The organism is Streptomyces sp. NPDC054783, assembly GCF_053611725.1.
This window is the reverse complement of record NZ_JBSHAY010000017.1, coordinates 1-56,893: the sequence shown is the minus strand read 5'-3', so window position 1 is coordinate 56,893 and position 56,893 is coordinate 1. Positions and strand designations below refer to the sequence as shown.

General features: G+C 70.3%; 49 protein-coding genes and 1 pseudogene (1 of these 50 cut by a window edge). 33 read left to right on the top strand and 17 right to left on the bottom strand.

The window, feature by feature from the left end; translation table 11 throughout:
- The 3 genes in view from ACWGJ5_RS27200 to ACWGJ5_RS27190 are tightly spaced (at most 11 nt apart) and all read right to left on the bottom strand, a layout consistent with a single transcriptional unit that may run on beyond the window.
- Positions 1-372, bottom strand: partial view of a hydroxymethylglutaryl-CoA lyase gene (locus tag ACWGJ5_RS27200; protein ID WP_453312295.1) — the start only. Its footprint begins 573 nt before the window's first position; only the first 372 of its 945 coding nucleotides appear in the window; its start codon is at positions 370-372; its stop codon lies off the left edge, out of view.
- Positions 369-2,285: an ATP-binding protein gene (locus ACWGJ5_RS27195; protein WP_453312294.1), complete on the bottom strand. Its 1,917-nt coding sequence runs from the start codon at positions 2,283-2,285 to the stop codon at positions 369-371. Before ACWGJ5_RS27195 ends, ACWGJ5_RS27200 begins: the two co-directional genes overlap by 4 nt.
- Positions 2,286-2,296: 11 nt before the next feature.
- Positions 2,297-3,913: a carboxyl transferase domain-containing protein gene (locus tag ACWGJ5_RS27190; protein WP_453312293.1), complete on the bottom strand. Its 1,617-nt coding sequence runs from the start codon at positions 3,911-3,913 to the stop codon at positions 2,297-2,299.
- Positions 3,914-4,020: 107 nt separating this feature from the next.
- Here ACWGJ5_RS27190 and ACWGJ5_RS27185 point away from each other — a divergent pair, with 107 nt between their 5' ends.
- From ACWGJ5_RS27185 to ACWGJ5_RS27165, 5 genes are all read left to right on the top strand, one after another.
- Positions 4,021-4,620: an SACE_7040 family transcriptional regulator gene (locus ACWGJ5_RS27185; protein WP_453312292.1), complete on the top strand. Its 600-nt coding sequence runs from the start codon at positions 4,021-4,023 to the stop codon at positions 4,618-4,620.
- 35 nt (positions 4,621-4,655) lie between these two features.
- Positions 4,656-5,231, top strand: coding sequence for a Uma2 family endonuclease (locus ACWGJ5_RS27180; protein WP_453312411.1), 576 nt, complete (start codon positions 4,656-4,658; stop codon positions 5,229-5,231).
- 117 nt (positions 5,232-5,348) lie between these two features.
- The gene (locus ACWGJ5_RS27175) at positions 5,349-6,506 is read left to right on the top strand and encodes an acyl-CoA dehydrogenase family protein (protein ID WP_453312291.1); all 1,158 of its coding nucleotides are present in this window, start codon (positions 5,349-5,351) and stop codon (positions 6,504-6,506) included.
- A 47-nt stretch (positions 6,507-6,553) separates the two neighbouring features.
- On the top strand, positions 6,554-7,423 hold the full coding sequence (gene tesB / locus ACWGJ5_RS27170; protein WP_453312290.1) for an acyl-CoA thioesterase II: 870 nt from the start codon (positions 6,554-6,556) through the stop codon (positions 7,421-7,423).
- Between the two features lie 289 nt (positions 7,424-7,712).
- Entirely contained in the window at positions 7,713-8,144 is a 432-nt protein-coding gene (locus ACWGJ5_RS27165; RefSeq protein WP_453312289.1) for a hypothetical protein, read from the top strand.
- 80 nt (positions 8,145-8,224) lie between these two features.
- Here the strand turns inward: ACWGJ5_RS27165 and ACWGJ5_RS27160 are convergent, their stop codons facing one another.
- Together ACWGJ5_RS27160 and ACWGJ5_RS27155 are read right to left on the bottom strand one after the other, a co-directional pair.
- Complete coding sequence (locus ACWGJ5_RS27160) at positions 8,225-9,013, bottom strand: phosphatase (protein ID WP_453312288.1); 789 nt, start codon at positions 9,011-9,013, stop codon at positions 8,225-8,227.
- Between the two features lie 74 nt (positions 9,014-9,087).
- Positions 9,088-10,656, bottom strand: coding sequence for a PucR family transcriptional regulator (locus ACWGJ5_RS27155; RefSeq protein ID WP_453312287.1), 1,569 nt, complete (start codon positions 10,654-10,656; stop codon positions 9,088-9,090).
- A gap of 174 nt (positions 10,657-10,830) precedes the next feature.
- Here ACWGJ5_RS27155 and ACWGJ5_RS27150 point away from each other — a divergent pair, with 174 nt between their 5' ends.
- The 7 genes from ACWGJ5_RS27150 to ACWGJ5_RS27120 all read left to right on the top strand — a co-directional run bounded on the left by ACWGJ5_RS27150 (position 10,831) and on the right by ACWGJ5_RS27120 (position 21,031).
- Complete coding sequence (locus ACWGJ5_RS27150; RefSeq protein WP_453312286.1) at positions 10,831-12,291, top strand: sodium:solute symporter; 1,461 nt, start codon at positions 10,831-10,833, stop codon at positions 12,289-12,291.
- 56 nt (positions 12,292-12,347) lie between these two features.
- Positions 12,348-13,316 carry an agmatinase gene (gene speB, locus ACWGJ5_RS27145; RefSeq protein ID WP_055706451.1) on the top strand — a complete coding sequence of 323 codons (969 nt, stop codon included), beginning with the start codon at positions 12,348-12,350 and terminating at the stop codon, positions 13,314-13,316.
- Positions 13,317-13,339: 23 nt separating this feature from the next.
- On the top strand, positions 13,340-15,031 hold the full coding sequence (locus tag ACWGJ5_RS27140; RefSeq protein ID WP_453312285.1) for a thiamine pyrophosphate-binding protein: 1,692 nt from the start codon (positions 13,340-13,342) through the stop codon (positions 15,029-15,031).
- A 118-nt stretch (positions 15,032-15,149) separates the two neighbouring features.
- Positions 15,150-16,412 carry an AAA family ATPase gene (locus tag ACWGJ5_RS27135; protein ID WP_453312284.1) on the top strand — a complete coding sequence of 421 codons (1,263 nt, stop codon included), beginning with the start codon at positions 15,150-15,152 and terminating at the stop codon, positions 16,410-16,412.
- A complete protein-coding gene (locus ACWGJ5_RS27130) occupies positions 16,412-17,089 on the top strand; it encodes an RloB family protein (protein ID WP_453312283.1) in 678 nt (225 codons plus the stop codon). The genes ACWGJ5_RS27135 and ACWGJ5_RS27130 overlap by 1 nt, the downstream gene beginning before the upstream one ends.
- Positions 17,090-17,211: 122 nt before the next feature.
- Positions 17,212-19,830, top strand: coding sequence for an N-6 DNA methylase (locus ACWGJ5_RS27125; RefSeq protein ID WP_453312282.1), 2,619 nt, complete (start codon positions 17,212-17,214; stop codon positions 19,828-19,830).
- Positions 19,823-21,031 (top strand): restriction endonuclease subunit S, encoded by a 1,209-nt coding sequence (locus ACWGJ5_RS27120; RefSeq protein ID WP_453312281.1) that lies wholly within the window; start codon positions 19,823-19,825, stop codon positions 21,029-21,031. The genes ACWGJ5_RS27125 and ACWGJ5_RS27120 overlap by 8 nt, the downstream gene beginning before the upstream one ends.
- A 55-nt stretch (positions 21,032-21,086) precedes the next feature.
- Here the strand turns inward: ACWGJ5_RS27120 and ACWGJ5_RS27115 are convergent, their stop codons facing one another.
- Both ACWGJ5_RS27115 and ACWGJ5_RS27110 read right to left on the bottom strand, forming a co-directional pair.
- Positions 21,087-21,308 (bottom strand): DUF397 domain-containing protein, encoded by a 222-nt coding sequence (locus ACWGJ5_RS27115; RefSeq protein ID WP_453312280.1) that lies wholly within the window; start codon positions 21,306-21,308, stop codon positions 21,087-21,089.
- A complete protein-coding gene (locus ACWGJ5_RS27110; RefSeq protein WP_453312279.1) occupies positions 21,301-22,095 on the bottom strand; it encodes a helix-turn-helix domain-containing protein in 795 nt (264 codons plus the stop codon). Before ACWGJ5_RS27110 ends, ACWGJ5_RS27115 begins: the two co-directional genes overlap by 8 nt.
- Positions 22,096-22,257: 162 nt before the next feature.
- Here ACWGJ5_RS27110 and ACWGJ5_RS27105 point away from each other — a divergent pair, with 162 nt between their 5' ends.
- The 5 genes and pseudogenes from ACWGJ5_RS27105 to ACWGJ5_RS27085 form a co-directional block, all read left to right on the top strand.
- Entirely contained in the window at positions 22,258-22,518 is a 261-nt protein-coding gene (locus tag ACWGJ5_RS27105; RefSeq protein WP_453312278.1) for a hypothetical protein, read from the top strand.
- Between the two features lie 26 nt (positions 22,519-22,544).
- Positions 22,545-22,883, top strand: a complete 339-nt coding sequence (locus ACWGJ5_RS27100) for a hypothetical protein (RefSeq protein ID WP_453312277.1) — start codon at positions 22,545-22,547, stop codon at positions 22,881-22,883.
- 214 nt (positions 22,884-23,097) lie between these two features.
- Positions 23,098-26,658, top strand: a complete 3,561-nt coding sequence (locus ACWGJ5_RS27095) for a type I restriction endonuclease subunit R (RefSeq protein ID WP_453312276.1) — start codon at positions 23,098-23,100, stop codon at positions 26,656-26,658.
- 5 nt (positions 26,659-26,663) lie between these two features.
- A complete protein-coding gene (locus ACWGJ5_RS27090) occupies positions 26,664-27,452 on the top strand; it encodes a M48 family metallopeptidase (protein WP_453312275.1) in 789 nt (262 codons plus the stop codon).
- Positions 27,453-27,710: 258 nt separating this feature from the next.
- Positions 27,711-27,923: pseudogene (locus tag ACWGJ5_RS27085) on the top strand (thiamine pyrophosphate-dependent enzyme); the annotation flags it as partial.
- A gap of 79 nt (positions 27,924-28,002) precedes the next feature.
- On the opposite strand, the gene ACWGJ5_RS27080 reads toward ACWGJ5_RS27085, so the two are convergent.
- Positions 28,003-28,377 carry a hypothetical protein gene (locus ACWGJ5_RS27080; RefSeq protein ID WP_453312274.1) on the bottom strand — a complete coding sequence of 125 codons (375 nt, stop codon included), beginning with the start codon at positions 28,375-28,377 and terminating at the stop codon, positions 28,003-28,005.
- 344 nt (positions 28,378-28,721) lie between these two features.
- On the opposite strand from ACWGJ5_RS27080, the gene ACWGJ5_RS27075 reads away from it, so the two are divergent.
- Positions 28,722-29,525, top strand: coding sequence for a helix-turn-helix domain-containing protein (locus ACWGJ5_RS27075; RefSeq protein WP_453312273.1), 804 nt, complete (start codon positions 28,722-28,724; stop codon positions 29,523-29,525).
- The gene (locus tag ACWGJ5_RS27070; RefSeq protein WP_453312272.1) at positions 29,522-30,361 is read left to right on the top strand and encodes a helix-turn-helix domain-containing protein; all 840 of its coding nucleotides are present in this window, start codon (positions 29,522-29,524) and stop codon (positions 30,359-30,361) included. Before ACWGJ5_RS27075 ends, ACWGJ5_RS27070 begins: the two co-directional genes overlap by 4 nt.
- Positions 30,362-30,376: 15 nt before the next feature.
- Here the strand turns inward: ACWGJ5_RS27070 and ACWGJ5_RS27065 are convergent, their stop codons facing one another.
- Entirely contained in the window at positions 30,377-30,598 is a 222-nt protein-coding gene (locus tag ACWGJ5_RS27065; RefSeq protein WP_453312271.1) for a DUF397 domain-containing protein, read from the bottom strand.
- Positions 30,599-30,606: 8 nt separating this feature from the next.
- On the bottom strand, positions 30,607-31,458 hold the full coding sequence (locus ACWGJ5_RS27060) for a helix-turn-helix domain-containing protein (RefSeq protein ID WP_453312270.1): 852 nt from the start codon (positions 31,456-31,458) through the stop codon (positions 30,607-30,609).
- A 203-nt stretch (positions 31,459-31,661) separates the two neighbouring features.
- On the opposite strand from ACWGJ5_RS27060, the gene ACWGJ5_RS27055 reads away from it, so the two are divergent.
- The 3 genes from ACWGJ5_RS27055 to ACWGJ5_RS27045 all read left to right on the top strand — a co-directional run bounded on the left by ACWGJ5_RS27055 (position 31,662) and on the right by ACWGJ5_RS27045 (position 33,472).
- Positions 31,662-32,078 carry an ATP-binding protein gene (locus ACWGJ5_RS27055; protein ID WP_453312269.1) on the top strand — a complete coding sequence of 139 codons (417 nt, stop codon included), beginning with the start codon at positions 31,662-31,664 and terminating at the stop codon, positions 32,076-32,078.
- A 32-nt stretch (positions 32,079-32,110) separates the two neighbouring features.
- Complete coding sequence (locus tag ACWGJ5_RS27050) at positions 32,111-33,031, top strand: hypothetical protein (protein WP_453312268.1); 921 nt, start codon at positions 32,111-32,113, stop codon at positions 33,029-33,031.
- 120 nt (positions 33,032-33,151) lie between these two features.
- Positions 33,152-33,472: a hypothetical protein gene (locus tag ACWGJ5_RS27045; RefSeq protein WP_453312267.1), complete on the top strand. Its 321-nt coding sequence runs from the start codon at positions 33,152-33,154 to the stop codon at positions 33,470-33,472.
- Between the two features lie 110 nt (positions 33,473-33,582).
- Here the strand turns inward: ACWGJ5_RS27045 and ACWGJ5_RS27040 are convergent, their stop codons facing one another.
- Positions 33,583-35,862 carry an ArnT family glycosyltransferase gene (locus ACWGJ5_RS27040; RefSeq protein WP_453312266.1) on the bottom strand — a complete coding sequence of 760 codons (2,280 nt, stop codon included), beginning with the start codon at positions 35,860-35,862 and terminating at the stop codon, positions 33,583-33,585.
- Between the two features lie 72 nt (positions 35,863-35,934).
- Positions 35,935-36,303, bottom strand: a complete 369-nt coding sequence (locus tag ACWGJ5_RS27035) for a hypothetical protein (protein WP_453312265.1) — start codon at positions 36,301-36,303, stop codon at positions 35,935-35,937.
- 91 nt (positions 36,304-36,394) lie between these two features.
- On the opposite strand from ACWGJ5_RS27035, the gene ACWGJ5_RS27030 reads away from it, so the two are divergent.
- The 4 genes from ACWGJ5_RS27030 to ACWGJ5_RS27015 all read left to right on the top strand — a co-directional run bounded on the left by ACWGJ5_RS27030 (position 36,395) and on the right by ACWGJ5_RS27015 (position 42,880).
- A complete protein-coding gene (locus ACWGJ5_RS27030) occupies positions 36,395-37,318 on the top strand; it encodes a serine hydrolase (protein WP_453312264.1) in 924 nt (307 codons plus the stop codon).
- A 124-nt stretch (positions 37,319-37,442) separates the two neighbouring features.
- On the top strand, positions 37,443-38,474 hold the full coding sequence (locus ACWGJ5_RS27025) for an esterase-like activity of phytase family protein (RefSeq protein WP_453312263.1): 1,032 nt from the start codon (positions 37,443-37,445) through the stop codon (positions 38,472-38,474).
- A gap of 111 nt (positions 38,475-38,585) precedes the next feature.
- Positions 38,586-42,356 (top strand): ABC transporter ATP-binding protein, encoded by a 3,771-nt coding sequence (locus ACWGJ5_RS27020; RefSeq protein WP_453312262.1) that lies wholly within the window; start codon positions 38,586-38,588, stop codon positions 42,354-42,356.
- Positions 42,357-42,484: 128 nt separating this feature from the next.
- Positions 42,485-42,880, top strand: a complete 396-nt coding sequence (locus ACWGJ5_RS27015) for a hypothetical protein (protein WP_453312261.1) — start codon at positions 42,485-42,487, stop codon at positions 42,878-42,880.
- A 12-nt stretch (positions 42,881-42,892) separates the two neighbouring features.
- Here ACWGJ5_RS27015 and aroA read toward each other — a convergent pair whose 3' ends face one another.
- The gene (aroA, locus tag ACWGJ5_RS27010) at positions 42,893-44,128 is read right to left on the bottom strand and encodes a 3-phosphoshikimate 1-carboxyvinyltransferase (RefSeq protein WP_453312260.1); all 1,236 of its coding nucleotides are present in this window, start codon (positions 44,126-44,128) and stop codon (positions 42,893-42,895) included.
- 347 nt (positions 44,129-44,475) lie between these two features.
- Between aroA and ACWGJ5_RS27005 the strand changes: the two genes are divergently transcribed.
- Both ACWGJ5_RS27005 and ACWGJ5_RS27000 read left to right on the top strand, forming a co-directional pair.
- Positions 44,476-46,344, top strand: coding sequence for a glycoside hydrolase family 3 protein (locus ACWGJ5_RS27005; protein WP_453312259.1), 1,869 nt, complete (start codon positions 44,476-44,478; stop codon positions 46,342-46,344).
- Between the two features lie 111 nt (positions 46,345-46,455).
- Positions 46,456-47,073 (top strand): hypothetical protein, encoded by a 618-nt coding sequence (locus ACWGJ5_RS27000; protein WP_453312258.1) that lies wholly within the window; start codon positions 46,456-46,458, stop codon positions 47,071-47,073.
- 84 nt (positions 47,074-47,157) lie between these two features.
- Here ACWGJ5_RS27000 and ACWGJ5_RS26995 read toward each other — a convergent pair whose 3' ends face one another.
- The 3 genes from ACWGJ5_RS26995 to ACWGJ5_RS26985 form a co-directional block, all read right to left on the bottom strand.
- The gene (locus ACWGJ5_RS26995; RefSeq protein ID WP_453312257.1) at positions 47,158-48,417 is read right to left on the bottom strand and encodes an MFS transporter; all 1,260 of its coding nucleotides are present in this window, start codon (positions 48,415-48,417) and stop codon (positions 47,158-47,160) included.
- A 63-nt stretch (positions 48,418-48,480) separates the two neighbouring features.
- Positions 48,481-49,281, bottom strand: coding sequence for a sugar phosphate isomerase/epimerase family protein (locus ACWGJ5_RS26990; RefSeq protein ID WP_453312256.1), 801 nt, complete (start codon positions 49,279-49,281; stop codon positions 48,481-48,483).
- Positions 49,282-49,321: 40 nt separating this feature from the next.
- Entirely contained in the window at positions 49,322-50,251 is a 930-nt protein-coding gene (locus ACWGJ5_RS26985) for a bifunctional helix-turn-helix transcriptional regulator/GNAT family N-acetyltransferase (RefSeq protein WP_453312255.1), read from the bottom strand.
- A gap of 391 nt (positions 50,252-50,642) precedes the next feature.
- On the opposite strand from ACWGJ5_RS26985, the gene ACWGJ5_RS26980 reads away from it, so the two are divergent.
- Together ACWGJ5_RS26980 and ACWGJ5_RS26975 are read left to right on the top strand one after the other, a co-directional pair.
- Positions 50,643-50,942: a hypothetical protein gene (locus ACWGJ5_RS26980; RefSeq protein ID WP_453312254.1), complete on the top strand. Its 300-nt coding sequence runs from the start codon at positions 50,643-50,645 to the stop codon at positions 50,940-50,942.
- Positions 50,943-51,079: 137 nt separating this feature from the next.
- On the top strand, positions 51,080-52,315 hold the full coding sequence (locus tag ACWGJ5_RS26975; protein WP_453312253.1) for an FAD-dependent monooxygenase: 1,236 nt from the start codon (positions 51,080-51,082) through the stop codon (positions 52,313-52,315).
- 33 nt (positions 52,316-52,348) lie between these two features.
- On the opposite strand, the gene ACWGJ5_RS26970 is transcribed toward ACWGJ5_RS26975, so the two are convergent.
- A complete protein-coding gene (locus ACWGJ5_RS26970) occupies positions 52,349-53,398 on the bottom strand; it encodes a LacI family DNA-binding transcriptional regulator (protein ID WP_453312252.1) in 1,050 nt (349 codons plus the stop codon).
- Between the two features lie 222 nt (positions 53,399-53,620).
- On the opposite strand from ACWGJ5_RS26970, the gene ACWGJ5_RS26965 reads away from it, so the two are divergent.
- The 3 genes from ACWGJ5_RS26965 to ACWGJ5_RS26955 are packed head-to-tail and all read left to right on the top strand — an operon-like array spanning position 53,621 to position 56,756.
- Complete coding sequence (locus ACWGJ5_RS26965; protein ID WP_453312251.1) at positions 53,621-54,772, top strand: Gfo/Idh/MocA family protein; 1,152 nt, start codon at positions 53,621-53,623, stop codon at positions 54,770-54,772.
- A complete protein-coding gene (locus ACWGJ5_RS26960; RefSeq protein ID WP_453312250.1) occupies positions 54,769-55,920 on the top strand; it encodes a dihydrodipicolinate synthase family protein in 1,152 nt (383 codons plus the stop codon). Before ACWGJ5_RS26965 ends, ACWGJ5_RS26960 begins: the two co-directional genes overlap by 4 nt.
- A complete protein-coding gene (locus ACWGJ5_RS26955) occupies positions 55,917-56,756 on the top strand; it encodes a sugar phosphate isomerase/epimerase family protein (RefSeq protein WP_453312249.1) in 840 nt (279 codons plus the stop codon). The genes ACWGJ5_RS26960 and ACWGJ5_RS26955 overlap by 4 nt, the downstream gene beginning before the upstream one ends.
- Positions 56,757-56,893 lie beyond the last annotated feature (137 nt).

Below are 56,893 nucleotides of genomic sequence, written 5' to 3'. Positions count from 1 at the left end.
GTTGGCCTTCGCGAAGGACTCGGTGGCGCTGGCGAAGACGGCGACCCGGTCGGCGCCGAGGGCCAACGCGCGGTCCAGACCGCGCTGGTTGGGCACCAGCACGGGCAGCTCGACCCCTTCGAGCCCGCCGAGCAGCGGGAACAGCTGCTCGGCGTCGGCCAGTTGGGGCACCCACTTGGGGTGCACGAAGCTCGTCGCCTCGATCGTGGTCAGGCCCGCGTCGGCGAGGCGGCGGATGAACTCCGCCTTGATCTCGGTCGGTACGGTCCGCTTCTCGTTCTGCAGCCCGTCACGCGCGCCGACCTCGTGGATCCGCACCCGCGCGGGCAGGTCCGGGGCCGGTACGACCATGGGGAGACCCTCGGCGGTCACTGCGCCACCTCCTCGTGGGGTGCGATCACGGCGAGCACCTGGTCCATGGCGACCGTCGTGCCCGGCGTCACGTCCAGCTCGGCGACCGTGCCGGCGTGCGGGGCGGAGATGACGTGCTCCATCTTCATCGCCTCCACCACCAGCAGGCTCTGCCCGGCGGTCACTTCGTCCCCGACGGCGACCTTCACCACGGTCACCGTGCCCGGCATGGGCGCGGTCAGGGAGTCGGCGCCCGCGTGCGCGGACCGGCTGAGGGACGCGGCCACCGGGTCGTGGTCCCGCACCTGCCAGGCGTCGCCGTCGCGGCCGATCCAGTCACCGGACCGATGGAAGGTGTGCCGGACACCGTCGAGGGTGACGGAGACCGTGGCGTCGGTGGCGGTGGAGCTGCCGCGCGGGGTGTACGTCACCGGTTCCTGCACCCGGAGGTGGAAGGCGGGCGGCCTCGGGGTGCCGCCGAGCCGCCAGCCGTTCGGCACCGAGAAGGGGTCGACCCAGCCGTCCGTACGGGGCTCCAGCGCCTTCGCGCGTACGGCCGCGGCCGCCTCGTACACCTCCTCCGGTACGTCCGTGGTGACCAGCTCGTCCACCACGCGCTCCACCAGCCCGGTGTCCAGGTCCCCGGCCGCAACAGCCGGATGGGCCAGCAGCCGCCGCAGGAACCCCGCGTTGGTCTGCACGCCCAGCGTGACCGTCTCCCCGAGCGCCGCCCGGAGCTTCCTGAGCGCGGTCTCCCGGTCGGGGCCGTGGGCGATCACCTTGGACAGCATCGGGTCGTACAGGCTGCCCACCTCGGTGCCCTCGCTCAGCCCGGAGTCGGAGCGGACGCCGTCGCCCTGCGGCTCGTTCAGCAGCAGGACGGTGCCGCCTGAGGGCAGGAAGCCGCGCGCGGGGTCTTCCGCGCAGATCCGGGCCTCGATCGCGTGCCCGGTGAGCGTCACGTCCTCCTGGGCGAAGCCCAGCTTCTCCCCGGCCGCCACCCTGAGCTGCCACTCCACCAGGTCCAGGCCGGTGACGAGCTCGGTGACGGGGTGCTCCACCTGGAGGCGGGTGTTCATCTCCATGAAGTAGTACTGCGACGGGTCCCCGCCCGGCACGATGAACTCCACCGTGCCCGCGCCCCGGTACCCGCAACTGCGGGCCGCCTGCACGGCCGCCTCGCCCATCGCCGCGCGCGTGGCCTCGTCGAGGAGCACGCTCGGCGCCTCCTCGATGATCTTCTGGTGCCGTCGCTGGAGCGAGCACTCGCGCTCGCCGAGGTGGACGACGTTGCCGTGGCCGTCGGCGAGCACCTGGATCTCGATGTGCCGGGGCCGGTCGATCCACCGCTCCACCAGCAGGGTGTCGTCGCCGAAGGAGGCGCGGGCCTCGCGGCGGGCGGCGGCGATCTCCTCCTCCAGCACGGTCATGTCCCGCACCAGCCGCATACCCTTGCCGCCACCGCCGGCGGAGGGCTTGAGCAGCACGGGCGCGCCCAGCGCGCGGGCCGCCTCGGCGAGCTCGGGGTCACGGCCACCCGGCACCACCGGCACCCCGGCCGCCTGCACGGTCTCCTTGGCGCGGATCTTGTCGCCCATGAGCGCGATCGCGTCCGCCGACGGGCCGATGAAGACGAGCCCCGCCTCCTCGCAGGCGCGCGCGAACCCGGCGTTCTCTGCGAGGAAGCCGTACCCGGGATGGACGGCCTGGGCGCCGGTGCGGGCGGCGGCGTCCAGGAGGCGGTCGATGGACAGATAGCTCTCGGCGGCCGGCGCAGGCCCGATCCGTACCGCCGTGTCGGCCTCCCGTACGTGCCGCGCGTCGGCGTCGGCGTCGGAGAAGACCGCCACCGAGCGCACGCCCAGCGAGCGGAGCGTACGGATGACGCGTACGGCGATCTCGCCCCGGTTGGCGACCAGCACTGTGTCGAACACGGTTCCCCTCCTCACATCCGGAAGACGCCGAACTGGGGGTCTCCCAGAGGCGCGTTGGCGCAGGCGGTCAGGGCGAGGCCCAGCACCTGACGGGTCTCCAGCGGGTCGATCACGCCGTCGTCCCAGAGGCGGGCCGTGGCGTAGTAGGCGTTGCCCTGACGCTCGTACTGCGCGCGGACCGGCGCCTTGAAGGCCTCCTCGTCCTCGGCGGGCCAGGCCTCTCCCCGGGCCTCCAACTGGTCGCGCTTGACCGTGGCGAGGACGCTGGCGGCCTGCTCGCCGCCCATCACGGAGATCTTGGCGTTGGGCCACATCCACAGGAAGCGGGGGGAGTAGGCCCGGCCGCACATCGAGTAGTTGCCCGCGCCGTACGAACCGCCGACGACCACGGTCAGCTTCGGCACGCGCGTGCACGCCACGGCCGTCACCATCTTGGCGCCGTGCTTGGCGATGCCGCCCGCCTCGTAGTCCCTGCCGACCATGAACCCGGAGATGTTCTGCAGGAACACCAGCGGGATCCCGCGCTGGTCGCACAGCTCGATGAAGTGGGCGCCCTTCTGGGCGGACTCGGAGAACAGGATGCCGTTGTTGGCGACGATCCCGACCGGGTGGCCGTGGATCCGCGCGAAGCCGGTGACGAGGGTCTGCCCGAACTCGCTCTTGAACTCGGCGAAACGGGAGCCGTCGGCGACACGGGCGATGATCTCGCGTACGTCGTAGGGGGTACGGGAGTCGACCGGGACGGCGCCGTACAGCCCGTACGGGTCGACCTTCGGCTCCACGTCCGGCTGGACCTCCCACGGCAGGGACTGCCGGGCCGGGAGGGTGGCGACGATGTTCCGCACGATCCTGAGGGCGTGCGCGTCGTCCTCGGCGAGGTGGTCGGTGACCCCGGAAGTCCGGGAGTGCACCTCGCCGCCGCCGAGCTCCTCCGCCGTGACGACCTCGCCGGTGGCGGCCTTCACCAGGGGAGGCCCGCCGAGGAAGATCGTCCCCTGGTTGCGGACGATCACGGCTTCGTCGCTCATCGCGGGCACATACGCCCCACCGGCCGTGCAGGACCCGAGCACGGCGGCGATCTGCGGGATCCCGGCGCCGGACATCCGGGCCTGGTTGTAGAAGATCCGCCCGAAGTGGTCGCGGTCGGGGAAGACCTCGTCCTGCATGGGCAGGAAGGCACCGCCGGAGTCCACGAGGTAGACGCACGGCAGACGGTTGTCGAGGGCGATCTCCTGGGCGCGCAGGTGCTTCTTCACGGTCATCGGGTAGTACGTGCCGCCCTTGACGGTCGCGTCATTGGCGACGATCACGCACTCGCGCCCGCTGACCCGCCCGATCCCGGCGATCACCCCGGCGGCCGGGGCCTGCCCGTCGTACATCCCGTCGGCCGCGAGGGGCGCCAGCTCCAGGAACGGCGACCCCGGGTCGAGCAGCGTGTCCACCCTGTCCCTCGGCAGCAGCTTGCCCCGCGCGGTGTGCCGGGCCCGCGCCTTCTCGCCGCCGCCGAGGGCGGCCGCGGCCAGCTTGCCGCGCAGCTCCTCCACGAGCGCGAGATGAGCCTGTTCATTGGCCCGCCAGGCCTCCGACGCGGGATCTGCCGCGCTCCGGAGCTCCGGTGCCTCCTGCATCCTGCGGTCCCCTCACCCGGTGATCGAACCTGTGATCGGCTGTTAATGAGCGTTAACCATTTCCATCAGGTTAACGACCGCTAACCTCGCTGTCTAGAATTGCCTGCATGGTCACCAGAACCGACGCCCCGACCCGCCGCGAGCAGATCCTCAAGGAGGCCGCCCGGCTCTTCGCCGAGCGCGGCTTCCACGGCGTCGGTGTCGACGAGATAGGTGCCGCGGTCGGGATCAGCGGCCCCGGCCTGTACCGGCACTTCCCGGGCAAGGACGCGATGCTCGCCGAGCTGCTGGTCGGCATCAGCGGCCAGCTGCTGACGGGCGCCAAGCGCCGCCTGTCGGAGGCCGACGGCGACACCCGGCCCTCGGCGGTCCTGGACTCCCTCATCGAGGGCCACATCGACTTCGCCCTGGACGACCGTCCCCTCATCACCCTGCACGACCGCGAGCTGGACCGCCTGCGCGACAGCGACCGCAAGCTGGTGCGCCAGCTCCAGCGGCAGTACGTCGAGCTGTGGGTGGAGGTGGTCCGCGAGGTGTATCCGGGGCTGTCGGAGCCGTCTGCCCGCTCGGCGGTCCACTCGGTCTTCGGCCTGCTGAACTCGACACCGCACCTGGGGCGCGCGGGCACCTTGCCGGGGCGGGGGGCCACGGCGGCCCTGCTGCACCGGATGGCGCGGGGGGCGTTCGAGGCGGCGGGGGAGGGGTAGGTCAGGTGGATTTTCACTAACCTGAGGGCATGGGCATGGACTACGCGAAGATGCGCGCGATCGCCGAGGATCTCGGGGCCTACGCGGAGCGGCTCGAAGGGGCTTGGAGTGTCGAGATCGGGCCGTCTGGTCCGATACTGGCCATGATGCGCCCGTCGAAGCGGCATGAGGGCACTATCCGCCGTATCTGCAAGCAGCTGGACGAGCAGCTCCTCACTACGCATCCCGGATACATCTGTGCGAGCGGCCCTGAGATCGAGCACCCGGCACTGGGTCGTATGCGGCTCCCTGACGCGGTCGTCATCCCCGAGGTCGTCCTCGACGAGGAAGGCCTCGCCGTTGACGCGACTCAGGTGCTCGCGGCTGTCGAGATCGTCTCGCCGTCCAACCCGAACAACGACTATGTCGATAAGCTCGACGACTACCCGGCCATGGGTATCCCGCGCTACATGATCGTCGACCCGCGCACAGGCACGATCGAGGTGCACTCCGATCCCTGCAAGGGCCGTTACACCCGCAAGGACCCCTGCATCTTCGGGGACTCGGTGCCCTTCGGCCCCTGGACGGTCGACACCTCCGCCTTCCGCCGCTACGGCAAGGCCGGGAACTGACATCAGCCACCCGCCCGCCCCGGGCGGGTGGCACAACTCACCCTGGACTCATCACCGTACTCGCCGGTATCTTCGAGTCTGAGCAAGCGCTTAGACAGGTACCTGGAGGTGGGCGGCGTGCGCCGTACGGTGTTCAACGAGGATCACGAGGCGTTCCGGGAGACCCTGCGCGCCTTCATCGAGGCCGAGGTCGTACCGGTCTACGACGAGTGGTTCGCCGCGGGCCAGGCGCCGCGCGACTTCTACTACAAGCTCGGTGAGCTGGGCATCTTCGGCATCAACGTGCCCGAGGAGTTCGGTGGTGCGGGCCTGGACAGCCACAAGTTCGAGGCCGTCCTCTACGAGGAGACCGCCCGCGCGGGCGTCCAGTTCGGCGGCTCCGGCGTGCACGTGCTGCTCGCCCTGCCGTACATCAAGATGCTCGCCACCGACGAGCAGAAGAAGCGCTACCTGCCGAAGTTCGTCACCGGCGAGGAGATGTGGGCCATCGCGATGACGGAGCCGGGCACCGGTTCCGACCTCGCGGGCATGAAGTCCACCGCCAAGCTGAGCGAGGACGGCACGCACTACGTCCTCAACGGCGCCAAGACCTTCATCACGGGCGGCGTCCACGCCGACCGCGTGATCGTGTGCGCCCGCACCTCCGCGCCCACCGCCGAGGACCGCCGCCACGGCATCTCGCTGTTCGCCGTGGACACCAAGTCCGAGGGCTACTCCGTCGGCCGCAAGCTCGACAAGCTGGGCCTGAAGACCTCCGACACTGCCGAGCTGGCCTTCGTCGACGTCAAGGTCCCGGTCGAGGACCTGCTCGGCGAGGAGAACAAGGGCTTCTACTACCTCGGCCACAACCTGGCCTCCGAGCGCTGGGGCATCGCTTTCGGCGCCTACGCGCAGGCCAAGGCCGCCGTCCGGTTCGCCAAGCAGTACGTGCAGGAGCGCACCGTCTTCGGCAAGCCGGTCGCCCACTTCCAGAACACCAAGTTCGAGCTGGCCGGCTGCCAGGCCGAGGTGGACGCCGCCGAGGCCGTCGCCGACCGCGCGACGGAGGCCCTTGACGCCGGCGAGCTGACTCCCGCCGAGGCCGCCTCCGCCAAGCTGTTCTGCACCGAGGTCGCCCACCGTGTGATCGACCGCTGCCTGCAACTGCACGGCGGCTACGGCTACATGAACGAGTACCCGATCGCCCGCCTGTACGCGGACAACCGCGTCAACCGCATCTACGGCGGCACCAGCGAGATCATGAAGTCGATCATCGCGAAGGACATGGGCCTGTAAGACGGACCTGTCACCGTCGCAATCACTGGCCTGTACAACTAGATGCCATGAGCCAGGCACTCCAGGATCTCCTCGATCTGCTCGACCTCGAGCAGATCGAGGAGAACATCTTCCGCGGCCAGTCCCGCTCCGCCGTCGTACCCCGCGTCTTCGGCGGGCAGGTCGCGGCGCAGGCGCTGGTCGCCGCCGGCCGCACGGTCCCCGCCGACCGTCCCGCCCACTCGCTCCACGCCTACTTCCTGCGCCCGGGCGATCCCGGCGCGCCGATCGTCTACACCGTCGACCGCATCCGCGACGGCCGGTCCTTCACGACCCGCCGAGTGGTCGCCGTCCAGCACGGCAAGCCGATCTTCCATCTCTCGGCGTCCTTCCAGACGTACGAGGAGGGCCTGGAGCACCAGGCGCCCATGCCCCCCTCGCCCGATCCGGCGACCCTGCCCACCTCGCACGAGCGGCTGCGCGGCTACGGCCACCTCGCTCCCGAGGTCGTCGAGAAGTTCCTGGAGGCCCGCGAGGCCATCGACCTCAGGTACGTGGAGGAGCCGCCGTACGGGCAGTTCGGCGCGCCGCGCGAGCCGCACTCGCAGGTGTGGTTCCGCACCAACGGCAAGCTGGACGACGACCCGTTGCTGCACGTCGTCCTCGCCACCTACGTCTCCGACATGACCCTCCTCGACTCCGTGCTGCTCGCGCACGGCCGCGGCGGCTGGGCGGTCGGGGACGTCGTCGGGGCCTCCCTGGACCACGCGATGTGGTTCCACCGCCCCTTCCGCGCCGACGAATGGCTGCTGTACGACCAGGAGTCGCCGTCCGCGCACGGCGGCCGTGGCCTCGGCCAGGCGCGCATCTACACACAGGACGGGCGACTCGCCATCACCGTCATCCAGGAGGGTGTCGTCCGCGTTCCGCGTGACTGATGTTGCCTCGAGATGCCGAGTGGCCGGTGTGGCACTAGTCTCTATGAGTGAGCGCCGCAGTACACGGTGTGACCGGCCGACGGTTTCCGGATCCCGGGAACGGCAGACGTCGGCGGCGACGTCCGTGCAGTCAATCCTCTGCGGTGACACCTGAAGAGCGCGCCGTGACGTCCCCCTCAGTGAGCACGGCGCCGACCATCCGCCCCGTGTCTTCCTCATGGAGCCGCGGGAAATGATGGAAACAGAAGGGTAGCTTCCCATGCGAGCACAGCGCGTTAGGCGTTACGTCGTGACGTCCGCAGCAGGCCTCCTGCTGGCGGGCGGAGCCACAATCGGCACGGCGGGCACCGCCTCGGCGGCCCCCGCAGAGCACAGCCTCAGTGTCCACAGCCGGCTCGTTGACTGTGGTTGTGGTTGGGGTTGGGGTTGGCACCACCGCCACCGCGGCGGCTGGGGCTGGGGCTGGGGCGGCCGCTGGGGTGGCTGGGGCTGGGGCTGGGGCAACGGCAACTGGGGCAACGGCAACTGGGGCAACGGTGGCTGGAGCAACGGCAACTGGGGCAACGGTGGCTGGAGCAACAGCGGCAACAGCAACAGCGGCAGGAGCAGCAGCAGTAGCAGTAGCGGCAACACCAGCAACAACACCAGCAGCAACACCAGCAGCAGTAGCAGCCATGCCAGCAACAGCAGTACCAGCAGCATGAGCAGCGGCAGCAGCTGATCCGGTGCTGATCGCGCCCACACTGTGCGGCCCCGCGTGCGGGGCCGCACAGTGCCGCGCCGGAGCGGCGCCGGGGCGGGTCAGGAAAGGCCCGCCTCCGCCAGCAGGTACGCGGTCATCGGGTCGTAGTGACGGGGGCTCACCACGTGGTCGTCGAGCGGTACGACGACCTGGAGGGTGCCCTCGGACTCGGCGAGGAACAGCGCCGGGTCGTTGCAGTCGGCGTATCCCACCGAGTCCAGGCCGTGCTGCCCCGCGTAGCCGGCCCACCCGTGGTCGGCGACGACCAGGTCCGGTAGGGGCCGCCCCTCGCGCTCAAGTCCCGTCAGAATGGCCCGCATCGGCTCCCCGGAGTGGGTGTGCCACAGCGTCGCCCCGTGCTCCAGCACCGCGACGTCCGCGAACTGCATGACGTACCCCTCGTCCGTCTGCAGCCCGTCCGGGATGACCACGATCTCGCAGCCGGCCGTGCGCAGCGCGGCGGCCGTGGCCCGGTGCACGTCCAGCAGACCGCCCGGGTGGCCGGTCGCGAACAGCACCCGCTGCCGGTCCTCGGCCGCCTTGCGCAGTCGCGCCGCCATCCGCTCCAGCGCGCCCACGGTCAGCTCGGGGTCGATGGTGTCCTGTCCGTACCGGAACTCGGGATCGTCGTTGACGCCGACTCTTTCGGCCATCACCGCGAGCACGTCCTGCTCGTCCGTCCAGCGGTCGCCCAGCTCCAGGCCGAGCCAGAAGTTGCGGACACCGTTGGCGAGCTGACGGTAGTGGGAGAGGTTGTTCTCGCGGGGCGTGGCGACGTCCCCCGCGATACGGGTCCTCACCAGGTGGTCGACGAGCTGGGCGCGGCTGGGTGTCCCGGGTATCGGCATGCCCCCATTGTGAGGCAGCGCGCCGTGGGCGTCCTCGGCATATCGGCCGCTGGGACGGGGCTCACGTGCGCCCGTCAGCGCTGCCGCAGCGCGAACCACAGCTCCATGCGTACGTCCGGATCGTCCAGGTCGGTGTCCAACAGGGCGGCGCAGCGGGCGATGCGCTGCCGCACGGTGTTGCGGTGCACCTCCAGCGCCACCGCCGTACGGTCCCAACTGCCGTGCAGGGACAGCCAGTTGCGCAGGGTCTCGGTGAGCTCGGGACGGCCGGCGAGCGGGGCGAGCAGCGCGCCGGCGTGTGCCTCGGCGTCCGCCCGCGGCACCAGGTCCCCCAGCCCCGGCCGGGCGCCGTGCCGGATCAGCGGGGTGCGGGTGGCGCGGGCCCGGGCGAGCGCACGGCCCGCCTGCGCATCGGCGGCCGGCCACTCGGACGCCTCCGCGGCGGCGCTCACCCCGAGCGTCCAGCCGGCCTGCGGCTCCGGCGCCCGATCACCCGGCACCAGCACCCGTACGACCTCGTGCCCGAGGTCGACCAGCGGCGAGCCCAGCGCGGCCCCGAGCGCGGACGCGGCGACGGCATCGGGCGACTGGGCCTCCGGCCGCGCGTGCACGACCAGCCACTTTCCGGTGCCGAGCAGCGGGGCCACCTGCTCGGGCGGGGAGCCCAGCAACAGCCGTACGAGAGCGGAGGAGCGGGCGGCACCGGCACCGCTGTGGTGCTCACCGGTCAGCAGGGACAGCAGTACGGCGGCGACGGAGGCGATGGTGTGATCCCCGGGGTCGCGCCGAGGGGTGGCCACGCCGAGCACGAACCCCTCGCCGGCGCCGAGGGCGTAGACGGTCAGGTGGGTGTCGCCGACGGTGTCGGTGGCGGAGGTTGCCCTGGGCGCCGTACGCCCCGCGGGCCGCACCACGCCCGACAGCTCCGCGAGCGCCCCCCGCACCCCCTCCGCCGGCTCCCGGCCCGCCGCCGCGACCTCGGTGCCGTCGGGGCCGTACAGCACCGCGTGCCCGGTCAGGCGCTGGGCCAGCTGGCGCAGCACCGAAGGCACCGGATCCGGTCGGGAGGCCGCCGCCGCGAGGCTCTGCTGGGCCTCCGTGACGCGGCGCAGCTCGGCCAGGCGGGCCTGGGCCATCAGCTGCCACACCGCGCGCGCCACGCCGGAGAACGTGGTCTGGGGCGGGACCTCCAGGAGGGGGAGGCCGTAGTGGTCGCAGGCCGCCGCGAGTGCGCGCGGGACGGTGTCGTGCACCGGGGCCAGGCCGAAGCCGAGGGCCGCGCCGCCCGCCTCGACGATCCGGGAGACGTAGCCGTCGAAGTAGTCCCCCAGGCTCGAATCCTCCCCCTCTCTCGGCTTGGCTCGAGCGGGGGGACCCCCATGACCGGGGGCGCCCCCATCCGAACCCGCCGCCTCCGGGACGTGCACCCCGGCCGTGAGCAGCAGCTCGCCGCCCAGCAGATACGGGTACGGGTCGGCCATCTCCGAGGTGTGCGCCCAGTGGATCACGATCGAGGGGTCGGACGGGCCCGCGATCTGGCGCAGGGCGAGATCCTCGCGGGCCAGCAGGGCCGTGAGCGGTACGGGTGGGGTCGGTGGGACCGCTGGGGTGATCGTCTCCGGCATGGTGTGCGTTCCCTCCATCCACGCCCATTCATATGGATGAAACGTACACTTCGCAGTCGCTTTCCGGCCACCTAGTGTCAAGGCAGGCCGACGGCCGCGGGTACGGGCGGATGTCCCCGCGATCTGCTGTCGGCGCGTCCCCACCGCATCTGCACGACACGCCACCGGAATGTGCGCGAAGGAGGGCCCCGCATGGCCGTCGACTACACAGTGATCGTCGTCTATCTGGCCGGCATGCTGGCCATGGGCTGGTGGGGCATGCGCCGCGCCAGGTCCAAGAGCGAGTTCCTGGTGGCGGGCCGCCGCCTGGGGCCTGCCATGTACTCCGGCACCATGGCGGCGATCGTCCTCGGCGGCGCCTCCACCATCGGCGGCGTGGGCCTCGGCTACCAGTACGGCCTCTCCGGCGCCTGGATGGTCTTCACCATCGGCCTCGGCCTGCTCGCCCTGTCGGTGTTCTTCTCCGCCCGCATCGCCCGCCTGAAGGTCTACACCGTCTCCGAGATGCTGGACCTGCGCTACGGCGGCCGGGCCGGCGTCATCTCCGGCGTGGTCATGTGGGCGTACACCCTCATGCTGGCCGTCACCTCGACCATCGCCTACGCCACGATCTTCGACGTCCTGTTCGACATGAACCGGACCGTCGCGATCGTCCTCGGCGGCTCGATCGTCGTCGCCTACTCCACCCTCGGCGGCATGTGGTCCATCACGCTGACCGACATGGTCCAGTTCGTGGTGAAGACCATCGGCGTGCTGCTCCTGCTCCTGCCCATCGCCGTGGTCAAGGCAGGCGGCTTCGGCGAGATGAAGGCCAAGCTGCCGACCTCGTACTTCGACCCGCTGGGCATCGGCGGCGAGACGATCTTCACCTATGTCCTGATCTACACGTTCGGCATGCTGATCGGCCAGGACATCTGGCAGCGCGTGTTCACCGCCCGCAGCGACAAGACCGCCAAGTGGGGCGGCACGGTGGCCGGAACCTACTGTCTGGCGTACGCCCTCGCCGGCGCGGTGATCGGCACGGCCGCCAAGGTGCTCTACCCCAAGCTCGGCAGCCCCGACGACGCCTTCGCCACCATCGTCAAGGACGAACTCCCCGTCGGCGTCCGCGGCCTGGTCCTGGCCGCCGCCCTCGCCGCCGTCATGTCCACCTCCTCCGGCGCCCTGATCGCCTGCGCCACGGTCGCCAACAACGACATCTGGTCGCGGCTGCGGGGTGTCGTACGGCGCGGCGGCGAGGACCATGACGAGGTCGGCGGCAACCGCCTGTTCATCCTGATCATGGGCGTGGCCGTGATCGGCACCGCTATCGCCCTGAACAACGTGGTCGAGGCGCTGACGGTCGCCTACAACCTCCTCGTCGGCGGCCTGCTCGTGCCGATCCTCGGCGGCCTGCTGTGGAAGCGCGGAACGGTGCAGGGCGCGCTGTCCTCGGTGATCGTCGGCGGCCTCGCGGTCATCGGCCTGATGGCGGGCTACGGAATCCTCGCCAACGAGCCGGTCTACTACGGCCTGCTCGCCTCCTTCGTCGCCTACGTCGTCGTCTCCCTGGCGACCAGGCCCACCGACGAGACCGTGCTCGCCACCTGGCGTGAACGCCTCGCCGGACGGAACCCCGAACTCGCGTCCGAACCGGTCCCGGCTCACCAGTAGAGTCGTATGGAAAGCAGTACATGCGCGACGAAGCGCAGGAAAGAAGGCATTTCATCATGAGCAGCAACGAGACGCCCCGCGGCCCCGTCGACTCCTCCCGCATCCCGCGGTACGCCGGCCCCGCGACCTTCGCCCGGCTGCCTCGCCTGGACGAGGTCGGCACCGCCGACGTCGCCGTGGTGGGCGTGCCGTTCGACTCCGGCGTCTCGTACCGGCCGGGCGCCCGCTTCGGCGGCAACGCCATCCGCGAGGCGTCCCGGCTGCTGCGCCCGTACAACCCCGCGCAGGACGCGTCGCCGTTCGCGTTGGCGCAGGTGGCCGACGGTGGCGACATCGCGGTGAACCCGTTCAACATCAACGAGGCCGTCGAGACCATCGAGGCCGCGGCGGACGAGCTGCTCGGCACGGGTGCCCGCCTGATGACCCTGGGCGGCGACCACACGATCGCGCTGCCGCTGCTGCGGAGCGTGGCCAAGAAGCACGGTCCGGTGGCCCTGCTGCACTTCGACGCCCACCTGGACACCTGGGACACGTACTTCGGCGCCGAGTACACGCACGGCACCCCGTTCCGCCGCGCGGTGGAGGAGGGCATCCTCGACACCTCGGCCCTCTCCCACGTCGGCACCCGCGGCCCGCTGTACGGCAAGCAGGACCTCACCGACGACGAGAAGATGGGCTTCGGCATCGTCACCTCGGCAGACATCTACCGCCGGGGCGCCGACGAGGTGGCCGACCAGCTGCGCCAGCGCATCGGCGACCGCCCGCTGTACATCTCCATCGACATCGACTGCCTCGACCCGGCGCACGCCCCCGGCACGGGCACGCCGGAGGCGGGCGGCATGACGTCGCGGGAGCTGCTGGAGATCCTGCGCGGCCTGGCTTCGTGCAACCTGGTCTCCGCGGACGTCGTCGAGGTCGCCCCGGCGTACGACCATGCGGAGATCACCTCGGTCGCGGCCTCGCACACGGCCTACGAACTGACCACCATCATGAGCCGTCAGATCGCCGCGGCCCGCAACGCCTGACTCTCCCTGGGGGAACGAGAGCTGTGACTCACGACCACGACCTGGTACTCCGCCCGACGCCGGCGCAGATCACCGCTGCACTGAACCCCCCTTCGGGGCGCAACGGCGGAGACCTCGTCGTGGAGACCCTGGCCGGGCTCGGCGCGACGACCGTCTTCGGCCTGCCCGGCCAGCACGCCCTCGGCATGTTCGACGCCCTGCGCAGGTCCTCTCTTCGCTATGTGGGCCTGCGGGTGGAGAACAACGCGGGCTTTGCGGCGGACGCCTACGGCCGTGTGACGGGCGAGGCGGCGCCGCTGCTGCTGTCGACCGGCCCGGGCGCGCTGACGTCACTGGCGGCGCTCCAGGAAGCGGCGGCGGCATCCGCCCCTGTCCTGGCGATCAGCAGCCAGATCCCGACGGCCGGCCTGGGCGGGGGCCGCCACGGCTACCTGCACGAACTCCCGGACCAGGCGGCCTCGTTCCGGGGTGTGGTGAAGTCGGTCCACACGGTCCGCACCCAGTCCCAGATCCCCTCCGCGATCGCGGCGGCCTGGAAGTCGGCGCTGACGGCACCGCACGGCCCGGTGTGGGTGGAGATCCCCCAGGACGTGCTGCTGGCTCCGACCGCACTGCCGGTGGTGACGGCGCCGGACGCGACTCCCGAGGACCTGGTCCCGCGCCCCGAACTGACGGCGTTGGCGGCCGACCTGCTGTCGCGGGCCGAGCGTCCGGCGATCATCGCGGGCGGCGGGGTCGTACGGTCGGATGCCTCCGGGAAGCTGAGGGCGCTGGCCGAGAAGCTGGACGCGCCGGTGGTCACGACCTTCGGCGGCAAGGGCGCGTTCCCGTGGGAGCATCCGCTGTCGATGCAGTCCTGGCTGGAGGACCGGTACACGACCGACTTCCTGGAGGACGCGGACGTCCTGCTGGTGGTCGGCTCGGGCCTCGGCGAACTCTCCTCCAACTACCACACGTTCAGGCCACGCGGCCGAGTGATCCAGGTCGAGGCCGACCTCGGCAAGCTGGAGTCCAACCACCCGGCGCTGGGCATCCACGCCGACGCCCGGCTTGCCTTGCAGGCGCTGCTGGAGACGGTCGAGGAGCGCACGGACGAGTCGGCGCCGGGGCGGGTGCGGGAGCTGCTCTCCCGAGTCGGTGAACGCATCGCGTCCCAGGAACTCACCCTGGAACAGGAGGCGTTGGAAGCCGTCCGACGCGCCCTGCCCGCCGGCTCCCCGTCCTTCTGGGACATGACGATCCTGGCGTACTGGGCGTGGTCGGCCTTCGACCCCCGGGGCGCGAACACCATGCACTCCGCGCAGGGCGCCGGCGGCCTCGGCTACGGCTTCCCGGCGGCACTGGGCGCGGCGGCGGCGGATCCCACGCGTCCGGTCCTGGCGGTGTCGGGCGACGGCGGCGCACTGTACTCGATCGCGGAACTGGCCACGGCCCGCCAGTACGACCTGCCGGTCACCTGGCTGATCGTCGACGACGGCGGCTACGGCATCCTCCGCGAGTACATGACGGACGCCTTCGGCCAACCGACGGCGACGGAACTGACGCGCCCCGACTATGTGGCGCTGGCGGAGTCCTTCGGGGTACCGGGCGTCCGTACGACCCCGGAGACCCTGGCGGAGGACCTGGCGCAGGCGCTGGCGGCGCCGGGCCCGTCGGTCGTCGTCCTCCCGGCGGTGCTGCGGATGTTCGCGCCGACGCATCTGGGTACGAGCTGATCACTCGTTCGGCTGCCTGTCACTTCCGATGGACGGTATGTTCCCTGAGGTCACAGCCGTACCAGGCCGGACCGATGTCAGAGGCGACGATTACTCTGAGCACGGAGAGGAGGACAGCATGCTGCTGAGGTTCCGCGTCGCGAACGTGCGGTCCCTGCGCGAGGAGCAGGAGCTGTCCTTCGTGGCGCCCGAGGGCGAACCCGGCGGCGAACACGGCGCGGCTCGAGGCGTGGAACTCGCGGGCGGCAAGTCCGTCGCCGTGTTCCCTCTGGCCGGCATCTTCGGAGCCAACGCCTCCGGCAAGTCGAACGTACTGGCCGCGCTGGTCGACATGCGCAACGCCGTGCTCAATTCGTACGCCCGCTGGGCCGCGTACGACGGCACCAGGCGCCAGGTCTTCGCGCTGGATCCGAAGGCGGACTCCGAGCCCAGCTTCTTCGAGGTCGACTTCGTGCTCGACGGCGTTCGCTGGACGTACGGCTTCGAGCTGGGGCGGACCCGCGTCGAAGCCGAATGGCTGCACAGCTACCCGCGCGGTCACCGCCAGGTGTGGCTCGACCGGGACGCTTCGCGGGCAGAGGTGTACGAGTGGCCGGGCAACCGGGTCAAGGACCGTGCGCAACTCGCTCGGCGTACCCGCCCGAACGCGCTATTGCTCTCCACCGCGGGGACCGACAATCACCCACAGCTGTCCCCGCTCTTCCATTGGTTCCGCCGCAATCTGTGGCTGATCAATCCAGAAGACGAACGGGCACAGCGCGAGGCGTTCACCAGACAGGAACTTTCCGGAGCCCGGGCACGCCGCATCGAAGAATTGTTGCGCGTGGCTGACCTCGGCATCACCGGAACTGAAATGGTCGACGACGGCAAGGGCCGGGCGACGGTGAAGCTGGTCCACCGCTCGGCCACGGGCGAGGTCGCCTTCGACTGGCAGACGGAGTCGTTGGGAACCCGCTCCTGGTTCGCCCTCCTCGGCCCAATGCTGCTCGCCCTGGACGAGGGCGCGGTGCTCCTGGTCGACGAACTGGACGCCAGCCTGCACCCGCGCTTCGCCGCCGAGGTCGTCCGGCTCTTCCACGACCCGCTGGCCAATCCGCACGGCGCGCAGCTGCTCTTCACTTCGCACGACCCGTCGGTGCTGACCACTCCGAGTGGAGGGCGGCTGCTGGAACCCGACCAGGTGTGGCTGACGGAAAAGGACAAGGACGGAGCCACGGAGCTTTATCCGCTGACTGCGGCGTCCCCCGGGAAGGACGAGGACTTGATGAGGTCGTACCTGGCGGGAGCCTACGGAGCGGTCCCGTCTCTCCTGGAGGGACAGATCGCCCGCCGCCTGCTGGCCGACCAGGATCACGCCGAGAACGAGGTGGAGCAGGGCTGATGGCGAGGACGAGGGGCAAGGACTCGCTGGGGCCGGCGCAGCGTCGCGGGCGGCGCAAGAGAGTCGTCCATGTCTTCACCGAGGGGCTGGTCACCGAGCCCTCGTACATCGAGATCATCAAGCAGCACGGCGTTCCGGCCGACCCGGCGATGACCGTGGAGGTGCGCATCGCGAACGCCTCCGCCCCCGGTTCCCAGCGCAAGCCGCTCAAGCTGGTCGAAGCGGCGGTCAGACTCATACGGGACGAGCAGCGTCAGGCGAAGCGCAGCGGCCTGGAGAAGAAGTACCTTCCCCAGGTCTGGTGCCTCTTCGACCGGGACGAGCACGAGGGCATAGAGACTGCGCTGAAGCAGGCACGCGAAGGAGACGTCCGGGTCGCCTTCTCCCACCCCTGCTTCGAGGTCTGGCGCCTGCTGCACCACAAGCCGGTGACCGGTACGTTTGGCGGGGTCTGCGGTCAGGTGACGACGCGGCTGCCGTTCGCGAGGACACCGAAGGACGCGGCGAACATCAAACTGGTACTGCCGCACCAGATCACCGGGGGCTACCAGGACGCGCGGAAGCGCGCCCTCCAGATGAACGCGCAGCACGGCGATCATGTGGCCCTCGTGAACCGAGACCCGTACACTGATGTGCACGAGTTCGTGGAGCAAGGGCTCGGAATCGCTTCGTACTGACCGCATCAGGGCGTTGCCGTTCTGGGCTGGCGTGAATCCCGACCGACATCGGTAAGCAGATTTCGGTATGGACCGCAGCGGCCGTAGGGTTCCTAGGTCACTCAGGTCGTAGGGAGTCGTACGTGGCCAAGCTCACGCTCGCGCAGTTGGAGCGGCATCTGTTCGCCGCCGCGGACATCCTCCGGGGGACGATGGACGCCTCGGAGTACAAGGACTACATCTTCGGTCTGCTCTTCCTGAAGCGGGCCAATGACGAGTTCGAGGCGGCGCGGGAGCAGATCAAGGAGTACGCGGCCAAAGAACTGGGTCTCACGGATGAGATGCTGGTCGGCTTCCTGGAGCAGGAGTCCGAGTACAGCCAGCGCGATGTGCTGTTCGTGCCGAAGAACGCCCGCTGGAAGTGGATCTCGTCGGCCACCCACAACATCACCGAGGACCGGCTGCGTCCTGCCCTGCAGGCGCTGGAGGGCCAGAACGCCAAGCTCAAGGGCCTCTTCGACCACCTCGACTTCAACCGCATCGGCGGCTCGGGCGCGGCTGCGGGCGCGGCGAAACTCGCAGACCAGCGGCTGAAACTGCTCATCGCGCACTTCGGCCGCATCCGGCTGCGTACGGACGACTTCGAGTTCCCCGACCTGATCGGTGCCGCCTACGAGTACCTGATCAAGGAGTTCGCGGACTCGGCGGGCCGCAAGGGCGGCGAGTTCTACACCCCGCGTGCCGTGGTCCGCATGATGGTCGAGCTGCTCGGCCCCAAGCAGGGCATGCGGATCTACGACCCGTGCGTCGGCTCGGGCGGCATGCTCATCCACGCCAAGGAGTACGTGGAGGAGCACGGCGGCGACACGTCGGACATGTTCTTCGCAGGTCAGGATGCCAACAGTGGCTCGTGGATCATGTCGACGATGAACATGGTCCTGCACGGGGTACGGCGCTTCGACCTGCACACCGGGGATACGCTCGCCGAGCCGGCGCATGTGCCGAAGTCGGACGCGGACCGTTTCGACGGGGTGCTCAGTAATCCGCCGTTCTCCATGGACTACGTGCTCAGCGACCTGGCGTTCGGCGCACAGCGCACGACGTACGGGGCGACGAGCGAGCGCGGCAAGGCCGACCTGATGTTCCTCCAGCACATGCTGTGGGAGACCAGGCTGGACGGCGGCCCGGGCCGACACGGCGGCATGGTGATCACGGTCATGCCGCACGGTGTGCTGTTCCGGGGCGGCGGCGAACAGGAGATCCGGGCGAAGCTCATCGAGGAGGACGCGATCGAGGCGGTCATCGGTCTCGCCCCGAACCTCTTCTACGGCACGGGCATCCCGGCCTGCATCCTGGTGCTGCGCCCACCGGGCAGGAAGAAGGAGTCGGACCCGAGGCGCGAGCACAAGGTGCTGTTCATCAACGCCGACCGGGAATTCCACGCGGAACGCGCGCAGAACGTTCTCCTGCCCGAGCACGCCGAAAAGATCACCTCCACCTTCCGTACGTACGCGGAAGTGCCGGGTTTCTCGCGGGCCGTGCCTCTGGAGGAGCTGCGCGCCAACGACTACAACCTCAACATCCGCCGCTACGTGGACAACACCCCGCCGCCGGAGCCGCAGGACGTCCGAGCGCACCTGGTGGGCGGCGTACCGCGCGCGGAGATCGAGGCGAAGCAGGAACTGCTCGACTCGTACGAGATCGCGCTGACCGATCTGTTCGCGGAGCGGGACCCGGCGGACGAGAAGTACGTGGACTTTCTGCCGGAGGAGCAGCGGCCGGACGCGGCGCGACTGGCGGAGCTGGCCCGGCCACGCGAGGACGCTCTCCGTACGGCCTTCGACAAGTGGTGGGCGGCGGAGGCGCGGCAGCTGGAGGCGGTGGCGGCGACGCCGGAACGCCTAGCGGACCTGACGCCCTCGGAGCGCAAGGCCGCGCTGATGGCCGTGCGGGGGTCGCTGATCGAGTCGTTTGTGGAGCAGCTGGGCGGTGTCGGCCTGCTGGACCGTTACGCGCTGGCGGGAGCGGTGGCCGGCTGGTGGTACGAGGCCAAGTACGACCTGCTCGCACTGTCGGAAAACGGGTTCGCGGGTGTCGTGGACGGCTGGGTCGAGAACGTCGAGACCATGCTGGCGCCCGAGCAGGACCCGAAGTCGAAGAAGCTGAGGAAGCGGACCGCGGCTGAGCGGCGGCAGGCGTACGACCACAAGGTGGTCGCGGCCATTGCCCCCGACTTCCTGGAGGAACTGGCGGCGGCGGACGCGCGGAAGGCGGAGCTGGACGCGCGTTGGAAGGAACTGAACGCGGAGCCGGAAGCCTCGGAAGAGGGTGACGGTGAAGAAGGTGACGAGGACGCTGTCACACGCGAGGAAGTCGCTCTGAGCGTCGAGCAGTTGGCGGAGCTGGCCTCGGTGAGGAAGGAGCGCGCGAAGGTGGGCGCGCTGATCAAGCGGCTTGAGGCGGACTTCTGGTTCGAGCGGACTCCTGGTGAGCAGCCAAAGTTGGGTGAGGAGCCGCCGAGGTTGTTCCGGGCGCGGAACGCGTTGGGGCCGGAGGGGGAGCGGCGGGTGGTGCTGGATCTGCTGCGGGATGACCTCGCCGAGAAGCTGGATGGGCATGTGGTGCGTCGACAGCGAAGGCTGGCGGAAGCGTACGAGGTGTGGGAATCCAAGTACGCGGTGTCGTTGAGGGAGATCCGGGCCGGGCGGGAGAAGGCAGCGGAGGCGCTGGACGGGCTCCTGAAGGAGCTTGGTTATGCGTGACGAAATGAGTTCCCGACTGCGTACGCTTGAATCGGTACTTGAGCGTCTCGATGTAGGCGTTGCCTCAATCGGTCCAGAAGCAGTGCCGGGAAGCGGCGAGTGGGGTGTGATCCGTCTGGGAGCTGTGACCTCGGGCCGTTTCGATTCAACGAAAGCCAAACGTCTTCCTTCCACTGTCGCGCCGCGTCCTGAACTAGAAATTCATCGGGGTGATGTACTTGTGGTGCGCGTCAATGGGTCCCGGGACCTCGTGGGATCTGTATGCATGGTTGACCAAGCACCCAGTCGCCTCATGCTCTCGGATCTGATCATGCGTCTTGTTCCTGCATCGGATGTAATCGATCCCAGATTCCTTGGGATGGCCCTTTCGGTACCCAGTGTCAGGGACCAGATCGTCCTGCGCCTTCGAGGAACAAGTGGGCAATTTCAGCTTCCTCAATCAGAAATCAAGTCGGTCCGGTTGCCGTGTCCGTCGCTGAGGGAGCAGCGACGGATCGCCGACGCTATCGATGCCGTGTCGGCCCAGGAGCGCGCCATCGAGGCGTCGATCAGAAAGCTGGAGGATCTTGGTTCTGCCGTTATGGCGGAGCTTGCTGATGTGGATTGTGGCACGTTCGAGGAAATTCTTGCTTTCGGCCCTCAGAATGGAGTCTACAAGCCTGGATCCACGTACGGGCTTGTCGGGACGCCGATTGTTCGTATCGACAGTTTCAAGGGTGGGCCATCAGACCTGACTCGGAACCTGCTTCGAGTTTCGCTGGGAAAGGGAGAAGCGGACCGGTATGGGCTCGCAGCGGGCGACATTTTGATCAACCGAGTGAACACTCCGGAACTTGTCGGGAAGTCCACAGCTGTTGGCAATTTGATGGAGCCCACCGTGTTTGAGTCGAATATGATGCGCTGTAAGTTGCGAGCCAATCGCGCTATGTCTGCTTTCGTTGAAACGTGGCTGGGTAGTCCTATGGTCAAGAAATATTTTCGCACTCGTGCCAAGAGTGCTATTTCGCAGGCCAGTATCAACGGCGACGACGTTCGCAGCTGTCCGTTCCCGAAGCTGGACGTTTCAGAGCAGCGGGCGTTCTTGTGGCGGCTCTCGGCAGTCAGAGATCAGCAGTTGACCGATAGGGAGGAACTCGTCAAGCTGCGCAAGCTCAAGATGGGAATTATGGATGACTTGCTCGGCGGGTTTAGCGCGACATGAGCTTCACTTTCAGCGCCTCGCTTTTACAGAGGCACTGATGTGTTTCTGGGGGTACTCAGGCAAGGAACTCGCTGTTCTTTACGGCTGCGATGAACGCTGACCAATCGGCGGCGGAGAAGACCAGTGGTGGGCCCTGCGGAACCTTGGAGTCGCGGACGGGCACGCCCGAGGGGTAGGCGTCCAGGACCTCGACGCAACTGCCCCCTTCGTTGCCGCTGTAGGAGGACTTACGCCAACCAGTCAGCGTGGCAGCATCGGAGATGGTGTGTTCAGTCACGGTATCCGTAGTCCTTCGCTATCGCCCTCATCAGGGCGAGTGACTCTTTGAGTGGCATCGCGTCGCCTAACGCCAGATCGTAGGTGGCCTCAAGCCGACGGACCAGGGCTGGGCTGTCGTGGATCTTGCCCATGTGCAGGCCCTCGCCGTAAGCCACCGGCGGTTGGTCCTCGAAGTCCATGAGGGTCAGCATGCCTTGCATGAGTGGGTGGCATCCGAGGGTGTAGGGCAGTACGTGGATGCGCACGCGTTGTTTCTCGGCAAGGCGCACGAGGTGAATGACCTGTTCCGCCATGATCTCGGGCCCGCCTACAACGCGCCGCAACACCGCCTCGTCAAGCAGCGCCCACACTGCGGGAGTCGCTGGATCGTCAAGGATCTTCGCGCGCTCAAGCCGTGTGACAACGAGCCTGTCACACTCCTCTTCACTCGCCGGAGGAAATCCCACGCTCAGGACCGCACGCGCGTACGCCTTTGTCTGCAGGATGCCTGGCACGAACGAGAGCCCGAACTCCCGGATCATCACCGCCTGCTGTTCGAGCAGCCGCGCTGCTTCGAAGTAGTCGGCGACCGCGACGTCCTGCTCTGGCAGGAAGCTGCTCAGCACATCCCCGGTGTTCAGCGCCTTATCCAGGCGTCGAGCGTCCTCCTTCGAAGGGATACGGCGCCCCGCCTCGATGTGGGCGATGTGCGAACGCGTCATCACCGTCATGTCGGCGAGCTGCTGCTGAGTCAGCCCCGCCGCTTCCCGCTGCTGCTTGAGCCAGTCACCGTAAGTGCTGGTCACGGCCACCCCTTTGTGACAAATGCCTGGTCACACTCGACCCTCTGGCGAGCCTAGCCCGACCTGTCTCACGCTGTGAGTGGATCGCTACAGAACGCGATACCCCCGCGACCGTGCGACCGGTCCGGGGGCGTGGCCATCAACCAATCCAAGGAAGTTGACGACATGAGTCACCGTACCGCTCGTCTCCTCAAACCGGTGCTCCGGCTCCTGCGCCGCCCACACCGGGGCGCTGTCTCCGCTGCCCCCGAGCAGCGGGGGTGCTGGTGCCTCGACTCCTCTCTCGTGGACGCTCCGCACCTGAGCGGACCGACCGTCCACCACACCGGCTACCGGCCCCCGACGCCGCCGGCGACGATCGCCGTGTTCGGGATCGGCATGGGGTCGTGTGGCATGCTCGCGGCACGTACGGAGGCTGCCAGGTGAAGAGCGGTGTCACCGGTGCCCACGGTATGAACGGTCCACGCCTGTTGCCCTGGATCGGCGCGGAAAACAAGCCCTGCTACCTCGTCAGTGACGGCACCGGATATCTCTCCCGCGTCGCCGACACCATCGAGAGCGTGCAGCTCGGCATGGCGGGTGATCTGCTTGGTCACGCCACCGACATGCTCACCGACCACAAGGCCACTCCCGCACAACTCCACTTCCTGGTATCCCGCATGGCCGAGGCTCTCCGTGACGTCCATCGCATCGCGGAGAGCCGGGGTGCCCGCCTTCCAGTACCCGCGTACGACGGTCTCGACGAGATGGCCGTTCCTGACGACACCGAGAGCCCCGTAGCGGAAAGCTGACCCACCCCCCTGCAACGCCACCTCCCCTGTGCGAGGGTGTGGCACTTCATGCGGAAGTGCCACACCCTCGCGAAGACCCGAACGTCCGATACATCCCTGGCCTCCACTCCACTCCACTCCACTCGGCCGGATCCCTCCCACCCCTCCCGCCCAAGGCGCAGAATGGATCACCTGAGCGGGCGGCAACGGTGAACGTTGGGGGAAGGCGCGGCGCATGGCAGTACAGGTGGAGCGGGACGAGGTGGAGCGGCCCTTCGTCGCGCAGCTGACGGCGATGGGCTGGACGCACGTTCCTGGTACGGAGGTTGGCGCGCTCGACGTTGACACGCCGCTCCTCGTCGACACACTCAAGGATGCCCTTCGGCGTATCAACGTCCGGGCGGCGGACCGCGAACCCTGGATGGACGACACCGACGTTGCCCGCTCCATCGCCGAGTTGGCGTCCGCCCCGCTCGGGCAGGGCATCGCCCAGGCCAACTTCGACGCCACCGACCTGCTGCTCAGCGGATACGTCCTCACCGGGCCCTCCACCGCGCACGGCGGCGCCTCCGCCACCGTCCAGTACATCGAGTGGCACCCCGACCACGTCGCGCTCAACGACTTCACCGTCGTCGACCAGCTCCGCGTCAAGAACCGTTCCGGTGACGTGTCGATACTCGACATCGTCCTCTTCGTGAACGGCATCCCGCTCGTCGCCGTCGAGTGCAAGAGTCCCGATCTCGCCGAGCCCGTACGCAGCGCCGTACTCGATCTGCGGCACTACGCCGACGACCCGATCGAGGACGACGAACGCGCGGGAACCGACCTCCCGCTCCCCGGCGGTGTACCGGAGCTGTTCCGTACCGTGCAGCTGCTGGTCGCCGCGACCGGCGAGACCGCCCACCTCGGGACCGTCACCTCCACGCCCGACCACTACTATCCGTGGCGCAGCCTCGCCCCGGAGAGCGAGACCACCCTCCGGGCCGAGCTGCCCGATCACACGGGCAAGCTGACCGAGCAGCACAAGCTTGTCGGCGTCGTCCTGCGGCCCGCCGCCCTCCTCAACTTCGTGCGGCACTACGTCATCCCGCTGCCCGTCGAGACCGACTCCGGCGCCGTACGGACCGTCAAGGTGGTCGCCCGCCACCAGCAGTACCGGGCCGCGGAGAAGGCCGTACGGAAGCTGATCACCGGCCGCCCGCGCGGCGGCCCGGTCCTAGACGACGAGCGCGGTGGTGTCATCTGGCACACACAGGGCTCCGGCAAGAGCCTGACGATGACCTTCCTGGTACGCCGGGTCCATCTGCATCCGAAACTCAGCGAGTTCACGGTCGTGATCGTCACCGACCGTACGCAGTTGCAGGACCAGCTCTCCGAAACCCTGAAACTGAGCGAGTCGGACGTCGAGACGGCCGAGACGCGCACCCAGATGGAAGGGCTGCTGAGGGATGGCGGACGGCGCGTCGTCTTCGCCATGATCCAGAAATACGGCGGTGGGTTCACCTTCGCCGCCGAAGCAGAGGGCGACGGTGACGACCGGGACCTCGCCGGCGAGTACAAGGCCGCCGAGCAGGCCCGGAAGGGCAAGCGCCGCAAGAGCCCGCCGCCGGTCCCGAACTTCCCCGAGTGCAACACCTCGTCCGACATCCTCGTCCTCGTGGACGAGGCGCACCGCTCGCACACCAGCGTCCTGCACGCCGCACTGCGCAAAGCCATCCCGAATGCCGCGAAGATCGGGTTCACCGGTACGCCCATCATCACTGGTGAGGAATCGGACACCCGCCGTATCTTCAGCGGTGGTCCGGACAAGGGCTTCCTCGACGAGTACCGGATGGAGGACGCGGAGCGCGACGGCGTCGTCGTGCGCATTCGCTACGAGGGGCGTACCGGCGAGGGCAAGGTCCAGGACAAGGACGGTCTGGACCGCGCCTTCGAGGACCTGATCCGCGACCGCAGTGACGACGAGCGGGCCGCCCTGCTCAGGCGCTGGCCCACCGAGCGTGACGTAGCCGAGTCCTGGCCGATGATCCGCAAGAAGGCCGAGGACATGCTGGAGCACTGGGTGTGCTGGGTGCTCCCCGGCGGCGGCTTCAAGGCTCAGGTCGCCGCCGTCAGCCGGAAGGCCGCCGTCGAGTATCACCATGCTCTGCGCCGGGCGCGCGACCAACTCCTCGCCGACCTAGCGGACTTCAAGCCGGAGTCTGTTCAAGGGATCCCGGTCAAGGAGCTGCCCCAGCGTCTGCGCTACCTGTACCAGGCTTACGAGTACCGGGCGCTGCTCCGTCGCATCGACTTCGTACCCATCATTTCCCCGGGCGCGGAGCGCAAGCGCCGAAAGTGGCTGCACTGGACTGACCCGAACCGGCAGAGGGCGTACATCGAACGCTTCCATGAGGCGTTCCCGCATCTGCCGCCCGAGCTGGACTGGGTCGCCTTTACTCCCTTCAACGTCCCGGAGCCGGACGTTCCGGAGGACGGTCTCGGGGCCGACACCCCCTGGTCCGACATACCCACCGGGGAACCGGAACCGCCACAGGGACCTTCGAAGGCCGCCGTCCCCGACCCCGTGCACCCGGAGAGCCCCATCGCCTTCCTGATCGTGAAGTCGATGCTGCTCACCGGATTCGACGCCCCGCGCGAGCAGGTCCTCTACCTCGACCGGCCGATCCGCGACGCTGAGCTGCTCCAGGCCGTCGCTCGGGTCAACCGGCCCGCGCCGGGCAAGGAGGTCGGCTATGTCGTCGACTACTACGGCGTCTTCGAGCACCTCTCCAGCGCGCTCGCCGACTACCGGCAGGTCGACGTCGACGACACCATGCGCAGTGTCTCCGAGGAGGTCCTGGACCTGGGACCCGCCGCCAGCGAGGTGCGCACCTACCTGAGCGGACACGGTGTCACGGACGCGGACCTCACCGACCTCGCCCGGCTGCGAGGCGCCGTGCTGGCCTTCGAGGACGAGACGGTGCGCCTCGGTTTCGACGAGGTGCTCCACGAGTTCCTGGCAGTCCTGGAGCGAGTGCTGCCGCACGAGGACGCGCTGGACTATCTTGCCGACGCCCGGCGTTGGGGGATGCTGCAGAAGCGCATCCGGCGGCTGTACCGGGACGACACGGGCGGGACGTTCACTCTGCGCCGGTACGGCCGCAAGGTGCGGGCGATGATCGCCGACCATCTGGAAGGGCCGGAGGTCGAGCAGGTCATTCCGCCTGTGTCACTCACCTCGCCCGCGTTCGACGACATGGTGCGCGAGCTGCCCCCGCGCGAGGCCGCGGCCGAGATGGGGCACGCCCTCCGGTTCCATCTGGAAGAACGGGTCAGGAGGGAGGACCCGGAGAAGTACGACAGGCTCTCCAAGCGACTGGAGGAGATCCTGAAGCAGATGCCCGGCCGCTTCGAGGAACAGGTGGAGGAGTTCGAAACGCTCATCGAGCAGGCCCGGCAGGAGGACGAGGAGGACCCGGCGCTCGCCGGCCTCAGCCCGCTGGAACAGCGCGTCCACCGCCTTCTGGACCAGCTCCTGGAAGACGACCTGGGTGTCGAGGGAGGCGGGGCCGACATACGCTCTCTGGTCCTCGTCGTGTGCGACACCGCAGCGAGCGTGATGTCCAAGGCCTCTTACCAGGGACAGCACCAGGACATCAACTTGCTCGCGAACGGGATCAAGACGCAGTTGATCCGCGGTGGAGTCAGGCCTGCGACTACCGACTGGGAGCCACTCACCAGCATCGCTCAACGACTCGCAGCGTACGCGGAGAACAACCGGCAGCAGTTTCTGGCTCGGGCCAGGGGAGAATAGGGCGCGTGACCGCGCTCGCAGAGAAATGCCAGGACCGGACACCCGTCGACGGTGACTGGGTCTCCGTCGACGGTTTCTCCCTGCGTGTGCGCGCGAGTGCCCGCAGGAAGCGGTTCGCGCTCACCGTGGAGCCGGACGCGACCCTGACGCTGCATGTTCCCGAAGGGCGACCGAGTGCGGAGGCCGAGGGCTTCGTGCGGGCGCACCGGGAGTGGGTGGTCGCGAAGCTCGGTCAACGGGAGCGGACTCGGCCGCTGAATCCCGCCAAGCGGCTCGCAGAGGGTGAGGTCTTCCGCTACCTCGGGCGAACGTACCGTCTGGCTGTGTCGGACAGCACACCGGCAGACGGCAGGGTCCGGCTGGCCGCAGGGCGGCTGGTCATCGCCCGCAAACACACTGAGGACGCGGCGGAAGGTCGTACGGCACTCGTCGACTGGTACTGCCGGGTGGGACGGTCTTGGGCCGGCAACCGGCTTCAGCCCTGGGCGGCCCGCATGGCGGTGGGCGAGCCCGAGCTGGATGTGCGGGACCTGGGGCAGAAATGGGGCACGTACCAGCCGGGTGACGGGGCGAATGGGCAGGGTTGGATGAGCCTGGGCTGGCCGCTCTTCCAACTTCCGATGCACCTCGTCGACTACGTCATCGCGCACGAATTGGCGCATGTGAAAGTGTCGGGGCACGGAGCGGACTTCTGGCGACTGGTGAGGCTCGCGTTGCCGGAGTACGAGGAACGTCGCACCGAACTCGATGAGCTGGGGCGTCGTATGTGGATGGGGGAGATTGAGCGGCAATAGCCCGGCACGCGCTGTGGGATGCCGAACAGCCCCTGACCGTGGCGGCCAGGGGCCGCTGCCTGTCAATGCCTCAGCTCACGTCCGAAGCGTCCAGACAGTAGATTGTCGACTGGTTGCTCTGCGACGTCGCCTCAGACAAGGGCTTCGACGACGAGTTGGGCGAGCGTGACTTCGCGGCCGGAGGGCTCGAAATCGAGTCGCCCGCACCCTCCTTCACCAGTGTCCTATACACCTTCACCTGAGCCATGACCTCGGCACCTCCGCGAGTACATGACGGACGCCTTCGGCCAACCGACGGCGACGGAACTGACGCGCCCCGACTATGTGGCGCTGGCGGAGTCCTTCGGGGTACCGGGCGTCCGTACGACCCCGGAGACCCTGGAGGAGGACCTGGCGCAGGCGCTGGCGGCGCCGGGCCCGTCGGTCGTCGTCCTCCCGGCGGTGCTGCGGATGTTCGCGCCGACGCATCTCGGTCAGGAAGTGCACGGCGCCGCCCCGGCGCGGGTGCGGAACCTGCGCCGGGGCGGACCGTCCGGGGCCGAGGACGGCCTCAGTGGCAGGTGCTGGAGCTGCTGATGTAGACCTGCGTCGGGTGCGCCCCGTTGAAGGCCCATCCCTCGCCGGGCTTCATGCAGATGGCCGGGTGGTTGGAGAACCTCACGTAGGCCACGTCGTCGTGCCGGGTGTTGACCGCGCCCCTCGCCTTGCGGCTCGCGCCGAGCTGCTGCCAGTACCCGGTGTCCTTGAACTTCCCGGTCATCGTGTTGCCGTTGTAGAAGCAGACGTACGGATACGGACACGTCGGGCGGGCCGCGGACGACGCGGCGTGCGTGGACGCCGAGGCGGCCTGCGCGGAGACGGCCAGGCCGCTGCCGGCCATGGCACACGCGGTCAGGACGGCTGCGGTCGCGATGCGGAATCGCATGGATGCTCCTTGGTGTCGGTTGCCTTGAGGCGGCCCGCCCCACCCCCGTGGGGACGGGCCGCCGGGTGCCTGGGGCGGTGCGGGGTGGACCGCACCGCCCGTCGTGCACCACCGACTGTGCGGGGCGGGCCCAGGACGGGTACAGGCCTGCCCGGCAAGTGCCGTCGGTGCGGGACGTCCCACCCTCCGACCTGCGAGAACGCCCTGCGCGCTGAGTCACCGGCGGGACGCGCGTACGCCGGTGGTGTGGCCGGAACCGTGTGTTCGAAAGGCCGTTCAGGGGAACCACGGACGCCTGGTGGGCATCCTCGTCCGGGGGAGTTGCAACAGACATGGGGTGGAACATGTCTCGTTGGAAGCAGTTGCCGGACTCGCTCGACCCGCGAGTGCGACGACTCGCCGTACAGATGCGCCGTATGAAGGACCACAGCGGTCTCGGCCTGCAGGCGTTGGCCGCCCGGACGGGGTACAGCCGTGCCTCGTGGGACCGCTACCTCAACGGCCGGTCGTTACCGCCGCGGGAGGCGGTCGCGGCACTGGCCCGCGCCTGCGACATCGACCCGGCCCGGTTGTTGGCCCTGCACGAGGTGGCGGTGGCGGCGGGGCAGGGCAAAGAGCACGGTTCCGGCCACGCGGCGGAGGCGGGACCGAACGAGGAGAGACAGGACGCGGGAGGAGACGGCCGAGGACGGCGGATACGTGCTGCCGTACTGGCGTCGGCCCTGCTCTTGACGGTGGTGATCGCCCTGCTGGTGGCCGCGCCCTGGGACGGCGGCGGGGAACGGACCGCCGGTCGGCCGGTCCCCGCGGATGCCACGGAGTCGGCCCAGGGGACCGGAGCGGCGGCGAAGGGGGCGTTCGTGTTCCGGGCCGGCAAGGACTACCCCTGCAAGGTGCACCGTGCCGAGGACGGCCTGCTGTACGCGGGGTACAGCAAGACCCGCGTCGACCTGATCGGCATGGGATCGTCGCAGTGGTCCGTCGTAGAGGCGCAGTGCCTGCTGCGCCACCACGGCTTCTCACCGGGGATGGCCGACGGGGCGTTCGGCTCCCGCACCGAGCGCGCGGTGGAGCGGCTGCAGGACCGGGCACACCTTCGCGTGGACGGGGTCGTCGGCGAGGACACCTGGGGGGCGTTGCGGAAATGACCTCCGGTGACCCGTCCGCCGACCGGCCGCTGGAGTGCGAACGGCTGGCGGAGACACTGCGCGGGCTGCGGGCCCGGACCGGGCTGAGCCTCGCCGCACTGGCCGCGAAGACGCCGTACAGCAAGTCGTCCTGGGACCGCTACCTGAACGGCAGGACCGTCCCGCCCCGGCAGGCCGTCGCGGAACTGTGCGAACTGGCGGGCGAGGACCCCGGGCGCGCGCTCGCGCTGTGGGAACTGGCCGACGCGGTGGCCAGTGGGCGCGCGGCGGGCGGGCGTGCGTCTGCTGGGCGTGCGGCGGGCGGGGACGTGTCCGGTGGTCGCCCGGTCCGGCGCCCGGCCAGGGGCCTGCTCGCCGTGATCGTGGGCGGTGGACTCACCCTCACCGCGACCGTCCTGACGCTGGTGGCCACCGGCGCCCTCGGGGGGTCCGGCACGAGCGCATCCCCGTCCCCATCCCCCTCCGCACCCGTACCGGTGAAGGGATGCCACGGCACCGGCTGCACGGGCAAGGACCCCGAGATGTACGGCTGCGGAGCGGATCCCGTGCCGGTGACCCTGGGGCGGCAGGGCTTCCCCGGGCCGACGGTGGTGAAGATCCGGCACAGCACGGCCTGCGGTGCGGTGTGGGCGCGGATCGACCTCGGGAAGGTGGGGGACCGCGCGGAGATCCTCGTACCGCATCACGCGCCCTGGCGGATCCAGGTCAAGAACCGTTACGACGCCAAGGACTCCCTGTCGACCCCGATGGTCGCCGCCACCCCGTCCGACCTGGACCAGGTGCGTGCCTGCCTGGTCCGGGACGGGAAGCGGCACTGCTTCGGCCCGGAGCGGTAGGGCTGGTCGGAGCCATCAACCACGGAGGCCGCGGAGGCCTGTCCGTGCGGACTGAGCCTCCTTCAGGTTCTTGACGAAGTGGACGAAGGCGCCGACAGGGAAGGTGAGGGTGGCTCGGGCGGGGGCTTTTGAGTCGCGGACGGCTATGTGGGTGTCCAGGTCGGCGACTTCGACACAGTCGTTCCCCTCGCCTCCGCCGGAGAAGGACGACTTCTTCCATGAGGTGGGGGTGATCATGCTGGTCCTCACAGCTCCTTCGCCAACTGGTGGATGAGGTCACGCGACTGCTCGGGGGGCAGTGCCTGTTCCTTCACCTTACGGAAAACTGTTCGAAAGTGCTCCAGTTGAGCTTCGGAGTCGATGAAGGCCGTGCCGTGCGGAGCGTCGCGTACGACGGTGTCCAGCCGGGGGACTGCTCCACCGAGGTGCACCATGGTGCTTCCGGCTCCCGCGAAGTCGTGCAAGGCGAAGGGGATGACCCGTACGGAGACGTGGTCGGCCTCGGACGCTTCGAGGATGCGGCTCAGCTGAGTCCGGGAGGCCGCCCGTCCGGCGACCTGGATGCGGAGTGCCGCCTCATGGATCACGGTCTCGTACGGGATGGGCTCGGGCCCGTCGATGACGACCCTCCGCTTCATCCGGTGCTCCACGCGGAGGTCCACTTCGCTGTCCGGGAACTCGGGATTCAGGTAGGCGAAGAGGGCTCGGGCATAGTCCTCCGTCTGGAAGAGCCCCGGTACGTGGATGACTGCGACGTCGTTGCGGAACGTCGCGTGATGGTCCAGCTCGGCGAGATCCTGGTAGGCGGCGGGAAGGACGCTTCGGTACTCCTCCCACCAACCTTGGGTCCGGTCGGACCCGATAGCTACGAGGGCGTCGATCAGCTCTGCATCGGCGCAGGCGTAGTTGGCAGCCATGCGACGCAGGCGCTGCTCACTCACCCCCGACGTACCGGCCTCGATCTGACTGATCTGAACGGAGTTCACACCGAGCATCGCGGCCGCCTCGCGGGAGCTGAGGCCTGCTGCCTCCCGGAGTCGGCGCAGTTCCACGGCCAGCCGCATTTGCCGCGCTGTGGGTTCGCGCTTGGTCCCCATCGGCCGTTCCTCGTTTCAACACGCCTGATCATGCGACTCGTTCGGGGTCAGATTACGGGATCGGCTTGCTTGCTCTTAATTCTAAGGTCTACCTTCGGTGACGTAGCGCACACGCAGCGGAAGCGCACCGTACCGTCAGTCATGACGGCTGCGGCAGGCCACCGCGCGCGAACCTCCCACTCACCGACTGGAGTCGATGCCGCATGCCCGAAAACGAAACCTGGGACTACACGCTCTACATCCCCAACGACCTCAGAGCCGTGACCGTCTGCCGCCGCACCCTGCGCCTGATCCTGACCCTGCACGGTCTGATCGGCCTGGTGGACACGGCGGAGCTGCTGGCGGCGGAGCTGGTGTCGAACGCCGTACGGCACACCAAGGGGCCGGCCGCGCTCAGGGTCCGCCGAACCCCGGAGGGCACCGTGTGGATCGGGGCGTGGGACACCGACCCGGCGCCGCCGGACCCGCCGCGTCCGCTGGAGCAGGTGGCGGAGCTGGAGTGGGAGCAGGGGCGGGGGCTGGGGCTGGTGAAGGCGTGCGCGGAGTACTGGGGGTGGCAGCCGTCGGCCAGGTTCGGGGACCGGGGGAAATTCGTGTGGTGCGAACTTGCGGCGGCGTAGCTCGTTGATCACCGCGATGGAAAGGAGAGCTGATGGTCGGCTCGTCGCATGAGGCGTTGCACCGGATCTTCCAGAAGGATCCGACACTGCTGACGAAGGCGTTACAGAGGGTCCTGCACGTGCCGTTCCCCGAACCGAGGGAGATCGCGGCACTGAATGTGGACCTGACCGAGGTCGAACCGGTCGAGCGCCGCGTGGACACGCTGCTCAGGGCGGAGACGGACGAGGGCACGTATCTGCTGGTGGTGGAGTCGCAGGGGAAGGTGGACGAGCGCAAGCGGGGCAGCTGGCCGTACTACCTCTCCTACCTGTACGAGAAGTACCGCTGCGAGCCGGTGCTCATCGTCATCACCCAGAGCAGTACGACAGCGCGGTGGGCCTCGCGCCCGATCCGGCTCGGCTTCCCGGGCTGGGAGTCGCTGACGGTACGTCCGCTGGTGCTGGGTCCGGACAACGTGCCGGTGATTGCGGACGAGCGGCAGGCCGAGAAGGACGTCCCCCTTGCGGTGCTCTCGGCCATGACACACGGGCGTGGACCGCAGGCTGAGGCCATACTGGAATCCCTGGCCGCCGCCCTGCGGACCATCGACCCCGACAGTGCCGCAGTCTTCGTGCAGTTCGTCGACTCCTGCCTGGCCGACCCCCAGGCGAAGCAGATGTGGAGGGATTTGATGACGGCGATCCAGTACTTCTGGCGACACCCGCTGGCCGAACAGGTACGCGAGGAAGGCAGGGAACAAGGTCTGGAGCAAGGGCTGGAGCAAGGCCGGGAAGAGGGCCGCATCGAGGATCGCCGGGAGATGATCCTGCACATCCTGGAATGGCGCCGCGTCTTCGTGCCCGACACCGTCCGCGCGCGAGTGGAAGCCTGCACGGACCTGGCCCAGCTGGAGACCTGGGCCCAGCGTGCCGTACACGCCGCCGACGCGACGGAACTGTTCGCCACGGAGTGAGCAAGTGGCCGTTGGGTTGGGTGCGTACCGTGATGAGGGGCGCGGTGGCATCTCGTATGGGCGGTCGTCGGTGTCCGTCTTCGCCACGAGCATGCCCCCGCCGCCGATCTGGACCGCTTCATGACCGCGCTGTTCCGGGGCCGCCTTCTCCCGACCGCCCAGCAGAAGCTGGTATTCGAGGTGCCGGCCGCGACGAACGGCACCGACAACACCAACTCCTCTGGCTCGTCGGCCTGTTACAGCATCGGCGGACTTCTGCGTTACCAGCTCCCGAATGGTGCGTACGCGTGGGGCAAGACCGGGTCCCGCCCCGGCTGGGACAACGGGTTCTTCGCCACCCGCGACCTCGGACATCGCCTGGTGTACTCCCTGAACCCGACCGGGAACGGCAATGACCCCCCGTACATCAAGGCCCTCGTCAACGCCGCGCTCGCCGACTGACAGCCGGACCGTCCCCCCGGTCTGTGGGAAGCCCGGTCCCAGATCGCGTCGACGCGACAGCGCGCCAAGGGTGCCGGGTGGCTCTTGGCGCGCTGTGTGGTCCGTCTTTCTCAGCTCACGTCCGACGGGTCCAGACGGTAGATCGTGGACTGGTTGGTGGAGGAGGCCGAACTCTTGCTGTACGCGCTCTCCTTCACCTTCGTCCCGTGCTTCTGCACCCAGGAAGTGACCGCCGAGCTGACGGTGTTGCCCCCGCCGCCGGGTCCGCCGCCCATCATGCCGCCGCCCAGCTGGATGTAGTGCAGCTCGCCCTTCTTCACCAGTTCCTTCAGCTTGGCGACGGTCATGGCGTTGTCGCTGCCGGTGAAGCCCCACATGGAGATGACGGGCTCCTTGGCGGTCAGCTCCAGCTGTGCGGCGGACTGGGAGTTGGACACGGCCAGCAGCCAGATGGCGCCGTCCTGGTGCTTCTTCAGGTAGGCGATCAGCTCGCTGCTCGTCTCGCCCCCCATCCCACCCCCGGGGCCGCCGCCGAAGCCGCCGCGTCGGTCCGTGCCCGAGCCGCCTGTGCCGTCGGCCTCTCCGGTGCCGCCGGGGAAGCCGCCCGCTTGGCCGGCGCCGCCGGGTGCCTGGCCGGATCCTGGGAGCCCGCCGTTCTCGCCGGTGGTGCCACCGCTCGGCAGTTCCCCGTTCCCGCCGCCCGGCGCCATCTGCCCGCCCCCGGGCAGCTCGCCGTTCGCACCGCTCGGCATCCCGCCGGCCTCGGTGTTCCCGTCGCCCTGCCGGGTGCCGCCGGGGAAGCCGCCCCGGCCCCCGCCAGGCCCGCCACCGAAGCCGCCGCCGGTCGAAGGCCCCGCCGTGGGGTTCGTACCGCCCATGCCGCCACCGGAACCCGACGGCACCGACCAGGCGTACGCCGCCGGGCCGGCCACCGCCGCGACCACCGCCGCGACGACGGACGCGGCCAGCAACTGGGCCCTGCCGCCGGTGCGAGAGTTGCCGGTGTGAGAGCCGCCAGTGCGGGAACTGCCGCCGCGGGAGACGAGCATGCCCACGATCCCGGCCACCGTCAGCAGCCCCACCGCCGGCCACAGCCAGGTGTTCCAGCCGGAGGCCCGGCGCAGCAGGACGATCGCCCAGATGCCGGTGACGGCGAAAGCGAGCGGCAGCGCCCAGGCCCAGCGCTTGTCGGCGCGGAACGCGTTCAGCAGCATCACGCCACCGCCGCCGCACAGCGCCGCGATGCCCGGGGCGAGTGCGGTCGTGTAGTAGGGGTGCATGGTGCCCTGGGCCGTGGCGAAGATCAGGTAGTGCAGCAGGGTCCAGCCGCCCCAGAGGACCAGCGCCATCCGCTTCAGGTCGGTGCGCGGGGCACTCCCGCACAGCACCAGGCCGCCGATCAGCGCGATCGCCGAGAAAGGCAGCAGCCACGAGATCTGCCCGCCGAGGATGTCGTTGAACATCCGGCCGAGGCCGGAGGTGCCGGAGAAACTCGCGCCGCCCCCGCCCCCGCCGCCTCCGCCGTTGCCCTCGCCGCCGAAGACGCGGCCGAGGCCGTCGTAGCCCATGATCAGGTCCCAGGCGGTGCCGTCCGTCGAACCGCCGATGTACGGCCGGTCGGCGGCCGGGACCAGGGAGACGGCCAGCGCCCACCAGAAGCTGGAGACGGCCAGGACGACCGCCGAGAGCAGCAGGTTGACGACCCGCCTCAGCCACGGGGCCCGCGACGCGTAGAGGTAGACCACGAAGACGGCCGGCAGCGCGATGTAGCCCGCGAGCAGCTTGGTGTTGAAGGCGAGACCGAAGCAGGCCGCCGAGCCGAGCAGAGGCAGCAGTCTGTCGTCACGGGTGGCGCGCAGTGCGAGGGCGGCGCCCGAGACCATGAGGAACACCAGCAGCGTGTCGGGGTTGTTGTCGCGGTTGATGGCGACGGTGATCGGGGTCAGGGCCAGCACCAGGGCGGCCACGGCCGCCGCGCCATGACCCCACACCCGCTTCACGGACGTGTGCAGGATCCAGATCGTGGCCAGCGCCACCACGATCAGCGGCGCCATCATCTGCCAGGTGCCGAAGCCGAAGAGGCGGCACGACAGGCCCATGACCATGAGTGCGAACGGCGGTTTGTCGACGGTGAGGAAGTTGCCGGGGTCCAGCGACCCGAAGAACCAGGCCTTCCAGCTCTTCGTACCGGCCCAGACGGCACCGCTGTAGAAGGTGTTGAGGCTCGACCCGGAGAGGTTCCAGGTGTAGAGCACGGCCGCCAGAAGCAGGATCGCGAGCAGCACGGGCAGCGACCAGCGGGGTGCGCGCTCCGGCGGTGCGGCGTCCGGTGCCGGGGGGGCCGGGGTCGTGGTCGTCGTGTGGGAGAGGGGATCGGTGGCAGATGTCACCAGTGCACCATGCAGAGCGGCGATGGGTGCGGGCTGTGCTGCACCTGGGGGGAAGCTGTGGGGTGGTGAGAGTCAGGTGAGCAGCTTGGGGAACTTGTCCCGGAATTCTGCGATCTGGGCGTCGTAGCCCGCCTTGAACGCGGCGAACCCCGGGTCGTTCAGGTTGCCGTGAGGCACGTTTCCCCCCTCCAGGAAGCCCGGTACCGACCGGAATGCCTCGGCTGCCGCTTCCCACGGCTCGCCACCCTTGTCGCGCGCCGTCGTCAGGAGCTCGTACAAGTCCCGTTTCACGTCGTTCAGGCGGCCTTGTGGGTGGTCCCCCGTGGGCCGCTCCTCCGGTGTGCGCAGTCTGGTGTCCTTCCCGGCGGCCAGGCGGAGAACCGCCAGTGCCGCGAACAACCGCCCCGCCTGGCTGAGTTGGCCCTTCTTCTGTTCCGGCATGAGCGAATCATTGCCACGTGCCGGACCTCCCGAACTCCTCCCGCCGGAACAGGTGTACAACCATTCGGCCGGTTCCGTGCGTCAACGGGGTATGAATCCCCGGACCTCAAGGCGTACCGGCGCGCTCGCCGCCGCCCTCGGCGCCGCGCTGCTCATACCCACCGTGGCCGCTGCCGCCCCGGCCGCCGCGGCCACGCCCTCCGTCAGCTGTACGTCCGCCAAGGCGGGCCTCGCCGCCAAGCTGCAGAAGGACATCACGGCCGCCCTGGCCAACCGCAGGAGCACCGTGGCGCTCGGCCTGTACGACCGCAGCACGAGCACCACCTGCACCCTGCGCGCCACCAGCTCCTACGACTCGGCCAGCACCGTCAAGGTCACCGTGCTCGCCACGCTGCTGTGGGACGCCAAGAAGCACAACCGCTATCTGACCGACCGCGAGGTCTCGCTCACCAAGGCCATGATCACCAAGTCGGACAACGACGCGACGACCGCGCTGTGGAAGCAGCTCGGCCTCACCAAGATCAAGGGCTTCCTCGCCGCCGCCGGGATGACGAAGACCGTGCCGGGTGCGAACGGCTACTGGGGCCTGACCCAGGAGAACGTCACCGACGAGCAGAAGCTGCTCAAGCTCGTCACCGCCAGGAACAGCGTGCTGAGCGACAACTCCCGCGCCTACATCCTGAAACTGATGGGCGAGGTCATCTCCGCGCAGCGCTGGGGCACCCCGGCGGGCGCGCCGTCCACCGTCTCCGTGCACGTCAAGAACGGCTGGCTGCAGCGCGCGACGCACGGCTGGCGGGTGCACAGCCTCGGCACCTTCAACGGCGCCGGCCACGACTACATGATCTCGGTGCTGACCCAGGACAACAGCACCATGGACTACGGCGTCACCACCATCCAGAACGTCGCCAAGGCCATCCACAAGGACATCGTGCCGACCACCTCCGGCACGGCGGTCTACACCCCGACCAGCCGGCCCAGCGAGGCGTTCGTCGCCGTGCCCCCGCAGGGCTGACGCAGAGCCGGCCCCGCACAAGCCGGTTCGTGAGCCGGTGCTCGAGCCGGTTCACGGGACGGATCGCGAGCCGGTTCACGGGACGGTCTCCCGCAGGACACCCGCCCGTCCTACGGTGACCGGCATGCGCCTGAGAACCGTACTCGCCACCCTGACCGCCGGCCTGGCGGCGGCCACCGCCCTGACCGCCGCCGGGCCCGCGAGCGCCACCGACTCCGCGAGCGGCAACGCCTGTTCGCCGTCCGTCTCCATCGACCGCTTCTCCGACGCGCTCGACAAGACGACGTACGACGGCACCTTCGTCGGCAACTTCTCCGCCCTCGCGGTGGACCGGGACGGCTCGCTGGCCGCGCTGGAGGACCGCTCCTCCCTGTTCACCCTGGACCCACGGACGCTCCAGCCGAGGTCCGCCGTCCACCTCGCCGACGAGAAGGGCGCCGACCTCGACTCCGAGGGACTGGTCATCGACGGCGACGGCACCCGCCTCATCACCTCCGAGACCGAGCCGTCCATCCGCCGCTACTCCGCCGACGGCAGGATCCTCGACCGGCTCCCGGTCCCCTCCCCCCTCCTCGTCGTCCCGGCCGGCCGCGCCACCGCCAACCAGACCTTCGAGGGCCTGACCCTGCTGCCCGGCGGCCACACCCTGCTGGCCTCCATGGAGGACGCGATCTCGGGCGACTCGACGGGGATCGTCCGCTTCCAGACCTGGCAGCGCACGAAGGGCGGCCCCTTCCGCCTCTCCGCCCAGTACGCCTACCGCACCGACGCCGGCCTCGGCGTCCCGGAGGTCCAGGCCACGCCCGACGGCCGCCTCCTCGTCCTGGAGCGCGGCTTCACCTCCGGCGTCGGCAACACCGTCCGCCTATACCTGGCCGACCTCCGCCACGCGACCGACACCAGCGACACCGAGAACCTGACGGGACAGCCGTCCGTCCGCCTGATCAAGAAGACCCTGCTGACCGACATCGCCGCCTGTCCCTCCCTCGGCGCCACGGCCAAGCAGCCCCAGCCGAATCCCCTGCTGGACAACATCGAGGGCATGACGATCACCGGCCGTGATCACCAGGGCCGCCTGAAGGTCCTCCTGGTGAGCGACGACAACCAGAACCCGGCCCAGACGACGAGGTTCTATCACCTGCGGGTACGCGCCTGACACCCGCGAGTACGCCTCCGAACCCGCCCCCGGTTTGTTGCAGGGGGATGAAATCGGCCCCCATCCGCGTTGGTGCCTTCCGGTAGACCAGGACAACAGGAAGGCACCCGCGTGGCAGCGCAACGGGGATGGACACGACGCCTGGCGGCATACGCCTGGCGGTATCCGAAAGACGTCGTCCTCGCCCTCGGCTCCTCCCTGGGCGGCATGGCCGTCATGGCCGTCGTCCCGCTGATCACCAAGGTGATCATCGACGACGTGATCGGGAACCACACCCGCTCCATGGCCCCCTGGGCCGGTGCCCTGATCGGCGCGGCCCTCCTCGTCTACGTCCTCACCTACATCCGCCGCTACTACGGCGGCCGCCTCGCCCTCGACGTCCAGCACGACCTGCGGACCGACATGTACGGCACGATCACCCGCCTCGACGGCCGCCGTCAGGACGAGCTGTCCACGGGGCAGGTCGTCGGCCGGGCCACCAGCGACCTCCAGCTGATCCAGGGCCTGCTCTTCATGCTCCCGATGACGATCGGGAACGTCCTGCTCTTCCTGATGTCCCTGGTGATCATGGCGTGGCTGTCGCTGCCCCTGACCCTGGTCGCCCTCGCCGTCGCGCCCGCGCTCGGCTGGATAGCCAAGCGCAGCCGCAGCAAGCTGCACCCCGCCACCTGGTACGCCCAGGCGCAGGCCGCCGCCGTCGCGGGCGTGGTCGACGGCGCCGTCAGCGGTGTCCGCGTGGTGAAGGGCTTCGGGCAGGAGGAGCAGGAGACCGGCAAGCTCAGGGAGGTCGGGCGCAAGCTGTTCGCGGGGCGGCTGCGCACGATCCGGCTGAACAGCAAGTACACCCCGGCCCTCCAGGCCGTCCCCGCCCTCGGTCAGGTCGCCATGCTGGCCCTCGGCGGCTGGCTGGCCGTGCGCGGGCACATCACGCTCGGCACCTTCGTCGCCTTCTCCACCTACCTGGCCCAGTTGGTCGGCCCGGTCCGCATGCTCGCGATGGTCCTCACCGTCGGCCAGCAGGCCCGCGCCGGCACCGAGCGCGTCCTGGAGCTGATCGACACCGAGCCGACGCTCCGGGAGGGCACCAAGACCCTCCCGGCCGACGCGCCCGCGACCGTCGAGTTCGACGACGTGTCCTTCGGGTACGGCAGCGGGGCCAAGGTCCTCGACGGGCTGACCTTCGAGATCCGGCCCGGCGAGACACTGGCCGTCGTCGGCTCCTCCGGCTCCGGCAAGTCCACCCTCTCCCTGCTGCTGCCGCGCTTCTACGACGTCACCCACGGCGCGGTCCTGATCGGCGGCCACGACGTCCGCGAGCTCACCCTGGACAGCTTGCGGGCCGCGATCGGGCTCGTCCCCGAGGACTCCTTCCTCTTCTCCGACACCGTGCGCAGCAACATCGCCTACGGCCGCCCGGACGCCACCCAGGAGGACATCGAGGCCGCCGCCCGCGCCGCCCAGGCGGACCGTTTCATCGCCGAGCTCCCCGAGGGCTACGACACCAAGGTCGGCGAGCAGGGCCTGACCCTCTCCGGCGGCCAGCGCCAGCGCGTCGCACTCGCCCGCGCCCTGCTCACCGACCCGCGGCTCCTCGTCCTCGACGACGCCACCTCCGCCGTCGACGCCCGCGTGGAACACGAGATCCACGAGGCCCTCAAGCACGTCATGGAGGGCCGTACGACCCTGCTCGTCGCGCACCGCCGCTCCACCCTCAACCTTGCCGACCGCATCGCCGTCCTCGACGGCGGCCGGCTCGCGGACCTCGGCACGCACGAGGAACTCCAGCAACGCTCGGCCCTCTACCGCCGGCTGCTCACCGACCCGGACGAGCTGGGCGGGGTCTCCCCGGGCCGGGTCGAGCCCGCCGTACCGCGCGAGGACACCTCCGTCCGCGAGGAGCTGGACGCCGAGTTCGACGCCGAGCGGGGCGTGACCCCCAGGCTGTGGACCGGCGACCGCGAACCGAAGGACCAGGCGCTGTCCGGCACCCCCGCCACCCCGGAACTCCTCGCCCTGGTGGAGGCGCTGCCGCCGGCCACCGACACCCCCGGCATCGACGAGGCCCGGGCGATCCTCCCGGAGGACTCCTACGGCCTGCGCCGCCTGCTGCGCGGCTTCGGCCTGCCCCTGCTGCTCAGCCTGCTGCTGGTCGCCGTGGACGCGGGCGCGGGCCTGCTGCTGCCGGTGCTGATCCGGCACGGCATCGACGCGGGTGTGACGAAGATGGCCCTCGGCGCGGTCTGGGCGGCGTCCCTGCTGGGCCTGGTCACCGTCCTCGTCCAGTGGGTCGCGCAGATCGGCGAGACCCGGATGACGGGCCGTACCGGCGAGCGGGTGCTCTACACGCTGCGGCTGAAGATCTTCGCCCAGCTCCAGCGGCTCGGTCTCGACTACTACGAGCGCGAGCTGACCGGCCGGATCATGACCAGGATGACCACGGACGTCGACGCCCTGTCCACCTTCCTCCAGACGGGTCTGGTCACGGCGTTCGTCTCGGTCGTCACCTTCTTCGGCATCATGGGCGTCCTGCTGGTGATCGACCTCCAGCTCGCGCTCGTCGTCTTCGCCACCCTGCCCCCGCTGATCGTCGCGACCTTCTTCTTCCGCCGGGCCAGCGTGAAGGCGTACGAACTCGCCCGGGAACGCGTCTCGGTGGTCAATGCCGACCTGCAGGAGTCGGTCGCCGGGCTGCGGATCGTGCAGGCCTTCCGGCGCGAGCGGGACGGCGGGCGGCGGTTCGCCGAGCGCAGCGACAGCTACCGGCGCGCCCGCATCCGCGGCCAGTGGCTGATATCGATCTACTTCCCGTTCGTGCAGCTCCTGTCGTCCGTCGCGGCGGCCTCGGTGCTGATCGCGGGCGCGGGCCGGGTGGAGGCCGCCACCCTGACGACCGGCGCCCTGGTCGCCTACCTGCTCTACATCGACCTGTTCTTCGCGCCGGTCCAGCAGCTGTCCCAGGTCTTCGACGGCTATCAGCAGGCCACCGTCTCCCTGGGCCGCATCCAGGAGCTGCTGCGCGAGCCGACGTCCACGAAGCCGGCGGACGAACCCCGCGAAGTGCCGTCCCTGCGGGGCGAGATCGCCTTCGAGGACGTGCACTTCGCCTACGGTGACGACGAAGAGGCGCTCACCGGCATCGAGTTGACGATCCCGGCCGGACAGACGGTGGCCTTCGTCGGCGAGACGGGCGCCGGCAAGTCGACCCTGGTCAAGCTGGTGGCGCGGTTCTACGACCCCACCGCGGGCCGGGTCACGGTCGACGGCACGGATCTGCGTGCGTTGGACCTGGCCTCGTACCGGCACCGCCTCGGGGTCGTCCCGCAGGAGGCGTACCTCTTCCCGGGCACCGTCCGGGACGCCATCGCCTACGGCCGCCCCGACGCCACCGACGCCGAGGTGGAGGCGGCGGCGCGGGCGGTCGGCGCGCACGAGATGATCGCCACGCTGGAGGGCGGCTATCTGCACGAGGTCGCCGAGCGCGGGCGCAACCTCTCGGCCGGCCAGCGCCAGCTGATCGCGCTCGCCCGCGCCGAACTCGTCGACCCCGACGTCCTGCTCCTCGACGAGGCCACGGCCGCCCTGGACCTGGCCACCGAGGCCCAGGTCAACCAGGCCACCGACCGCCTGGCGGGCCGCCGTACGGCCCACCCGTCGCCCGACCACCACCCCTCGACGAGCGCTTACGCGCGCACCACCCTGATTGTGGCCCACCGCCTCACCACGGCGGCCCGCGCGGACCGGGTGGTGGTGATGGACCGCGGCCGGGTCGCGGAGGACGGCACCCACGACGAACTCCTCGCCCGCGACGGCCGGTACGCCGAACTGTGGCGCACCTTCGTCGGCCGCCCCGAACCGGAGGAGCCGGTCACCGCGTCCCGCTGAGGCGACCCCGCCCACCCCCCCCGTCGGCGCGTGTCGCTGACGGCCGTGCAACCATCCGGCATACGTCGTGCGTCCGTACATCAGTACGGCTACTGGGGGAGTGCGACCGTGGTACGGGGAGGACGACAGTGGACAGTAGTGGGATACGCAGGCGTCTGGCGCTCGGTACGGCCATGCTGGCCGCGAGCGGGGTGCTGGCGCTCGTGACGTCCGGCACCGCCCAGGCGAGCACGGCCGGCGGCTGCGCCGGGCACGAGGTACGGACCCTGCCGTTCAGCAGTGGGGTCACCCACGTCTACAAGCGCGACGGGTACGTCTGTGCCGTCACCGTCGCCCGGCACCCGGGCCCCGCCCAGACGATGTCCGTCAGCGTCCAGGCCCGCGGCACCCGCCCGGTCGTGGACACGGGCAGCTACCGGCACCACGCGGGGCCGGTGACGGTCTACGCCGGCCACCGCTGCGTGTGGGTCAAGGGCGCGGTGGGGTCCCGGGGGTCGGTCAGCTCGGGGTGGATCTTCTGCTGACGGCCGGCCCGGTCAGCTCGCTTCCGGGAGCCGCGCGAACGCCTCGTGGAACCCCGGGAACGTCTTGCGGACGCAGCCGGGATCGTCGTACGACAGGCCGGGGGTGCGCAGGCCGGTCACCGCGAAGGACATCACGATGCGGTGGTCGCCGAAGGTCCTGATCCCGGTGCCGGGGGCGGGCGTGCCCGGCCGGATCTCGATCCAGTCGGGGCCGGTCGCCACCGGCACGCCGAGACCGCGCAGATTGTCCGCGCAGGCCTGAAGCCGGTCGCACTCCTTCACCCGGGTGTTGGCCACGTCCTCGATGCGCACCGGGCCGGAGGCGAACGGCGCGATCGCCGCCAGCGTCGGCATGGTGTCGGAGATGTCCCGCATGTTCACGGTGAGCCCGCGCAGAACTCCCGTGCCGCGTACGGTCGTCCGGTCCGCCGCGAGCTCCACCTCGGCGCCCATCCGGCGCAGCACCTCCACGAAACGCAGGTCGCCCTGGAGCGCGCCGGCGCCGAGGCCGGGCACGGTCACCTCGCGGCCGGGTGTGACGGCGGCCGCGGCGAAGAAGTAGCTCGCGGTGGAGGCGTCGGGTTCGACGGCGTAGGTGGTGGCCCGGTATCCGCCGGCCGGGACGTCGTACACCTCGCCGTCCCGGACGACCGCCACGCCGAAGGCGCGCATCATCGCGAGCGTGATCTCCACGTACGGCGCCGAGACCAGGTCGGTCACCCGGATTCTGAGGCCGGTGCGGGTGAGCGGGCCCAGCAGGAGCAGCGCGGTCAGGTACTGGGAGGACTGGCCTGCGTCCAGCACGACCTCGCCGCCCTCGACACCGGCCGCCCGGACGGTGAGCGGATGGTGGCCGTCGGCCTCCTCGTGCCGCAGGTCGACGCCGAGGTCGCGCAGGGCGCGGGTGAGCGGGCCGAGGGGGCGGCGGCGCATCTGCGGGGAGGCGTCGAAGCGGTAGGTGCCGTGCCCGGCGGCGGCCAGAACGGGCAGGAAGCGGGCGGTCGTGGCGCCGTCACGGCAGTGGACGCAGGCCTCGGCGAGCCCCGGCCCCTGTGGGCGGCCGTCCACCTGCCAGGCGTCCGGAGTACGGCCCACCCGGTAGCCGAGCCGGGCCAGGCCCTCGGCGAAGCCCTCGGTGTCGTCGGAGCGCAGCGGCCGCAGGAGCGTGCTGACGCCGTCGGCGGCGGCCGCGAGGAACAGGGCGCGGGCGGTGATGGACTTGGAACCGGGGATGTCGACTGCGGGCATGGCCGCATGATGGCTCGTTCGTCCGCACTCCGGTCATGGCCGTCCAGGAGGTGGACGCGCGGCCGGGCCGGGGGAACCCGGCGCGTGCCCGGCTCGTCCAACGCGCGGGTTGCCGGACGAGTCCTCCGTGCCGTGGTGTCGGCCCCTCGCGACTGGCCGCGAGCGCCGACCCACCCTCTTCGCCGCGGCACGGCCGGCCGCCCGCCGTCACCGGCGCGCCCCCTCTCCTGCGCCGGTGGCGGCCCCATCGGCGGGTACTGTGCAGTCCCTTGACGGAAAGAAACTTCCTGGATATTGGTGACTCCTCGGAAGTTTCCTTCAGCGGTTCTCCTCTGGAAGGAGCGCACGTGCCCGACACCAGCACGGGAAGCGACGACACCAGCACGAGAAGCACAGGACGCACCGGAAGCATCGCAAGACCCTCCAGACGCGCCGTCCTCGCCGCGACCGCGGGCCTCACCGCCGCGCTGACCGTACCGACGGCCGCCCGCGCCGCCACGCCCGGCGACGACCGCCGGCTGCGTGCCCTGATCTCCCGGATGACGCTTCAGGAGAAGGTCGGCCAGCTCTTCGTGATGCGGGTCTACGGCCACTCCGCCACCGCCCCCGACCAGGCCGACATCGACGCCAACCTCAAGGAGATCGGCGTCCGCACGGCCGCCGAGCTGATCGCCAGGTACCGCGTCGGCGGGATCATCTACTTCACCTGGGCCCACAACACCCGCAACCCGCACCAGATCGCCGGCCTCTCCGACGGCATCCAGAAGGCCTCCCTGGACCAGCCGCGCGGCCTGCCCGTGCTCATCGCCACCGACCAGGAGCACGGCGCGGTGTGCCGGGTCGGCAAGCCCGCCACCCTCTTCCCCGGCGCCATGGCCCTCGGCGCGGCCGGCTCCCGCGCCGACGCGCACACCCTCGGCCGGATCTCCGGCGCCGAGCTGCGCGCGATGGGCGTCAACCAGGACTACTCCCCGGACGCCGACGTCAACGTCAACCCGGCCAACCCGGTCATCGGCGTACGGTCCTTCGGCGCCGACCCGGACGCGGTCGCCGCGCTGGTGGCCGCCGAGGTGAAGGGCTATCAGGCCTCCCGGGTGGCGGCGACCGCCAAGCACTTCCCCGGGCACGGCGACACCGCCACCGACAGCCACACCGGCTTCCCGGTCATCACGCACAGCCGGGAGCTGTGGGAGAAGCTGGACGCCGTCCCCTTCCGGGCCGCGGTCGCCGCGGGCATCGACTGCATCATGACCGCGCACATCCAGTTCCCGGCGCTGGACGACTCCGGCGACCCGGCCACCCTCTCCCACCCGATCCTCTCCGGCATCCTGCGCGGCGAACTCGGCTACGACGGGGTCGTGATCACCGACTCCCTCGGTATGGAGGGCGTCCGCACCAAGTACGGCGACGACCGGGTGCCGGTGCTCGCGCTGAAGGCCGGCGTGGACCAGCTGCTCAACCCGCCGTCCCTCGACGTGGCCTGGAACGCCGTGCTGAAGGCCGTCCAGGACGGCGAGCTGACCGAGGCCCGCCTCGACGAATCGATCCTGCGCATCCTGCGCCTGAAGGCCCGGCTCGGCCTCTTCGACGACACGCGCGGCGGCCGTCCCGGCGGCGTCGACCGCACGGTGGGGACCGAGGCGCACCTGGCCGCCGCCGACCGGATCGCCGAACGCACCACGACCCTCCTGGTCAACGAGGACCACACCCTCCCCTTCTCCCCGCACACCGAGCCCCGCCTCCTGGTCGTCGGCGCCGACCCGGCCTCCCCCTCCGGCACCGACGGCCCGCCCACCGGCGTACTGGCCGCCGCCCTCACCGGGCTGGGCTTCACCGCCACCGCCCTGTCCACCGGCACCGCACCATCCGCCGCGGCCATCGCCCAGGCGGTCAAGGCCGCCCAGGACGCGGACGCGGTGGTCGTCGCGACCTACAACGTGACGGCGGGCAACGCACAACGCACGCTGGTGCAACAGCTCCTGTCCACGGGCAAGCCCCTGGCGGCCCTCGCCGTCCGCAACCCCTACGACGTGGCCCAGTTCCCGTCCGTCAAGGCCTGCCTGACGTCCTACGGCTGGACGGACGTCGAAGTGCGCGCCGCCGCGAAGGTGATCGCCGGACACGTGGCCCCGCGGGGCAGGCTGCCGGTGCCGGTGCAGCGGGCCGACGACCCCACGCAGGTGCTGTACCCGATCGGGCACGGGCTGACGTACTAGCCGTACGCCACACAACGGGCGCAATACCCCCAACGGGGGGAAACCCTCCCACATGTCTGGCGTGGCCGCGCCCCAGGGGCCACGCTGGACCGGGGTGCCAGGGGGGTTGCCATGCGTGGGAAAGGTGCCGTGACGGCCGTGTGCCTGGCCTGCCTGCTGCCGGCCGCCCTGCTGACCGGCTGCCGGGGTACGGCGGGCACCCCCGTCGGCGACGCCCGGCCCACCCCGGCCACGACCGGCGGCTACGGCGCCGAGTTCCTCGGGGTCGGCGAGTGCAGCTCCTTCGGCACGACCAGCTTCACCGAGGTGCCCTGCGCGAGCGAGCGGGCGGCGGCCAGGGTCGTCGCCCGCTACGACGGCGCGGCCACCGACGGCCCCCTGTGCCCGGCGACGACCGACTTCGTGCTGCACATCAGCGCCCAGTCCGCGGCCGCCGACGAGGACGGCGACGGCGCGATCCCCCAGGGCTACGCCTGCATGCGCAACCTGGAGCCCCCGCACCCCGGCGACCCCGGGGGCGGGGGCGGCCCCCGCACGATCCCCGGCGACTGCGTGTACGACTCCGGCAAGGGCCAGGTCCGCGAGACACCGTGCGACGGCTCCGGCGCACACCGGCCGCAGTACCGGATCAGCGAGGCGGCGCCGGCCCGCCGGAACTGCCCGGCATCGACGGCGCTGTACGTCCAGTTGGGCGGGGCCAGGCCGGTGGGCTGCGCGAGACGGCTCTGAGCAGCAGATGAAACTCTGCGAACTCGCGCATCAGCCGGAGGAGTCGAGCGGCTCAGGCGTACGGCCCGGCCGGCGGCGCCCCGCTCATGGCACCTCCGGCACCTCGGCGGCCCCGTCGGGCGGCACCGGTGCCCGGTCCCGCAGCTCCGGTGTCGTCGCGGCGACCGCGCCCACGGCCAGCAGACACAGCAGGCCGCCGGTGATCAGTGAGGTCGCGCCGCCGGTCCAGCCGGCGACCAGACCGCCGCGCACGTTGCCGAGGCTGGGTCCCGCCTGGCCGACGATCTGCTCGGCCGCCGTGACCCGGCCGAGCAGCGCGTCCGGGGTGCGGGTCTGCACGATCGTGGACCGGGAGACGACGGAGGTGGCGTCCCCGGCGCCCGCGACGGCGAGCAGGACGAGGCCCAGCCAGGGGCTGGTCGTCAGTCCGAAGAGCACCAGCGCGGCACCCCAGACGGCCGCCGCGCCCAGCATGACCGGACCCGGCCGGCCGAGCCGGGTCATCGCGCCCGACAGCGCGGTGGCCGTGACGCCGCCCACCGCCAGGGCCGACAGGAACAGGCCGAGCGTGCGCGGGTCGTTGCCGAACCGCTCGGCGTTGACCAGCGGGAACAGGCTCACCGGGAAGGACAGCACGGTCGCGGCGAGGTCGGTGATCAGCGCGCCCCGCACCACCGGGTGCCCGCCCAGGAACCGCAGCCCGTCCAGCACCCCGTGCACACCCGCCCGCGACGGCTCGCCCTGCGGCGGCAGCGCGGGCAGCCCGAAGGCGCCGTAGAAGGCGACGCCGAAGCTGAGGGCGTCCAGCAGGTAGCAGGTGCCGATGCCCAGCCAGCCCAGCAGCACACCGGCCAGCGCCGGTCCGAGCAGCATCATCGACTGGCCGGTGATCTGGTTCAGGGCCAGACCGGCGGCCACCTGGTCCTTCGGCAGCAGACGCGGCACGAAGACCCCGGCCGCCGGGGCGCCGAGTGCACCGAACGCCGACTGGGCGGCGACCAGCGCGAGGACGGCCGCGACCGGGACATGCCCGGTGAAGCCCTGCACGGCCAGCAGCACCGAACAGGCCGCCTGGCCCACGGTCGCCGTCAGGTAGATCCGCCGCCGGTCCGCCCGGTCCACCCGGGCGCCCGCGAACAGCCCGAACACCACCAGCGGCAGCGCCTGCGCGAGCCCGACGGCACCGGTCCACGCCGTGCTGCGGGTCATGTCCCACACCTGGTACATGACCGTCACCATGGTCATGAACCCACCGAGCGTGGAAACGGTCCGCCCGACCAGCAGTCGCCGGAAGAGGGGCGAGGCACGAAGCGGCCGTACGTCGATGAGCGAGCCCTGAATCACCGGGGGAGGCTAACCGGGCCCCGCGGCACCGGCGAGCGAATTAGCGGGGGCCGGTGCCCCGTGCTAGGCGGCCTCGCCCAGCAAGCGCAGCAAGTGCTCCCGCCCGGCACCGAGCAGCCCCGGAAGCGGGGCGGCGGCCTCGTACCACCGCTTCTCGTACTCCCAGCACAACCACCCGTCCCACCCGCGTCGGCACAGCACATCCACGCACTCGGTGAGCGGAAGCACGCCCGCCCCGAGCGGCAGCGGCCTGGTGTCCTGCGCCGACACGATGTCCTTGACCTGCACGTACCCCAGATGCGGAGCGAGCGCCGCGTACGTGTCGGCGGGCTGCTCGCCGCCCAGCCAGGTGTGCATGACGTCCCACAGCGCACCCACCTGCCGGTGTCCGACCGGGCCCAGCACCCGGATCGCGTCGGCGCCGGTGCGATGCGAGTCATGCGTCTCCAGCAGGATCCGCACCCCCAGCGCGGCGGCGTCCTCCGCGGCGGTGCCGAGCCGCCGGGCGGCCAGGGCGTCGGACTCCTCCAGGGGGCGGTCGGGGTCGGCGCCGGGGAAGACCCGGACGTAGGGCGCGCCGAGGTCGTGGGCGAGGTGGAGGAGGTCCCGGATCTCCGCCAGTACGGGTGCGTCGTCACCGGGCGCGGCGACCCGCGCGTACCCGCCGAGGCCCAGCACCTCGACCCCGGCCTCCTTGAACAGGTTCGCCGTTGTGGCGCGTTCGGCGGGGGAGAGGCCGGGATGGACCGGCTCCTCCGGGTGGGCGCGCAGTTCGACGCCGTGGTAGCCGTGCGCGGTCGCGAGCGCCAGGACCTCAGGGACGGGCAGGCCGGGGACACCGAGAGTGGAGAACGCCAGCTTCATGGGCCGGACACTACTCGTCATCCGCCCGGTGCGTGACCCGTCATTCGTCCGATTCGTGCAGATCCAGTCGCCAGTCCTGGCCCACGAGATCCTTGCCGAAGGAGCGGTGCGGTTTCTCCGCGACGAGGACGAACCCGTGCCGCTGGTATATCCGGCGGGCGCCGCCGAGTACGTCGTTGGTCCACAGCACCAGGTCGCGGTAGCCGACCCCGCGCGCGAAGTCGATCACGGCCCGCACCAGCCGGTCGCCGATGCCGTGCCCGCGCGTCTCCGGCTCGACGAGCAGCAGCCGCAGCCGGGCGGTACCGGGCGCGTCGTCCCGTACGCACATCACACAGCCCACCGGGCGCCCCGCCTGTTCGGCGATCCACACCCGCTCCAGGTGCGGGTCGTGGTCCTCGGCGAAGTCGGCGACGATCCGGGCGACCAGCCCCTCGTAGTCGGCGTTCCAGCCGTACTCGGCCGCGTACAGGGCCGCGTTGCGCTGCACGATCCAGCCGAGGTCGCCGGGGCGGGGCTCGCGCAGCACGGCCTCGCCGGACGGGGCCCCGTCCTCGCCGAGGATGTCCCGGATGGTCCGCATGGCCTCCGCCAGCCGTGGCCGGTCGGCCGGGGCCACGGCGAGGAGCATGGTCCCGACCGTCTCCCGGGCCCGCTCGTCGAGCAGGGCGGCGGCCTCGCGCCCCCGTTCGGTGAGCCGTACCCGCCGCCGGCGCGGATCGCGCTGCGAGGGCCAGCGCTCGATCAGCCCGGCGTCCTCGAACCTGTTCAGGATCCGGCTCAGATACCCGGCGTCGAGGTCGAGCAGGGTGCGCAGGTCGACCGCGTCCAGGTGCGGGACCTGGGCGAGTTCGTACAGCACACGGGATTCCGTGAGGGTGTACGGGGCGTAGAGATGGCGGCCGTAGTCGAGGGCGCCGATGACGCCCGTGTAGAAGCGGTTGAAGGCGCGGACGTCCTGCACGGTCATGATCGCCCCCCGGATGTTTGACTCAGTCAGAGATATCGTCGTCCAGAGCCTAGGGCCGCCGCCCGTTCGCGTCCACAGCCCGGCTCGGCGGCGTACGAAATCACTTGCGGTGCACGGGTGTTGACTGTCCGGACCGGGGTCCGCTTCTTTTGCCTGTTCTTTAGCCCGGTACCGAGTCCTGCTTTTGACGGCGTCGCAATCTCGTCGTACGTTGAAGGGGAAACGTCGCTTATGCCCGTTTTATCCGGGAAGTGACGGCCCGCCGTCGGAGCGCCTGTCGCGGGCGACGGGCGGCGCACAGAGCGACGACGCGCAGGCTCTGGAGCGCACATGCGGATGGCCCATGAGGCCGCCGGACAATCCATTACACCCTCCGGAGAGGGGCTTGATCATGCGCGCACACCGTATGAAGAGAGTGGCCATCGCGGTCTGCTCGGCGCCGATCCTGGCCATCGCGGCCGGAGCCGGAGCGGCCCAGGCTGCCACCTCCTCTGCTCCCGCGTCTGCTCCTGCACATGTCGCCACGTACCACAACAACGGCGGCGGCGGCTGGGGCTGGGGCGGCGGCGGCTGGGGCGGCGGCTGGGGCTGGGGCGGCGGCGGCTGGGGCTGGGGCTGGGGCTGGGGCGGCGGCTGGGGCTGGGGCGACGGCGGCTGGGGCTGGGGCTGGGGCGGCTGGGGAGGCTGCTGAGCAACCAGCACTGACCGACACCCCCTGACAAACCAAGGGTGGATCCGGGTGCCCGACCCCACGGGCACCCGGATCCATATGCCGCAAGCCGTGGCAGAAGTGATGTGCCGGTGTGGCCGTGACTATGGAGGTACCGGATGAGGATCGTCTGCGTGGGCGGAGGCCCGGCCGGGCTGTACTTCTCGATCTCCGCGAAGCTGCGGGACGCCGGTCACGAGATCACCGTGATCGAGCGCGACCCGCCGGAGGCGACGTACGGCTGGGGTGTCGTGTACTGGAACGATCTGCTGGACATCCTGCACCACAACGACCCCGAGAGCGCGCGGGCGGTGAGCGCCGGTTCCGTGCTCTGGCAGGACCAGGAGATCCGCGTCCACGGCAGCCGGCACGACGGCACGGCGTACTTCGGCGGCTACGGCTACAGCATGGGCCGGGCGGCCCTGCTGGACGTCCTGACCCGCCGCGCACGGGCGCTCGGCGTCGACGTCCGGCACGAGAAGCTCGCCGACCCCGCCGACCTGCCCGAGGCCGACCTGATCGTGGCCGCCGACGGCGCCGGCAGCCGCATCCGGCAGAGCCGCGCCGAGCGCTTCGGCACGAAGGTGGAGACCGGCCGCAACCCCTACATCTGGCTCGGCACGGACCAGCAGTTCGAGAGCTTCGTCTTCGACTTCGAGGAGACCCCCGCGGGCTGGATCTGGTTCCACGCCTACCCCTCGATCAAGGGGAGGATCAGCACCTGCATCGTGGAGTGCTCTCCGCAGACCTGGCAGGGCCTCGGCCTCGACAGGCTCGAACCCGAGGACGCCGTCCCGCTGCTGGAGAAGATCTTCCACCGCGCGCTCGACGGTCACTCCCTGATCAGCAGGTCACGCGGCGAACCGGCGAAGTGGCAGCGGTTCCAGCACCTCAGCAACCGGACGTGGGTCGACGGCAACGTCGTCCTGGCCGGCGACGCCGCGCACACCACCCACTTCACGCTCGGGTCCGGAACCAGGCTCGCGATGATCGACGCGATCGTACTGGCCCACAGCCTCTCCCAGTTCCCGGATCCGCGGGTGGCGCTGCGCGAGTACGACCAGCACCGCCGCGCCGAGATGCACGGCGTACAGGCCGGAGCGCGCTCCAGCATGGCCTGGTTCGAGCAGCTCGACGACTACCTGGACCGCGACCCGGTCTCCTTCTCCTACGCCATGGCGGTACGCCAGGGCAACCAGACCCCCTGGCGCTACCAGGTCCACCTCGCCACGCAGATCTCCGCCGTACGCAGGGCCCGCCGGGCCTACGACACCGGAAAGCGCTGGTACCGGGACCGCAGGAGGGGCGAGGCACCACTGCCCGTTCTGGGACGTTCACTTCCCAGCGGTCAGTGAACGGGTGAGCGGGCGGGAAACGCCTACGGCCGCTCAGACGCGGGGCACCCCGGAAGACCCCCGCACCATCAGCTCCCCCCGGATCACAGCGATGGCGCCCGGCGGCGGCTCCTCTCGCCCCATGGCGATACGCCCGGCCCGCGCCCCGGCCTCCGCGAGCGGCAACCGCACGGTCGTCAGCGCGGGCACCGCGTCCACGCTGAACGGCAGATCGTCGAAACCGGCGACCGACACGTCCTCCGGGATCCGCAAGCCCGACTCCCGCAGCGCCGCGCACGCCCCCAGCGCGACGGAGTCGTTCGCGGCGACCACGGCGGTCAGTGACGGATCACGGCGCAGCAGCTCCAGCGTCGCCTCGTACCCGGACTGCCGGTCGTAGCGGCCGTGCACCGTCCAGCGAGGGTCCTCCTCGACCTGCGCCGCCGCCAGCGCCGCCCGGTGGCCCTCCAGCCGGTGCCGGGTCGTCGTACGCTCCTCGGGGCCTGCGATGTAGCCGAGGCGGCGGTGGCCCAGACCGAGCAGGTGCTCGGTGAGCCGGCGCGCGCCGCCCCGGTTGTCGAAGGTGAGCGCGACGGCACCGGTGTCGGGCGCCGGCGGCCGGCCGCACAGCACCACCCGGGTTCCGGCCTCGGCGAGCTTGCGCAGCTTCGCCGCGACCGCGGCCGCGTGCGGCGCGTCCTCCACGGCTCCGCCGGTCAGCACCACGGCCGCCGCCCGCTGCCGCTGCAGCAGGGTCAGGTACGTCAGCTCACGCTCCGGTGAGCCGCCCGTGTTGCAGACCACCGCGAGCCGCTCACCGCCCGCCCGGCCGCCGCCGACGCCCCCGATCTCGGCCTGGATCGCGCTCGCCATGATTCCGAAGAAGGGGTCGGCTATGTCGTTGACGAGGATGCCGACCAGGTCGGAGGTGGCCGCGGCGAGGGCGCTCGCCGGGCCGTTGAGGACGTAGTCCAGCTCGTCCACCGCCCGCAGCACCCGCTCGCGCGTGGAGGCGGCCACCGGATAGTTGCCGTTCAGCACGCGCGACACCGTCGCGGGTGAGACCTGGGCGCGGGCCGCCACATCCGCCAGGGTCACCGTCATGTCGTCGTCCTCCGGTTGCGCATCGTGTCGTACGCCCTCGTAGACAGCCAGGTCCTGCCGCTGGTTCCGAGAATCCGTCGAGCAGACCATAAAGCCATGGCCCTCGGTTGTTCGCCCCCTCGAACAACTCGAAGGGGACACGGTCTTGTAGGGACCACTGTCCAGAGGCTAGCTTCTCCGGATAGAAAGCGCTTGCTACCAGTGTTGACAGAGGGGACAGACGTGACACGCAAGACGGTGCGTATCGCCATGAACGGCGTGACCGGGCGCATGGGCTACCGCCAGCACCTCGTCCGGTCGATCCTCGCCCTGCGCGACCAGGGCGGCCTCGGCCTCGGCGACGGCACCGTGCTGTGGCCGGAGCCGATCCTGCTCGGCCGCCGCGAGCACGCCCTGCGGGAGATCGCCGACCGCCACGGCCTGGAGCACGTGTCGACGGACGTGGACGCGGTCCTCGCGGACGACAGCGTCGACATCTACTTCGACTCCCAGGTCACCTCCGCCCGCGAGGAGGCCGTCAAGAAGGCGATCGCCGCCGGAAAGCACATCTACACCGAGAAGCCGACGGCGACCGGCCTGGACGGCGCGCTCGAACTGGCCCGCCTCGCCCACGCCAAGGGCGTCAAGCACGGCGTCGTCCAGGACAAGATCTTCCTGCCGGGCCTGCTGAAGCTGAAGCGGCTCATCGGCGGCGGCTTCTTCGGCCGGATCCTCTCCGTCCGGGGCGAGTTCGGCTACTGGGTGTTCGAGGGTGACTGGCAGCCCGCCCAGCGCCCCTCCTGGAACTACCGCGCCGAGGACGGCGGTGGCATCGTCGTCGACATGTTCCCGCACTGGGAATACGTCCTGCACGAGCTGTTCGGCCGCGTGAAGTCCGTCCAGGCCCTCGCCGTCACCCACATCCCGCAGCGCTGGGACGAACAGGGCAAGCCCTACGACGCGACGGCGGACGACGCGGCCTACGGCATCTTCGAGCTGGAGGGCGGCGCGATCGCCCAGATCAACTCCTCCTGGGCCGTGCGCGTCAACCGCGACGAACTGGTCGAGTTCCAGGTCGACGGCACCGAGGGCTCGGCAGTGGCGGGACTCAGGAAGTGCCGGGTCCAGCACAGGTCGGCGACCCCCAAGCCGGTCTGGAACCCGGACGTCCCGGCCACCGAGGTCTTCCGCGAGCAGTGGCAGGAAGTCCCGGACAACGGGGACTTCGACAACGGCTTCAAGGCCCAGTGGGAACTGTTCCTCAGGCACGTCTACGCCGACACCCCGTACCACTGGGACCTGCTGGCCGGCGCCCGTGGCGTCCAACTCGCCGAACTGGGCCTGAAGTCCTCCGCCGAGGGCCGCCGCATCGACGTACCGGAGATCGCCCGGTGACCATCCGACTTCCTTCGGCGGACCGTTCGTTGCGGACGTACGAACCCCGCACCGAGCCGTTGCGCGGCTCGCCGGGCACCCCCTTCACCTCCCGTACGGTCTTCTCGGCGGCGCACGTCGTGGCCGACCCGTACGCGGACGCGTCCCCCGACTCGCCCGCCGCTGTCGACTGGGACGCCACCCTCGCCTTCCGCCGCCACCTGTGGTCCCACGGGCTCGGTGTCGCCGAGGCGATGGACACCGCCCAGCGCGGCATGGGCCTGGACTGGGCGGGCGCGGCCGAGCTGATCCGCCGGAGCGCGGCCGAGGCACGGTCGGCCGGCGGCCGGATCGCCTGCGGGGTAGGCACCGACCAGCTCACGGGCGGTTCCCTGGCGGAGATCCGCGCGGCCTACGAGGAGCAGCTCGCGGTCGTCGAGGAGTCGGGCGCCCAGCCGATCCTGATGGCCTCGCGCGCTCTGGCCGCCACGGCTCACGGCCCCGAGGACTACCTGGAGGTCTACGGCCATCTGCTGCGCCAGTCCGCCGAGCCGGTGATCCTGCACTGGCTGGGTCCGATGTTCGACCCGGCGCTGGTCGGCTACTGGGGGTCGGCCGACCTCGACGCGGCGACCGAGGTGTTCCTGGAGGTCATCGCCGCGCACCCGGACAAGGTGGACGGCATCAAGGTGTCGTTGCTGGAGGCGCAGAGGGAGATCGACCTCCGCCGCCGGCTGCCTCGCGGGGTCCGCTGCTACACCGGCGACGACTTCCACTACCCCGAGCTGATCGCGGGCGACGACCAGGGCTTCAGCCACGTCCTCCTCGGCATCTTCGACCCGCTGGGCCCGCTGGCGGCCGAGGCGGTACGGGTGCTGGACACGGGCGACAGGGCCGGCTTCCGCGAACTGCTCGACCCCACGGTGGAACTGTCCCGCCACCTCTTCCAGGCCCCGACCCGCTTCTACAAGACGGGCGTGGTCCTCCTGGCCTGGCTCGCGGGCCACCAGTCCCACTTCACGATGGTCGGCGGCCTGCAGTCGGCGCGCTCCCTGCCGCACCTGGCCCGCGCCTACGAACTCGCCGACGGCCTCGGCCTCTTCCCCGACCCCAAGCTCGCCGAGGAACGCATGAAGAACCTGCTGTCGCTGTACGGGGTGACCCCATGACAGACCTCTCGCGCTTCAGCATCAACCAGATGACCGTCAAGCAGCTGTCGTTGCCGGAACTCGCGGACGCCTGCGTGCAGTCCGGTGTCGGCCAGGTGGGCCTGTGGCGAGAGCCGGTCCAGCAGTACGGCGTCGCGGAGACGGCGAAGCTGATCCGGGACGCCGGCCTGACGGTGACGACCCTGTGCCGGGGCGGCTTCTTCACGGCGACCGACCCGGCGGAGCGTTCCCGTGCCCTGGACGACAACCGGCGGGCGATCGAGGAGGCGGCGACCCTCGGGACGGACACCCTGGTCCTGGTCTCCGGCGGCCTGCCCCCTGGCAGCAAGGACCTGCGGGCGGCCCGCGAACGCATCGCGGACGCCCTTGGCGAACTCGTGCCCTGCGCCGAGGACCACGGCGTCCGCCTGGCCATCGAGCCCCTGCACCCCATGTACGCCGCCGACCGCTGCGTGGTGTCGACGCTGGCCCAGGCACTGGACCTGGCCGAGCGCTTCCCCGCGCACCAGGTCGGTGTGACGGTGGACACGTACCACGTCTGGTGGGACGACCAGGCCCCGGCGCAGATCGCCCGCGCGGGCGCGGCGGGCCGTATCCACACCTTCCAGCTCGCCGACTGGATCACTCCGCTGCCCGAGGGCGTCCTCAACGGCCGGGGCCAGATCGGCGACGGCGCGATCGACATGCGCGAGTGGCGGGGCCACGTGGAGGCCGCCGGCTACACCGGCCCCATCGAGGTCGAACTCTTCAACGAGCAGCTGTGGGCCCGGGACGGCCGGGAGGTGCTGGCGGAGACGGCGGAGCGGTTCGTGGAACACGTGCTCAAAAAATCTTGAGAACGCGTGCAACCCTCCCCGGGTTCCGAGTGTCGTACCTGTCATCAGAACCCGGGGAGGGGACCCGGGGGGGGATTCACGGGGTTCTGATACGGAGGGGAAAGCCGAGGGGGCGGCCCCGGTCGACGGACCGGGGC

What these genes read in the sequence shown, in the direction of transcription:
- ACWGJ5_RS27045 (WP_453312267.1), top strand. Translation starts at nt 33,152, where the DNA reads ATGACCGCGCTGTTCCGGGGCCGCCTTCTCCCGACCGCCCAGCAGAAG.
- ACWGJ5_RS27155 (WP_453312287.1), bottom strand. Translation starts at nt 10,656, where the DNA reads ATGGAGGGAACGCACACCATGCCGGAGACGATCACCCCAGCGGTCCCA.
- ACWGJ5_RS27070 (WP_453312272.1), top strand. Translation starts at nt 29,522, where the DNA reads ATGACCTCCGGTGACCCGTCCGCCGACCGGCCGCTGGAGTGCGAACGG.
- ACWGJ5_RS27065 (WP_453312271.1), bottom strand. Translation starts at nt 30,598, where the DNA reads ATGATCACCCCCACCTCATGGAAGAAGTCGTCCTTCTCCGGCGGAGGC.
- speB (WP_055706451.1), top strand. Translation starts at nt 12,348, where the DNA reads ATGAGCAGCAACGAGACGCCCCGCGGCCCCGTCGACTCCTCCCGCATC.
- ACWGJ5_RS27095 (WP_453312276.1), top strand. Translation starts at nt 23,098, where the DNA reads ATGGCAGTACAGGTGGAGCGGGACGAGGTGGAGCGGCCCTTCGTCGCG.
- ACWGJ5_RS27185 (WP_453312292.1), top strand. Translation starts at nt 4,021, where the DNA reads ATGGTCACCAGAACCGACGCCCCGACCCGCCGCGAGCAGATCCTCAAG.
- ACWGJ5_RS27100 (WP_453312277.1), top strand. Translation starts at nt 22,545, where the DNA reads ATGAACGGTCCACGCCTGTTGCCCTGGATCGGCGCGGAAAACAAGCCC.
- ACWGJ5_RS27080 (WP_453312274.1), bottom strand. Translation starts at nt 28,377, where the DNA reads ATGCGATTCCGCATCGCGACCGCAGCCGTCCTGACCGCGTGTGCCATG.
- ACWGJ5_RS27025 (WP_453312263.1), top strand. Translation starts at nt 37,443, where the DNA reads ATGCGCCTGAGAACCGTACTCGCCACCCTGACCGCCGGCCTGGCGGCG.
- ACWGJ5_RS27120 (WP_453312281.1), top strand. Translation starts at nt 19,823, where the DNA reads ATGCGTGACGAAATGAGTTCCCGACTGCGTACGCTTGAATCGGTACTT.
- ACWGJ5_RS27060 (WP_453312270.1), bottom strand. Translation starts at nt 31,458, where the DNA reads ATGGGGACCAAGCGCGAACCCACAGCGCGGCAAATGCGGCTGGCCGTG.
- ACWGJ5_RS27190 (WP_453312293.1), bottom strand. Translation starts at nt 3,913, where the DNA reads ATGCAGGAGGCACCGGAGCTCCGGAGCGCGGCAGATCCCGCGTCGGAG.
- tesB (WP_453312290.1), top strand. Translation starts at nt 6,554, where the DNA reads ATGAGCCAGGCACTCCAGGATCTCCTCGATCTGCTCGACCTCGAGCAG.
- ACWGJ5_RS27160 (WP_453312288.1), bottom strand. Translation starts at nt 9,013, where the DNA reads ATGCCGATACCCGGGACACCCAGCCGCGCCCAGCTCGTCGACCACCTG.
- ACWGJ5_RS27135 (WP_453312284.1), top strand. Translation starts at nt 15,150, where the DNA reads ATGCTGCTGAGGTTCCGCGTCGCGAACGTGCGGTCCCTGCGCGAGGAG.
- ACWGJ5_RS27130 (WP_453312283.1), top strand. Translation starts at nt 16,412, where the DNA reads ATGGCGAGGACGAGGGGCAAGGACTCGCTGGGGCCGGCGCAGCGTCGC.
- ACWGJ5_RS27035 (WP_453312265.1), bottom strand. Translation starts at nt 36,303, where the DNA reads ATGCCGGAACAGAAGAAGGGCCAACTCAGCCAGGCGGGGCGGTTGTTC.
- ACWGJ5_RS26980 (WP_453312254.1), top strand. Translation starts at nt 50,643, where the DNA reads ATGCGCGCACACCGTATGAAGAGAGTGGCCATCGCGGTCTGCTCGGCG.
- ACWGJ5_RS26975 (WP_453312253.1), top strand. Translation starts at nt 51,080, where the DNA reads ATGAGGATCGTCTGCGTGGGCGGAGGCCCGGCCGGGCTGTACTTCTCG.
- ACWGJ5_RS26985 (WP_453312255.1), bottom strand. Translation starts at nt 50,251, where the DNA reads ATGACCGTGCAGGACGTCCGCGCCTTCAACCGCTTCTACACGGGCGTC.
- ACWGJ5_RS27050 (WP_453312268.1), top strand. Translation starts at nt 32,111, where the DNA reads ATGGTCGGCTCGTCGCATGAGGCGTTGCACCGGATCTTCCAGAAGGAT.
- ACWGJ5_RS26970 (WP_453312252.1), bottom strand. Translation starts at nt 53,398, where the DNA reads ATGACGGTGACCCTGGCGGATGTGGCGGCCCGCGCCCAGGTCTCACCC.
- ACWGJ5_RS27000 (WP_453312258.1), top strand. Translation starts at nt 46,456, where the DNA reads ATGCGTGGGAAAGGTGCCGTGACGGCCGTGTGCCTGGCCTGCCTGCTG.
- ACWGJ5_RS27180 (WP_453312411.1), top strand. Translation starts at nt 4,656, where the DNA reads ATGGACTACGCGAAGATGCGCGCGATCGCCGAGGATCTCGGGGCCTAC.
- ACWGJ5_RS26955 (WP_453312249.1), top strand. Translation starts at nt 55,917, where the DNA reads ATGACAGACCTCTCGCGCTTCAGCATCAACCAGATGACCGTCAAGCAG.
- ACWGJ5_RS27150 (WP_453312286.1), top strand. Translation starts at nt 10,831, where the DNA reads ATGGCCGTCGACTACACAGTGATCGTCGTCTATCTGGCCGGCATGCTG.
- ACWGJ5_RS27030 (WP_453312264.1), top strand. Translation starts at nt 36,395, where the DNA reads ATGAATCCCCGGACCTCAAGGCGTACCGGCGCGCTCGCCGCCGCCCTC.
- ACWGJ5_RS27105 (WP_453312278.1), top strand. Translation starts at nt 22,258, where the DNA reads ATGAGTCACCGTACCGCTCGTCTCCTCAAACCGGTGCTCCGGCTCCTG.
- ACWGJ5_RS26990 (WP_453312256.1), bottom strand. Translation starts at nt 49,281, where the DNA reads ATGAAGCTGGCGTTCTCCACTCTCGGTGTCCCCGGCCTGCCCGTCCCT.
- ACWGJ5_RS27055 (WP_453312269.1), top strand. Translation starts at nt 31,662, where the DNA reads ATGCCCGAAAACGAAACCTGGGACTACACGCTCTACATCCCCAACGAC.
- ACWGJ5_RS27075 (WP_453312273.1), top strand. Translation starts at nt 28,722, where the DNA reads ATGTCTCGTTGGAAGCAGTTGCCGGACTCGCTCGACCCGCGAGTGCGA.
- aroA (WP_453312260.1), bottom strand. Translation starts at nt 44,128, where the DNA reads ATGCCCGCAGTCGACATCCCCGGTTCCAAGTCCATCACCGCCCGCGCC.